We start from the raw sequence: 57,056 nt of genomic DNA, 5'->3' as shown, positions 1-57,056 counted from the left end.
TCGGTGGCGATCACCGTCACCGGATCAATGGCAGCCACACCCGGCGGAATATGCGACGCACAGCCGGACAGAACCAGCGCAGCGGTCAGCAGCCCCGCAGACAGCAGGGACGCCCGCACTGCCGGACGGTCAGCAGGGGTGCCCGCCTGCATGCGCCCCACTCTCTTCTGATGCTCCGGCCGGTCCCGCATTGTCCCCGCTCTCCGAACTGTTCCGTGGCATTTTCTGCCCCTAAGAACCGCATGTCTCTGACAGATAGAGACACAGCGGCACCCTCTACAGGCTGACCATAATCTTACCATACTTCGCACGGCATGGTTAAAGAACCCTGAAATCACCGGCAACGGGATCCCGGTTCCGGCAGCGGCGGCATACACTTCACGTTGCCTCTCCCGCCCTCTCGCACTATGGTGGGCTCCGTCTCTGCCACGGTACCATGGCGGAGGCCGTGTTTTCTGAGACGACACCCTAATATACCGACCACACCCCATTACCGACGAGGACCCCAAACCGTGGCCGACCGGATTCCCGACCCCCAACAAGATGCCCTGTTCCGCGAGGTTGATGACGACCTGCGGCACGAACAGTTCAGCAAGCTGTGGAAGGCCTATGGATCGTGGGTGATCGCCGCCGCCGTGCTGATTGTTGCGGTCGTCGCCGGTCATGAAGGCTGGCAGGCCTGGCAGCGGTCGGTCCGGGCGGACGAAGCCCGCGCCTACGAACAGGCGATGACCCGCGTACAGGCCGGGGAAGATGCCGGTCCGGCGCTGTCCGCACTGGCCAAAACCGCCTCCACCGGGCACCGTGACCTCGCCCGCCTGCAGGAAGCTGCCCTGCTGCTGAAACAGGGCAAGGCCGCCGACGCCGTCGCCGTGTATCAGGCCCTGTATGCCGACAGCAAAACCGACCGGGTGTTTGCCGATCTTGCCCGCATTCTCGCCGTGCAGCATGGCATGGACCTGCCGGGGGCCGACGTGAAGGCGCTGGACTCCGTCCTGACCCCGCTGCTGGATCCGGCCAGCCCGTTCCGCCATCTGGCCGCCGAGGCCAAGGCCCTGCTGGCCCTACAGGATAAGCGGACCGACGACGCCAAAGCCCAGCTGAACGCCCTGTTTGCCGATAAGAACACTCCGGCTGGCATCAAGACGCGGGCCCGCAATCTGCTGTCTGCCCTTGGCGCGGAACCGGCGCAGGGATAAAACCGGCAGGCGGCCCCGCATCCGTGCCGGTGGCCGCCTGAGGCTGAAAACCCCGGGCAGAGCGCTGCCTGTGGCCTGTGGAGTAGAATGATGACGGTCCGTCCTGTGCTGCCTTTTTCCGGTGAGACACGCCTCCGGACCCGCCGGTTCCCGATGACCGTGCTGGCCCTTGCCGCTCCGCTCGTTCTGTCGGCCTGCGGTGATACGTGGTTCGGCGGCACCACCAAGCCGCCGCTGCCCGGCACCCGGATTTCCGTCCTTCAGCACGAAAACACCCTGAAACCGGCCGAAAAAAGCACGGTGGAAATCCGCCTGCCCGCACCGGAACCCAATGACAGCTGGCCGCAGGCGGGGGGCTTCAGCCACCACTCGATGCAGCATATGGACATCGGACCGGCCCCGCAGAAAGAGTGGAGCACCGGCGTCGGCACCGGCACCGGCAAGCGCACCGCGATCATGGCCGAACCGGTGGTCGGTGACGGCCGGGTCTACGCCGTTGATGCGCAGGGCCGTGCCACGGCGCTGGATGCCCGCAGCGGATCCACCCTGTGGTCGGTCGATCTGGCCCCCGATGATGAAGATGACAACGCCATTATCGGCGGCGGCATCGCTTACGATGACGGCCGGGTGTTCGTCACCACCGCCTACGCCGAGGTGATTGCCCTCGATGCCGCCACCGGCAAACAGCAGTGGCGCCAGAAAGTGACCGCCCCGGTCCGCGCGGCCCCGACCATCAACGGCGGCCGCGTCTTTGTCGCCACTCTCGACAACAAAGGGCTGGCACTGGCCGCCGATGACGGCCGCATCCTGTGGACCTATGCCGGGAACGAGGAAGGAACCACCGTTCTGGCCGCCGCCGCACCGGCGGTTGATAACGGCGTGGTGGTATTCCCGTTCTCCTCCGGCGAAGTGGTGGCCCTGCGCGTTGATACCGGCGCTCCGCTGTGGAATGACAGCATCATCGCCGCCCGCCGCACCGATGCCACCGGCACGCTGGCCACAATTGCCGCCCGCCCGGTGATTGATAACAACCGCCTGTTCGTGATCGGTCATTCCGGCCTGATGGTCGCGATTGATATGCGCACCGGGGACCGGGCGTGGGATCTGGAACTGTCCGGCCTGTCGCAGCCGTGGGTGGCCGGGGATTATCTGTTCGCGGTCTCCGTCGATGCCCAGCTGATCGCGGTTGATGCCCGCAACGGCAAGGTTCTGTGGGTGACCCCGCTGCCGCTGTGGAAGAACGAAAGCGACAAGACCGGCCGCATCCTGTGGACCGGCCCGGTTCTGGCCTCCGACCGTCTGATCCTGACCGGGTCACATGGCGAGGCCATGTCCGTCAACCCCTACTCCGGTCAGGTCCTTGGCCACATGGAGATGCCTGACGGCATCACCCTGCCGCCCGCCATTGCCGGGAAAGCCCTTTACTTCCTCAGCAACAACGGCGATATCGTCTGCCTGCGCTGATGCGTTGACACGGACGGGCCCCGGGTCCGTCCGTGCTGTTTGACCCTATGACCGCCTGTTCCTCCCGACGCGCCCTGCCCGGGGGGTTTGTTCTTTTTTCCAGAGTATCGCTCCCATGAGTTTCACCGTCGCCATCATCGGCCGCCCCAACGTCGGCAAATCCACGCTGTTCAACCGTCTGGTCGGGCGGCGTCTGGCCATCGTCCATGACATGCCGGGCGTGACACGCGACCGTAAGGCCCATAAGGCCGTGCTGGCGGGCATGGAATTCACCGTAATCGACACCGCCGGTCTGGAAGACACGCTGGATGACTCGCTGGAAGGCCGGATGCGTCAGCAGACCGAAGCAGCGCTGGATGAGGCGGACGTCACCCTGTTCCTGATCGACGCCCGCGCCGGGGTCACCCCGCTGGATGCCCACTTCGCCGATGTGCTGCGCCGCCATCCGACCCCGACGATCCTGTGCGCCAACAAGTGCGAAGGCAAAGCCGGGGCCCCCGGCCTGTTCGAATCCTACGGCCTCGGCCTTGGGGAGCCGGTACCGATCTCCGCTGAGCACGGCGAGGGGATGATGGACCTGTTTCAGGCCCTGCTGCCGTTCGCCCGCGCCGCCGGGGTCGAGGAAGAGCCGCAGGAAAAGCCGGAATTCGAACCCTATCCCGACGATGAGGAGGACGCCCCGGTCGGAGCCTCGGTGGTGCGGGAAACCGGCGACGGTGCCGATGATGACCGTCCGGTGCCGCAGGCGGGATCCGATGAGGATGACGATGACGACTGGGAAGGCCCCGGCGAGGACGAAGAGGACGACGAAGAGTTCCCGCCCTACGAAGAGCCGGGCCGTCCGGAACGCCCGTTGCAGCTGGCGATCGTCGGCCGCCCCAACACCGGTAAGTCAACGCTGATCAACCGCCTGCTGGGCGAAGACCGTCTGCTGACCGGCCCGGAAGCCGGGATCACCCGCGACTCCATCGAAGTGGACTGGGAGTGGCGCGGCCGCCGGATCCGTCTGGTTGACACCGCCGGTCTGCGTCGCCGCGCCCGCATCGAAGACAGTCTTGAAAAGATGATGGTCTCGGAAACCCTCAATTCCATCCGCATGGCGGAAGTGGTGGTCCTGATGCTGGACGCCAACATGGTGATGGAAAAGCAGGACCTGACCATTGCCCGCATGGTGATCGACGAAGGCCGGGCGCTGGTGATTGCCGTCAACAAGTGGGATGCCGTCGAAAACCGGAACGAATCGCTGCAACGGCTGAATGACCGGCTGCAAACCTCGCTGCCGCAGGTGCGGGGGATTCCCACCGTCACCATCTCCGGCCTGAAGGGCCACGGGCTGGACCGGCTGCTGGAAAACACCTTTGCCATCCACCGTATCTGGAACACCCGCGTCGGCACCAGCAAGCTGAACCGCTGGCTGAACGAGATGACGGAGCGGCACCCGACCCCGCTGTCCAAGCTGGGCCGCCGCATCCGCCTGCGCTACATGACGCAGGTCAAGACCCGTCCGCCGACATTTGCCATCTTCGCGTCGAAGCCGGATGAACTGCCGGACAGCTACATGCGCTATCTGGTCAACGGGCTGCGCGATACCTTCGGCATGGATGGGGTGCCGATCCGCATCTACATCCGCAAGCCGAAGAATCCTTACGCCAATAAGTAAGAAAACCGGGGGAGACCATCATGGCCTCCCCCGGTTCCGTTCCGGGCCGACAGAGCCGGTTTTACACCGAGGCGTTCTCCCGCTCGCGCAGATCCCTGCGGCGGATCTTGCCGGTCGGGGTCATCGGCAGGCTGTCCATGAACTCCACCGCCCGGGGATAGGCATGGGCCGCCATCCGGGTCTTGATGAACATCTGAATGTCCTCAGCCAGCGCCGCATCCCCCTGCCAGCCGTCTTTCAGCACCACGAAGGCCTTGACGATCTCGGTCCGCACCGGGTCCGGCACCCCGACCGCCGCCGCCATCGCCACCGCCGGATGCTTCAGCAACGCGTCCTCGATCTCCCCCGGGCCGATCCGGTATCCGGCGGAGGTGATGACATCATCATCCCGGCCCAGGAACCACAGGTAACCGTCACTGTCCTGCTGCCCCAGATCGCCGGTCAGCAACCAGCGGGTGCCGTCGGCCGCCGTGACGAATTTCTCCTCCGTCGCCTGCGGATTGTTCCAGTAGCGCAGGAACATCACGGGATCCGGAGACCGCACCGCGATGCTGCCGGTCTGCCCGGCAGGCAGGCGGCTGCCCCCGGCATCAATCACCGCCACATCATGCCCGAAAATCGGCTGCCCCATCGATCCCGGCTTCACCGGGGCAATGGCGGCGCAGTTGCCGACAATCAGGTTACATTCCGTCTGACCGTAAAATTCATTCAGGGTCAGGCCGAAGGTCTCCTGCGCCCAGTCGATCAGTTCCGCCCCCAGCGTTTCCCCACCGGAACCGATGGAGCGCAGCCGGTAGTCAAACCGTCCGCGCGGGTTTTCCACCTGCCGCATCAGCTTCAGGGCGGTCGGCGGCATAAACACATTGCGCACCCTGTGGCGGGCCATCAGCGCAAAGGCCTCTTCCGGGTCAAACTTGCGGGCCCGGTGGGCCAGCACCGGAATTCCGTGGTGCAGGCTGGGCAGCAGAACGTCAATCAGTCCGCCGATCCACGCCCAGTCCGCCGGGGTCCAGAACAGGTCATCGGGCTGCGGAAAGAACTCATGCGGCAGCTCCACCCCCGGCAGATGCCCCAACAGCACCCGGTGGGCATGCAGTGCCCCTTTCGGCTTGCCGGTGGTGCCGGAGGTATAGATGATCACCGCCGGGTCATCGGCCAGTGTCTCAACCGGCACAAACCCGTCGGAGGCCAGCGCCACCGCATCCCAGAAGTCGGTGGTTCCGGCGCCGCCGCCAACGCACAGCACGCTGCGCAGACCCGGCAGGTCGGCCCGCAGATCCAGCACCCGGTCGCGGTTGGCAGCATCGGTGATCAGTGCCGCCGCCCCGCAGTCGTTCAGGCGGTACGACAGCGCTTCCGGCCCGAACAGGGTGAACAGCGGCACCGCCACCGCCCCCAGCTTGTAGGCGGCGATGTGGCTGACCACGGTTTCATAGGACTGCGGCAGGAAAATCCCGATCCGGTCCCCGGTCTGGATCCCTTTCCCCCGCAGGGCGGAGGCCAGACGGTCCGAATCCGCTTTCAGCCCGGCAAAATCATGAACCCGGACCGAGCCGTCAGCCTCCTCAATGATCACCGCCGGGGCCTGTGGGCGGGCGGCGGCATGGCGGTCACAGATATCGACCCCGATGTTGTAGCGCTCTGGGATTACCCAGCGAAAGGCTGCCCGTCCGGCAGCCCAGGTTTCCACCCGGTCAAGCATTCACGTTTCCTCAGGTTCCTGTTTCAGGGGGGGATGAGGCGTTGTTGACGGCAGGAAGCCCGGCCGCCAATTCACCATTCGTTATTATGTTAACCTATACGTAAATCCTGATTGGCGGTCATATCCCGCATAGGGTAAAGTACGGTGTAACAGGGAGGACCGCCACAGCGTCCTACAAGACAAACACTCCAGCAACCAAATGCCAAGAGGGTCCCATGCCGTTGCCCAAAGCCTTTGAAGGCCGCCTGCGCCTGCCGGTTGTCGCCGCCCCGATGTTTCTCGCCTCCGGCCCAGATCTGGTCATTGCCTGCTGCAAGGCCGGGGTTGTCGGCACCTTCCCGGCCCTGAACCAGCGCACCACCGAAGGCTTCGAGGACTGGCTGAACACCATCGAATCCGCCCTGACCCCGCAGGATGCCCCGTTTGGGGTTAACCTGATCGTCCATAAGACCAATCCCCGGGTTCAGCCGGATCTGGAGGTGATCGTCCGCCACCGGGTGCCGCTGGTGATCACCAGCCTTGGCGCGGTGAAGGATGTGGTCGATGCCGTCCATTCCTACGGCGGGGCGGTGTTCCATGATGTCACCAACCTGAAGCACGCCCGCAAGGCGATCGCCGCCGGGGTGGACGGGCTGATCCTCGTCTGCGCCGGGGCCGGTGGCCATGCCGGCACCCTCAACCCCTTCGCTCTGCTGGCGGAAATCCGCGCCGAATTCACCGGCACCATCCTGCTGGCCGGAACCCTGTCCACCGGGGACCAGATCGCCGCCGCCCGGCTGCTGGGGGCCGATCTGGCCTATATGGGCACCCGCTTCATCGCCACCCGGGAATGCGCCGCCCAGCAGGCCTACAAGGATATGGTGGTCAGCGCCGGGGCCTCTGACATCGTCTATACCCCGGCGATTTCCGGCATTCCGGCCAGCTTCCTGCGCCAGAGTCTGGAACAGGCCGGAATCGACGCCGCCCGGCTGGCCGAACGCCCGGACATTGACCTGCATACCGAACTGAACAGCAAAGCCAAGGCCTGGAAGACCATCTGGTCGGCCGGACAGGGCGTTGCCGCCATCAACGATCAGCCGACGGTGGCTGAGCTGGTGTCCCGTCTGGAACAGGAATACCGCGCCACGCTGGGCAACGCCGCCGTCCTTTTACAGGAGCAGGCGGTTCCGGCCTGAAACAGCCCGGTTCCTCAAAACGCCACAGGCCGGAGGTTTCTTCCTCCGGCCTGTGCTGTTTGTCCGGGATCCCGGAAAGACTGACTGACACGCCCTATTTGATCGGAGCCCCGGCTTCGCGGGACTTGTAGACATCCAGCCCTTCCAGCACCACGCCGTCAAAGCCCAGATCCATGATCCCGGCAAAGGTCTTGCCCAGAATCGCCTGCCACTCGGTGTTCCAGTACTGCACCTCAAACGCCCCCGGCTGCGACAGAATCGGCAGTTCCAGCCAGCGCGGCGATCCGGCCCGCCAGTCACTCTTCCAGTAATATTTGGTGTCAAAGGCGTGGGTGACATCCATCCGCGCCAGCACCAGCCGCCGCGCCCCCAGCTTTTTGAACTTCAGGGCCCGCACTTCCTGCGGGGTCAGCGGTTCCACATCCCGGTAGAACGGATCAATGGCGAGGATATCAAAGTTGGTGCCCTGCAGGGCGTCCAGCCAGTGCTTTTTGCTGGGATAGCCGCTGTTGCTGTCCAGCAGCAGGAAGTTGCGGGCATCGGCCAGCGTCACCACATTCTCGGAACTCTCGTTCAGCGGCACGGCGGCAGACAGGTCCTGAAGCGGCCCCCGCCCGGCATCCAGATGCGGGATGATCCCCTGACGCCGGGCGGCCCGGTAGGCATCCGGCAGGGTCTGCACCGAGCCGCAATGATCCGCCGACAGCATGGTCAGGCCGGTCTGGCGCAGCATCTGCACAAAAGCGGCGGAGGCGGTCGGGATTTCAACACAGAACTGGCCGTCCAGAATCACGCCGTCGATCAGCTTGGCATACTGGCGCATGACAGTGCCCGCCGGTTCCACCGGAACCGCCAGACCATCCGGGGTGCGCAGGCGCTTCAGCTCCTCCAGCTTGACCTCGTATTCCCCTTTGACGACCAGACCGAGGCCGCCCCGGGAGACGATGGAAAAATACTGGTTCTTGTGGCGGGCAAATTCCCCCAGCGCGGTGACGGTCTGGCGCAGGGCGTTGCGGTAATCGGGGACTTCCAGCGGGGCCGCCGCGCTGCCGCGCAGGGGATCCGCCCCCGGCCCGCGCGGGGCAGGCTGCTGCGCCAGTGCCGGGCCAGACAGCATGACAGCCATCAGCGCCGCCAGGCCTCCGCGCCGGGCGGTCATCCAGCCTGTTTTCCCCGTCTGTGCCCGTTTGCCCACCTTGACCCTCATTGCTTGTCTTCAGCCTGCCGCCACGTTTTCCGCCACCAGACGCCCCAGTGCGAGGGAAGCCGTTAATCCCGGCGACTCTATGCCGTAAAGGGTAAACAGTCCGTCTACGCCGGTCTGTGACGGGGAGTGGAGGATGAAATCTTCCGCCGCCGCCCGGGCCGGATGCGGTTTTGGCCGCACCCCGGCATAGCCGGCAGCCAGTGCCCCATCCGGCAACCCCGGCCAGTACCGGCGGACCGCCGCATAGAACACATCCCCCCGCTGCGGCTGCACCTGATAGTCGATGGCGTCCGGATCCGCATGGTCCAGCCATTCCACATCCGGGCCAAACCGTCCGCGCCCGCCCAGATCGACGGTGTAATGCACCCCCAGCCCGCCGTTGACCGGCACCGGATAGACCAGCGTACGGAACGGCGGGGCGGTGGTCAGATCAAAATAATTGCCTTTGGCGAGGGACAGCGGCGGAACCGACGCCGGGTTCACCCCGTCAATGGAGCGGGACACGTGCTGCGCCCACAGACCGGCACAGTTGATCACGGTGCGGGCCTTCAGGGTCATCGGCTCCGCCCCGCCGCAGCACAGACGGATCCCGCCGTCCTCCGCCGCCCCGGACAGCACCGGGGTGTTCAGCGCCAGCATCGCCCCGTGCTCCTCCGCCACCCCGAGGTAACTGAGCATCAGACCATGACTGTCAATAATTCCGGTTTCCGGTGACCGCAACGCCGCCACGCAGGACAGGGCCGGTTCCAGCGCCATCGCCTGCGCCCCGGTCAACGGCTCCAGCGCCACCCCGTTGGCTGCGGCCTTCTGGCGCAGGGCCTCCAGCGCCTCCGCCTCCGCCGCGTCGGTGGCCACGATCAGCTTGCCGACCTTGCGGGCGGTGACACCACGGGCGGCACACCAGCCATACAGGGCCGCCCGGCCCTCAACACACAGCCGGGCCTTCAGGCTGCCTGCGGGATAATAGATCCCGGCATGAATCACTTCGGAATTGCGGGCACTGGTGGCGGTGCCGATCGCCGGACCGGCCTCGACGATCACCACCTCCCGCCCGGCCTGCGCCAGCATCGCCGCGACAGCCAGACCGACAACCCCGGCCCCGATCACCACCACATCCACCTGATCCATCGGTTCCATCCCTGCCGCTTGCCCGGCGGGAACCGTCCCGGTCAGGCTGGAGAAAACTCAAGCAGGGCCGGGGCCCGCTCGACAATCGCTTCCAGAATACGCGCCGCCTGATCCTGACGGCGATGGGTGGCACCGTCAACCAGACCGGTGAAGCGCGGGTCTTCCAGAAATTTGCGGGAATCATACAGGGTTTTGATTTCGCGGACAAAAATCTCCCGCGATCCCAACGGCAGATGCGGTTCTCCCGCCAAAGCCTCCAGAAAGCGCAGGGATGTTTCCATCAGGACGGACCAGATCGTCACCGTCAACCGGTCGAACTGGGTTTGCAGCCCGTCCCGCCCGGGGCCGTGGTACAGATCAATCCGCCGCTCGATCACGATCGAAAACGCCCAGCATTCCGCCGCAACATCGCGGCAGCGGGTGAAGTCGGCGTAGCGGCTGCCCCCCGGCCGTCCCATCAGGCCACCCCGGCTCCAGCGCGACAGATCATTCAGATCATCGGTCTTCGCATGCAGGATTTGCAGAAACCGCAGAATATTCAGGCGCTCTGTCTCCGAGGAGAACAGCATCGCGCTCCGTTCCGATGCATCAGGCATGACTTTAACCTATCGGTCTTACACGTCAGACAGACTCATCGCCCCATCCAGCGGTTTACGCCCATGTTTGCATGCTGGCGGTCAACCGCTCCCCCTTTTGTTGTAGCCTGTCTGGCCAGTACCCGGCAATGCAGAATTCGGTCCTGCTTGCCGGGACCGGTGCGGCGGGTTAGGAGTTATGTCCCCCGCCCCTTCCCTGCCCGGACTCTCCCCAGCATGTCGAAGTCTCCGCTCTACGCCACCCGGCACTCCGTCTGCCCGCATGACTGCCCCAGCGTCTGTGCGCTGGATGTCGATCTGGTCGCCCCAGACCGGGTCGGACGCCTGCGCGGGGCGCCGCAGCCTTATACCGACGGCGTGATCTGCGCCAAGGTGGCGCGTTACGAGGAACGGGTCCATCACCCCGGGCGACTGATGACCCCGCTGAAGCGGACCGGCCGCAAGGGCAGCGGTGAGTTCACCCCGATTTCGTGGGACGAGGCACTGGATACCGTCGCCGCCGCCTTCCGCAAGGCCACCGAGGAGCACGGCAGCGAAGCGGTCTGGCCGTACTTCTATGCCGGAACCATGGGGCTGGTGCAGCGCGATGGCATTGAACGCCTGCGCCACAGCCTGCGCTATTCCCGCCAGCACTCCACCATCTGTGTCGGCACCAGCAGCCCCGGCTGGGCCGCCGCCGTCGGCAAGGGCACCGGCACTGACCCCCGGGAGATGGCGGACTCTGACCTGATCGTCATCTGGGGGGCCAACGCGGTCCACACGCAGGTCCACGTGATGAACTGGGTGCAGAAGGCCAAAAAAGGCCGGAATGCCAGGTTGGTGGTGGTGGACCCCTACCGCACCGCCACCGCCGAGAAGGCGGACCTGCATCTGATGCCGATGCCGGGCACCGATGCGGCACTGGCCTGTGCGGTGATGCATGTGCTGTTCCGCGACGGCCATGCCGACCGGGCGTGGATGGCCCGCCACACCGATGTTCCGGCGGAGCTGGAAGCCCACCTGCAAACCCGGACCCCGGAGTGGGCCGCCGCCATCACCGGCATCCCGGCGGAACAGATTGAAGCCTTCGCCACCCTGTACGGCAGCACCAGACGCAGCTTCCTGCGGCTGGGCTACGGCTTCACCCGCAACCGGCTGGGCGCGGTCAGCATGCATGCCGCCGCCTGCCTGCCCTCCGTCACCGGGGCGTGGGACCATCCCGGCGGCGGGGCCCAGTATTCCCTGTCCGGGGATTTCGGCGTAGACCGGACGCTGGTGCAGGGCCTTGATGCCGTGGATCCGTCGGTGCGGGTGCTGGATATGAGCCGGATCGGCCCGGTCCTGACCGGCGACCGCCGCGATCTGGGCGATGGCCCGCCGGTGATGGCGATGATCGTGCAGAACACCAACCCCGCCGCCGTCGCCCCACACACCGCGCTGGTGCGGCAGGGTCTGGCCCGGGAAGACCTGTTCCTGTGCGTGCATGAGCAGTTCATGACCGAAACCGCCCGCTACGCGGATATCGTCCTGCCCGCCACCATGTTTCTGGAACATGACGACATCTATGCTGCCGGGGGCCATCCGTTCCTACAGGCGCACCGCCCGGTGATGGCGGCCCCGGGGGAATGCCGGTCCAATCACGAAGTGATCTGTGCGCTGGCGGCCCGACTGGGGGCCGACCACCCCGGTTTCGCCCTGAGTGCGTGGGACCATGTGGACCATATGGCCCGCAGCGTCGGCCTGTCCGGCGGTGACGAACTGATCGAAAAGCGGTGGGAATTCCGGGGCCGCAGTGGCGACGAGGCCCGGTTCCGCTCCGGGTTCCCGCATGCGGACGGCAAATTCCATTTCGCCCCGCAGTGGGAAAACTACGGCCCGCTGCATGCACAATTGCCGAAACTGCCGGACTTTGTGCCGATCATCGACATGCCCGATGCCGATCATCCGTTCCGGCTGGTGGCCGCCCCGTCGCGCAATTTCCTGAACACCACCTTCAGCGAAACCCCGACCAGCCGGAAGCAGGAACGCCAGCCGACCGCCCTGATCCACCCGGATGTCTGTGCGGATCTGGGCCTGACCGACGGTGGCCGGGTGCGGATCGGCAACCGCCGCGGCAGTGTGGTGGTGGCGGTCCGCGCCTTCGATGGCCTGCAACGGCAAACCGTTGTCGTTGAAGGTATATGGCCAAATGATGACTTTGCCGATGGGAATGGTATCAATACACTGGTATCGGCTGAACCGGCGCCGCCGAATGGGGGAGCAGTGTTTCATGACACTGCCGTTTGGTTGCGGGCGGAGGCTGTGGCATAAGGGCACCGTGGCATAACGCGGGGGCAGAACGCCCCCGGCTGCGGAGCGCCCCACAGAAACTGGGTATAACAGGGCAGGAACCGTCCCGATGAGTCAAAACACCGCGCATGTGATCGTCGTCGGCAACGAGAAAGGCGGATCCGGCAAGTCCACTGTCTCCATGCATCTGATTGTCAGCCTGCTGCGCGGCGGCCTCCGGGTGGGGACCATCGACCTCGACGCCCGGCAGGCCACCCTGACCCGCTATATCGAAAACCGCAAAACCTATGCCGAGAAGCACGGCATCACCCTGCCGATGCCGGAGCATTATCCCCTGCTGCCGTCCGGCGATCAGCCCCGGGATGAGGAGATCCTGCGCGGGATCATCCGCGATCTTCAGACCCGCTGTGACACCATCGTCATCGACACCCCGGGGTCGGACACCTATCTGTCGCGGGCCGGGCATTCCTTTGCCGATACCCTGATCACCCCCCTGAACGACAGCTTCATCGACCTTGACGTGCTGGCCCGGGTTGACCCCGATACCATGCAGATCAAAGGTTACAGCCACTATGCCGCCATGGTGTTCGAGGTGAAAAAGCGCCGCGCTGTCCGCGACGGCGGGCAGATTGCCTGGGTGGTGCTGCGCAACCGCCTGTCGCATCTGGCCGCCCGCAACAAGCAGGACATGGAACGGCTGGTGGCGGAACTGTCAGACCGGCTGCGGTTTGTCCACATTCAGGGTCTGGGGGAACGGGTGATCTTCCGCGAACTGTTCCTGACCGGCCTGACCCTGCTCGATCTGAACAAGGATGGGGTGGAGCTGGAAATGAACATGTCCCACGTCGCCGCCAAGCAGGAGCTGCGCGCCCTGCTGGACGCCATCGGCAAGGCGCACGCCAAGCTGACCGGCGCCGCCTGACCGGACCGGAGCGATGATCCTCTCCCTGCTGGCCGGGGCCGCCCTGATCTTCGGGATCATGTTTGTCGGCAACTGGCTGATGCGGTCGCCTTCCGGCAGCCTGAAGCGCCGTCTTGGCGGCGGGCTGATCCCGCTGCTGCTGGTGCTGGTCGCCGTTCTGGCCCTGACCGGACGGCTGGGGCTGGCCTTTGCCACCCTGATGGCGATGGCCCCATGGGTGATGCGCGGCCTGCAAATGTGGCAGGCCGGACGGACCATCCGCGATATGCTGCGCCCCCGCCCGAAACCGCAGGCACAGACAGAGACGCGACAGGCCCCGTCGCCGCCGCGCCCCGGCACCATGGACCGCTCGGAGGCCCTGCGGGTCCTGGGTCTGCCGGAGACGGCAACAGCCGACGAGGTCCAGGCTGCCTACCGCCGCCTGATGGGGCAGGTCCACCCGGACAAGGGCGGATCGGACTGGATGGCGGCCAAACTAAATGAAGCCCGCGAGCGCCTGCTGTCTGACTGACCACCGCAGCTCTCCCCGGCCACGAAAAACGGCGCACCGTGCGGATGCGCCGTTTCTGTTTATCCGTCAGGACGGTTCCACCGGATCAGGATTCAGCGCGGAACCCCTGCGCCACCAGATACAGCTCCGGGCTTTCCTTGCGGCTGGACAGCGGCTTGACGTGCTTGACCGACGGGCAGCGCTTCTTGATCTCGGTCAGCAGCTCGTTGATCGCGCCACCGTTGAACACCTTGCAGATGAAGGTGCCGCCGGGGGCCAGCACTTCCTCGGCGAAGGCCCACGCCACTTCCAGCAGGGCGATGATGCGCAGGTGGTCGGTCTGCGGGTGGCCGGTGGTCGGTGCCGCCATGTCGGACATCACCACATCAGCCCGGCCGCCCAGCGCATCCTTCAGCAGATCCGGGGCCTTGGGATCGAGAAAGTCGAGGGTAATGCAGTGCGCCCCCGGAATCGGACCCCATTCCAGAATATCAATCCCGACCACGGTGCCGCCGCCGGGCTGACCGGCCTTGGTGCGGTCCACGGCAATCTGGGTCCAGCCGCCGGGGGCGGCCCCCAGATCGACCACCCGGATGCCGGGCTTCAGGAATTCAAACTTCTCGTCCAGCTCAATCAGCTTGAAGGCCGCCCGCGACTTATAACCACGGGCCTTGGCCTCGGCCACATAGGGGTCGTTCAGCTGGCGCTGGAGCCACAGGGTGGAAGACAGCTTCCGCCCCTTCGCCGATTTAACGTGAACGGACTTCATCCGCACGGTCGGCAGCGCGCTGGACTCCCCACCGGGAGCACCGCCGCTGCGGCCTGTGGAACGGGACCCCGGACGGGACGCGCCGGGACGGGTAGGCTTCTGCGCCATGAACTTCAGATCGCGATCAGTTGTGAAGAGGGAAAAACCGGCGTGAACGGACGCCGCGACACGGTGGGCGACCGCCCTTGCAGGTCGGTATCGCCCATAAGCCCTAAAAGCATGCCTTCGCGCAAGCCCCGGTCGGCCACCGTCAGCCGCCCCATCGGCCACAAGGCACAGATGGCATCCAGAATGGCACAGCCCGCCAGCACCAGATCAGCCCGCTGCGGGCCGATACAGGGCGATTCCACCCGCTGCCGGTGACTCATCGCCGCCAGAGATCTGGTCAGGCGGGCGATATCCGTAAACTCGATACAGATGCCATCCACCGCCGACCGGTCGTAGCGCCCGAGGCCAAGGTGCAGGCCGCCCAGCGTGGTACAGGTGCCGGAGGTGCCCAGCATCTGCGCCTCGCCCCGGGCGATGAATTCCCCGATCCGGTGACGTTCCTCAAACGGGCGCAGACAGCAGGCAACGTGATCCATCACCGCCTTATAGGTGCGGCTGCACAGATCGCCGCCACCGCAGGCCTCGGCCACAGTCACCACGCCCAGCGGCAGGGTGGCGAAGCCTTCGATACAGGGATAAGGGGAATCGGTCAGCTTGACCCACAGCAGTTCGGTCGATCCGCCGCCGATATCAAACACCAGCGCATAGGGCTGGTCACGGGTCAGCAGGCTGGCACAGCCCGCCAGCGCCAGCCGGGCTTCCTCATCAGCGCTGATACATTCCAGCGAGATCCCGGTTTCTTCGCGGGCACGGACGATGAATTCCGGACCGTTGACCGCCCGGCGGCAGGCCTCGGTCGCAACGTTGCGCGACACGGTCACCCCACGGCGGTCCATTTTATCGGCGCAACGCTTCAGCGCATCAATGGTACGGGTCTGCGCCGTGGACGACAGGCTGCCGGTAACGGCCAGCCCCTCCCCCAGACGGGTGATGCGGGAAAAGGAATCAATGACCCGGAAGCCTTCGGAGTCCGGATGGGCAATCAGCATACGGCAGTTGTTGGTGCCAAGATCAACAGCGGCATAGACATCCCCGCAGGCACCCGGCCGCAGGCCAACGGTGGATTTACCGTCAACTGTCTTTCCGGCCCCGGACCGGGAGGACCCGGAGCGCCCTTTGCCTCGCTGTGTTCCCTGCACCTGCACCTTTACTCCGTTTCTGTCGTCACAGACTTTATCTCCGGCGGGCTCCCGGATTTTCCGGTGCCCCTTGTCCGCAGCCCGGCCCCCGGGAAGAACAGCCTGAGCCACGGACCTTATAAACTAGGGACTCATCGTATCCTTTCCAAGAGCGCGACGGAAGCCCCGACCACCGCCTGAGACCGTAACAGAACACTCAGATCCGGCCCGGCCCCAAAACCGTGGAAAACCGCAGAGAACCGGCCCCTGAAATCCCCCTCTCAAAAAAAGTTCATCTTTTTTGAAAAAAGGTCTTTTCAGGTCTGAAAAGTCACGCTATAAGACCGGCCTCGCGACGATGCAGCGAACGACGACGAAGCGGAAACGGTCAAGGCCGAAACCAAAAAGTCGAAGGGAAACAGCAAAGTAGCGAACCCTGATGGGGGATAGTTTAACGGTAGAACAGCTGACTCTGACTCTGCTAGTCTTGGTTCGAATCCAGGTCCCCCAGCCAAAGCAAAAACCCCGGCCCACAAGCCGGGGTTTTTCGCATCTGCCGCCCGGGCATCCGCAGGGAGCACGATCCGCCCCGCGCGGCCCAGCCCCCTCAGCCCCGCACGCCGCATCACCGCGTGCCGCCCAGACCGGACCCTGACCGCGATGCCTTCCGCCCCGTCTTCCATCGCCCTGCCCGCCGAGACCACCCGCTTTCTGCTGCGCCTGTCGCCGGAAATCCTGCTGAAGTCGCAGCAGGTCCGCCGCCAGTTTCAGGAAACCCTGCGCCGCAACCTGCGCACCATCCTGACCCGGGAAGGGGTGGAGCACACCATGCGCCATTACCATGGCCGCATGATGCTGGATGTGCCGAAGGCGATGCGGGCCCGCACCCGCGACCTGCTGCCGAAAGTGTTCGGCCTCGGCAGCTTCTCGGTGATTGATGCGCAGGTGGACAACACCATGGAGGCAATCACCTCCGCCATGGTCAGCCTGTATGCCGACGCCATCCGCGGCAAACGCTTCGCCGTGCTGGCCAAGCGCATCGGCCCCCGGGTGATTTCCACCCGCGAGGTGCAGTACATCGGCGGCGGCATGCTGAAGGATCTGACCGGAGCCACCGTCGATCTCGATCACCCGGAGGTTCTGGTCCGCGTCGATATCACCGAGGAAGGCACCTACCTGTTCTGCGACCGGGTTGAGGGGGCCGGCGGCCTGCCGGCGGGCACTCAGGGCAAGGTGGTGTCGCTGGTGTCCGGCGGCTTTGATTCCATGGTCGCCTCGTGGCAGATGATGCGGCGCGGGGCCCGGATGGACTTCGTGCTGTGCAATCTGGCCGGGGCCTCGGCGGAACGCATGGTGCTTCAGGCGGTGAAGGTGCTGTGCACCCTGTGGGGCGGCGGCTTGCAACCGCGCTTTCATGTGGTGGATTTTCAGCCGCTGCTGGCCGATATCCGGACCCATCAGAAGCAGTCTTACTGGCAGATCACCCTGAAGCGCCTGATGTACCGGGTGGCGGAAGGCGTCGCTGCCGATATCCACGCCGGGGCGATTGTCACCGGCGAGGCGCTGGGGCAGGTTTCGTCCCAGACTCTGGCCAATCTGGTCACCATTGATGCCGCCGCCAGCCTGCCGGTGCTGCGCCCGCTGATCGGCATGGACAAGAAAGACATCATGACGCAGGCGCGGTACATCGGCACCGCCCCCATTTCGGAACACGTTCCCGAATACTGCGGCATCACCCCGACCAAACCGGCCACCACCAGCACCGTGGAGCGGGTGGCTCAGGGCGAGGTCGGGATGGATCCGGCTTTGGTGGACGCTGCGGTCCGGGACCGCAAGGTCATTGATGTCAACACCGTCACCGCCGCCGATCTGCGCACCCCCTACCTGTGGGCCGACAGCCTGCCGGAAGACGCCCGGCTGATCGACTGCCAGCCACCGGAGTTCTACCGCCACTGGCACGCCCCCGGCGCCCTGCATTACACCGTGGAAGACCTGAAGCGGCTGTATAAGGAGGTCCCGAAGGATGGGACTTACATCCTGTACTGTCACCGGGGCGTGCTGTCGGCGGTGATGGCGGAACATATGCAGCAGCGCGGCTATGCCGCCTATGCCTACCGGGGTGGCCTGACCAGCCTGCGGACCGAGCTGGGGTTAGACGACCTCGAGTTCTGAGACCCGCTCTGGCTCTGTGGACGCGGCCGTAACCAGCTCAACCCGGTTACGGCCGTTTTCCTTGGCGGCATACAGGCCGATGTCGGCCTGACGCAACATTTCTTCCAGACTGTCGCACAGCCCGGAGAACACCCCGAAGCTGGCGGTGATGGGGATCCGCACCCCGTCGTGTTCGACCACCATATCCTGCAATCCCTGCCGCAGGCGGTTGAAGAACGGCTCAATATCGTCCTGCCCCATGTTGACGGCGGCAATGGCGAATTCCTCCCCGCCCAGCCGCGCCACCAGATCGGTCTGGCGGCAGGAGGCCCGCAGTTCCGCCGCCACCGCTTTCAGCACCGTATCCCCGGCATCGTGGCCGTAGGTATCGTTCACCCGCTTGAAGAAATCGACATCAACCATCGCCACGGTCAGGGTCAGGCGGTCCCGCGCCGCGCTGGCATACAGGGTATGCCCGGCTTCGAAGAAAAAGCGGCGGTTATGGATTCCGGTCAGGGCATCCTTGGTTGCCATCTCCGTCAGGGTATCGACCATATCCAGCACCCGCATGTTCTGGGTGATGCGGCAGAAGAACTCTTCGCGCAGAAACGGACGGTTGATGAAATCGTTGGCCCCGTACTTGATGAACTTGGCCGACAGGGCGCTGTCGCCGCCGGAGGACAATCCGATGATCGCCAGCCGGTCGCGGCCATGGCTGCGGCGCATCTCGCGCACCATATCCACGCCGTCCATCTGCGGCATATGGTAATCGGTGATCACCAGCCGGACCTGTGGATTTTCCCTCAGCACCCGCAGACCATCACGGCCATCCACCGCCTCCAGCACCTGAAAGCGGTAACTGCGCAGCAGATCCCCGACGTATTTGCGCACGGTGGAGGAATCATCCACCACCAGCACCGTAGTAGAGCGGTTCCGTTCGATCCGCTTCACCAGATCCATCATGTAATCGATGCTGGCGACGGAATCCTTGACCACATAGTCAATAATATCCTGCTCGAACAGCTGCTCGCGCATGGTCTCGGAATAAATGCCGGTAAAGACAACACAGGGAATGGACTGGCTGAGCAGCCACTGCACCGCCTCGCCGTTTTCGGCATCCGGCAGCACCAGATCAACCAGCGCCAGCATGAACGGCTTTTCGCTGGCCGCGACCGCCGCCTTGGTTTCCGCCAGCGACATGGCAGGCACGGCGGTGCCGCCAACCCGCTCCGCGACGGCTTTGCAGATGATATTAGAGAAGAATTTTGTATCTTCAACAACGAGAATATGAGAAGACTCAGGCATACAAATCCCCGTGCTCTTCCTTGTCTGCCCAACAGGCAGAGTGCCACAGGGCTTCCTTTCCGGCCATGCCTTTTTATTGTAAATTTGTCTGACAAATAGAAATTTTATCTATATTCCCCTGTGCGGATATAAAGATGACTGCAAATGATCCCGCCATGGCCGCCCTGCCCCCTGAAGCCCCCCACCCGCTGGCCGTCGGAGTGTCTTCCTGCCTGCTCGGGCAGAACGTCCGCTGGGACCGGGGCCACAAGCGGGACAGCTTCCTCTGTGACCGCCTCGGCCCGCATGTCCGCTACGTTCCGGTCTGCCCGGAGATGGGGATCGGCCTGGGAACGCCCCGGGAAACCATCCATCTGGAACGGCACGATGGCGCCATCCGCCTGCTGGGCACCCGCACCGCCACCGACCACACCGGGGCGATGACCGCCTTTGCCGACAGCACCGCCCACCTGCTTGCCGGGGAAGATCTCTGTGGCTACGTCTTCAAGAAAGACAGCCCCAGCTGTGGCCTGTTCCGGGTGCGGATTTACGACCCCCGCCCCGGCCACCCGCCGGAACGGACCGGATCCGGGCTGTTTGCCGCCGGAATCCGTGCCGCGTTCCCGGACCTGCCGATGGAAGAGGATGGCCGCCTGAATGATCCCCGGCTGCGGGAAAACTTCGTGGAACGGCTGTTCGCCTATCGCCGGGTGACGGACCTGTTCCGCGCTGACTGGCGGACCGGCGATCTGGTCGCCTTCCACAGCCGGGAAAAACTGGCGCTGATGGCCCACAGCCCGGAGGCCTACCGCGCCCTCGGCCAGCTGGTCGCCACCGCCAAGGGGCAGGACCGCACCGCCCTTGCCGCCAGCTACCGCAGCCAGTACATGGCCGCCCTGACCAAGCTGGCGACACCGGGCCGGATGACCAATGTGCTGAACCACATGGCCGGATATTTCCGGCGCGACCTCGACAGCGCGGACCGGCAGGAGCTGGCCGACACCATCACCGAATACCGGAACGGACTGGTGCCGTTGCTGGTGCCGCTGACCCTGATCCGGCATTACGTCCGCAAGTTCAATGTCAGTTATCTGGCGGACCAGACCTTTCTGTCCCCGCACCCGCGGGAACTGATGCTGCGGAATGCCCTGTAACCTCTCTGCTCCGGGCCTGACCCGGCGCAGGCTCCTGCTGGGGCTTGCCGCCGCCACGGCTCTGGCCGGGTGCCGCCCGGAATCCCCTGCCGCTCCCGGCGACCTGCCTTTTTCCCTGTTGTCCCCTGACGCAACGCGGGCTCTGCGTGGCCTGTCCACAGCAGACGCCCGCTCCGTGCTGACGCAGGCCGACCGGCTGGCCCAAATCCCTCCGGCCCCTTCCCGGCTCGTCCATACCGAACATGGCTATGCCGGACAACCGGCCTATGACGCAGGCGTTCAGGCGAAAACGCAGTGGTCCGCCGCCCTGACGCTGGGGCTGGCGGCCGCCATCGGCGGCAACGGTCATCACCTTCAGGCGACGGTGGCCCTGCTGGAAAGCTGGGCCGAGGTGTATCAGCCCAGCTTCAACCCGATTGATGAGGAAGGTCTGGATGACCTGATGCTGGCGGCGGACCTGATCCGCCCACTTCATCCGCTGCCGCAGTTCTCAGAGTTTCTGGCACGGATTGCCGATGGTTACCGACAGGCCCAGCAGGACAGCACCCAGCGCCCCCTCCGCGACAGCGACCGCAACAACTGGAACGCCCATCGCCTGAAGCTGGCAACGCTGGCCGCTTATGGCACCGGCAGCCGGGAGCGGATCGCCGCCCTGCCCGCATTACGGGACCGGCATCTGGCCCGGGCGATTGCGGCGGATGGCGAAGTGATCGACTTCCGGCAGCGCGACGCCCTGCATTATGTCGTCTATGCCCTGCATCCCCTGTGCATGGCCTGCCTGTCATCCCGGGCCCATGGAGACATCTGGCTCAACCGGACCCAACCCAGCAGTGGCAGCCTGCGGATGGCCCTGCACTGGCTTCTGCCCTATGTTCGCGGGGAGCGGACGCATGAAGAATTTGCCGCCACCACCGTGCCGTTTGACCGGGAACGGGCCGCCGCCGGGGTCAAAGGGTTCCAAGGGCAATGGGACCGCCGGGGGGCGATTCCCCTGATGGCGCTGGCCGCCCGTCTGGCTCCGGATGAGTTCAGCGCCGATGCCGAGGCCCTGCAACAGCAGACGGCAACCCGCCCTCCGGCATGGCTGCGCCTGACACGGGCAGGCTGACTGCGCGACTGCGTCGCATTTCCATAATTATTGAAGGACTATCCGAGACCGGGTAAGGTAGGCCCACCCTGTCCGGGAGATCTGACCATGCGCGCCCTGCCCTGTTTCTCTGCCGCCGCCCTGACCGCCCTGTTCGCGCTGTCCCCCATCGCCCGGGCAGCGGATTACGCGACACCGGAGGCGCTCGGCGAGGCCCTGTTCTTTGATACCGCCCTGTCGAAGAACCGCACTCAGGCCTGCGCCACCTGCCACGACCCCGCCGCCGCGTTCACCGACCCGCGCCCCACCGCCGCCGTCGGAAAGTTATCACTGGGGGATGATGGAAAATCCTTTGGCAACCGCAACACCCCGACCGCCGCCTACGCCCGGTTCAGCCCGCCGTTCAGCCGGTCCGCCGGGGGAGTTTATTCCGGCGGTCAGTTCCACGATGGCCGGGCCGCCACGCTGGAAGATCAGGCAGGCGGGCCGCCGTTGAACCCCAAAGAAATGGGGATGCCGGACAAAGCCGCCGTCCGCGACCGGTTACGGGAAAACCCGGCCTATGTGGCGGCCTTCCCGGCCCTGTACGGCCCCGGCACGCTGGACACCGCCGACGGGGCCTATGCCGCCATGACCCGGGCGCTGGCGGCCTATGAGCGGACGCAGGAGTTTTCCGCCTTTGATTCCCGCTATGACCGGGCCCTGCGCGGAGAACTGACCCTGACCCCGCAGGAGGAACTGGGCCGCACCCTGTTCTTCTCCAATCAGTTCACCAACTGCCGCCAGTGCCACCAGCTGCAACCGCAGGGGGGTATGGCGGAGGAAACCTTCAGCAATTACCAGTACCACAACATCGGCGTGCCTGCCGATCCGCAGGCCCGGACCCTGTTCGGCTATAAGAAGAAAGAGGCCGACCGCGGACTGGCCGACCATCCGCAGCTTGCCGACGCGGCGGCGCAGACCGGCAAAGTCAAGGTGCCGACCCTGCGCAATGTCGCCGTCACCGCCCCCTATATGCACAACGGGGCCTTCCGGGATCTGCGGACGGTGATTCTGTTCTACAACACCTTCAACACCCGCAACCCGCAGCGGAAGATCAACCCGGAAACCGGAAAACCGTTCGGCCCGCCGGAATTCCCCGCCACCGTTTCCCGCAAAGAACTGGAATCCGGCCCGGCACTGGATGACAAACGGGTGGATGCACTGGTGGCGTTCCTGCGCGCCCTCACTGACCGGCGCTATGAGCCCCTGCTTCCGCCCGGCTGACATCGGCCTTGCCCGATCACGCGACCGGGACCAGACCGGCATCAGGAAAGCCACCTCCGCAGCGGTCAGTCCACTTCCGCCCACAGCACATCTTCAATGCGGGTGGCACCGGTCACCGCCATCACCAGCCGGTCAACCCCCAGCGCAATCCCGGCACAGTCCGGCAACTGGCCCACAGCCTCGATGAAACTGTCGTCAATCGGATAGCGGAGACCGTAGAGGCGCTCCTTCAGATCCATGTCGTGTTCAAAGCGCCGCCGCTGCTCCACCGGATCAGTCAGTTCGCCGAAGGCATTGGCCAGTTCAACCCCACGCAGATAGATCTCGAAGCGTTCGCAGACCCGCACATCCTCCGCTGACCGCCGCGACAGCGCCGCCATCGAGGCGGGCCAGTCGTGCAGGATCACCGGGCGTTCCTCGCCCAGACGCGGCTCAATCTTTTCCAGAAAGATATGGAAGAAGGCATCATCCCAGCTGTCGTTCCCGCCGGTATAGATGCCAATCCGGGCCGCCTCTGCCTTCAGGCGGGTCGGATCCGGGGCCGGAGAATACGGGTCATCAACGGTGCCCAGCACATCAATCCCGGCATAGCGCAGAAAGGCATCCTGCACGGTCAGGCGCTCACACGGGCCGGAGAGGCCGACGGCGGCAAACAGGCCGTCGCAGTCATCCATCAGGTCGCGGTAGGTTGCGCCCGGCCGGTACCATTCCAGCATGGTGAACTCCGGGTGATGCCGCTCCGAGCGTTCGCCGTTGCGGAACACCCGCGCCATCTGAAACATCGGGCCGAGTCCCCCTGCCAGAAGTTTCTTCATGGCGAATTCAGGACTGGTGTGCAGGAAAACGGTGCGGTCGCGGCTGGCGAACGGCTCTTCCAGCGTGGTGGAAAAAGCCCGCAGATGCGGTTCCAGCCCCGGCGACAGCTGCAACACCGGCGTCTCCACCTCCAGCAGGCCCTGCCGGGTGAAAAAGGCGCGGATTTCCGCGACAATGCGCTGCCGCTCCAGCAGGAACGGACGTTTACGGATCAATTCATCCCGGCTCCACCAGCGGCGGGTGGAGGGCAGGGACGCGGCGGCAGACGGGGCGGTATCGCGGGAGTCAGTCATAATACGCCGTTTATACCGGCCCAGACATGCTGTTGCCAAGCTGCCAACGACCTGTTAAGAAGCGCGCCAGAATTCCCCGAACATTTCCAGAAGTAACGACGCCATGAAGATTAACGCCAACCTGATCCGTCCCGGCATGGTCATCGAGCACGAAGGCCGGAGCTGGAGCGTCCTGAAGACCCAGATCGTGCAGCCGGGCAAGGGCGGCGCCTTCATCACCGTTGAAATCCGCGACGTTGATACCGGCAACAAGTCCAACGCCCGCTGGCGCACCGCCGACACCGTGGAAAAGCTGGATGTGCGTCAGATCGACTGCACCTACCTGTTCCAGGACGAGTCGGGCTTCAACTTCATGGACAAGGAAACCTTCGACCAGTTCCCGCTGAACGTTGAACTCGTCGGTGAAAAGGGCGGCTTCCTGCAGGACGGCATGGAAGTGGTGATCGACCTGATCGAAGGCAAGCCGGTTTCGGTGAAGCTGCCGACCACCGTCGTGCTGACCGTGACTGAATGCGAACCGGTGGTGAAGGGGCAGACCGCGTCCTCCTCCTACAAGCCGGGGATGCTGGACAACGGCATGCGCGTCATGATCCCGCCGCACATCGATGCCGGCACCAAGATCGTGGTCAACACCGAAGAGTGCGCCTACGTCGAACGTTTCAAGGGCTGATCGCTCTTACCGCTGTTTTGAAAGGCGAGCATTCCGCATGGCAGGACTGCTCGCCTTCCTGTTTCAGACCCCGGCCTGATGCGGCATACTGGCCGCCATCGTTCTCCGGTGCCCCGGCACCTGCGGGTCTCCATCGTGAATCTCTCTTGTGCAAGGACGTTGTGCGGCTATGGCTCTGCGCTCTCCCACCCTTAATGTTATGGTCATGGCCGCTGAGAAGGCCGCCAAGGGCCTGATCCGTGACTTCGGCGAACTGGAACAGCTTCAGGTTTCCGTGAAGAGCATCGGTGATTTCGTCAGCGCCGCCGACCTGCGCGCTGAAAAGATCCTGCGCCGCGAACTGGAAAAGGCCCGCCCCGGCTTCAGCTTTCTGCTGGAAGAAGGCGGCGTGATCGAAGGCAGCGACACCGAACACCGCTGGATCATTGATCCGCTGGACGGCACCACCAACTTCCTGCACGGCATTCCGCATTTCGCCATTTCCATCGGGCTGGAGCGGGCCGGAGAGATGGTCGCCGGGATTATCTTCAATCCCATCACCAATGATCTGTTCACCGCCGAAAAGGGCGGCGGCGCCTTCTGGAACGACCGCCGCATGCGCGTCTCCGGCCGCCGCAAGATCGACGAATGCGTCGTCGCCACCGGCATTCCGCACAAGGGCCGTGGCGAGCATCCGGCGTTCCTGCGTCAGCTCCAGAAGGTGATGGCCTCCACCGCCGGGGTCCGCCGCATGGGCGCGGCTGCCCTCGACCTGGCCTGGACCGCCGCCGGGCGCTATGACGCCTACTGGGAAACCCACCTGAACGCCTGGGACGTCGCCGCCGGGGTGCTGATGGTGCGCGAAGCCGGCGGGTATGTGTCCACCCTTGACGCCAAAATTGCCGATCCGGTCGCCTCCGGGGCGCTGCTGGCCTCCAACGAGCCGCTGCACTACGGCCTGCTGGCCCTGCTGAAGGACCGCAAGCCCGAAGCCGCGAAGGTTGAGGCGGCAAAAGCCGACACTTCCGGTACCGAAGGCTGATCCCCCGGATCGGCACAGACCCCGAAAACCCGGCCGGATCCATCCTGCCGGGTTTTTCGCGCCATCCCCCCGCCCTCTGCCCCCGGATCAATCCCATGCAGCTTGCTGACCGGGCGGGGAATGGTATAGTGTCGGCGGTTGTATGTCTGCCTCACCGGTGGACGCGGCACGTTTCCGCCGTCGCACAACCTTTTGATTCTTTCTGTGGTTTCTGGGCAGTAGGGGAGACCGCCTCGTGCGTCACGTATCCCGGTTGATGAGCAGCGGCAGCAGTGTGCTGGTTCTGGCCTTGGCTCTTTCGGTTGCCTCTCCGCACCGGGCGGAGGCACGCGGGGCCTATAACAGCGCTGACACGTCCGGGGTGATGGTCGACATGGGCGCGCTGGAAGACCTTGGCGGCGGCAGCAATCTGCCGGACCTGCTGCTCGGTCGTCCGGGGCAACCCGCCGCCAGCCCGTCGGCCACCGGCTCCCGCGGGATGCTGCTTCAGCCTGACCCCAACCGGGGCATCCACAGCCGCATGCTGGTTAACCCCGGCCTGATGCCGCCGAAAGGCCATGGCGTTGTCACCCTGACACCCCCGCCGGGCATGGCCCATCCCCCCGGACTGACGGAACTGCCGGAACTGGTTCCGGTGCCGCCAGCCGCCAGCACGCAAACCGGCAGCACGCCGACGGCCAGCGATCCGGTCACCTCGGCTCCGGCGGCGGTCGCTCCGCCTCCGGCCCCCGCGCCTGTCGCGGAAAGCCCCCCCACCCCGGCTCCGGCCGAACCCGCCCCGCAGCAGACCGCTTCCGCCCCGGCGACGGACCCGGCTCCGGCCGCTGTCAGCCGCCCTGCCGCCCCTGCCGTGTCCGGCAGCGCCCTGACCACCCTGTCGTTCAGCAGCAGCCAGACGGATCTGTCGGCTGATGCCCGCGCCGCCCTCGACGCAAGCCTTGCCAAGCTGGGCAGCAGCGGCTCGGTTCAGGTTCTCGCCTATGCCAGCGGCGACCGCGACAATCCGTCGAAAGCCCGGCGTACCTCGCTCAGCCGGGCGCTGGCGGTCCGGACCTATCTGATTGACAAGGGCATTGCCTCCAACCGGATTGATGTGCGGGCGCTGGGTGACCAGTCGCAGGGCGGCAGTGCCGACCGGGTCGATCTTTTCGCCGGATCGTAACCGACACAGCCCTGCTGAATCTGTACGCTGCCGTTGAGTAACGCCGCTGAGAGGTCTGAAGTGATGCGTATGACCCGTCCCACCCGCTTCCTGCTCCGCATGGGCCTGTTTCTGGCTGCGGTTGTCGGTGTCGCCGGGCTGCTGTCAAACGGTGTCATCCCCTATTTCATGTCCAATCCGGCCCTCAACGGCCTGATCATCGGGGTTCTGGTGGTCGGTATCCTGCTGAATGTCCGGCAGGTCCTGCTGCTGTCACCGGAAGTGGCGTGGGCTGAAAGTTTCCGTAAAGACCAGACGATGACCTCGGCCACCGCCGGACGCCTGCGCCTGCTGTCGCCAATGGCAACCATGCTGGAAGAGCATAAGGGGCGCGGCGGACGGTTTACCCTGTCGGCCCCGGCGATGCGGACCCTGCTGGATGGGATCGCCGCCCGCCTCGACGAAGCCCGTGATCTGTCCCGCTATTTTGTCGGCCTGTGCATCTTTCTCGGGCTGGTCGGCACCTTCTGGGGCCTGCTGGAAACCGTCGGCACCATCTCGCAGGTGATCGGGTCGCTGGAAGTGTCGGCGCAGGGCGATACCGCCGCGATGTTCGAACTGCTGAAGCAGGGACTGGAAAAGCCGCTGCACGGCATGGGAACGTCGTTCTCCGCCTCGCTGTTCGGCCTGTGCGGATCGCTGATCCTCGGCTTCCTTGACCTTCAGCTCGGGCAGGCCCAGAACGCATTTTACAACGATCTGGAAGAATGGCTGTCCGGTATTACCCGGCTGACCTCCGGCGGATCGGTCGGTGATGGGGAACAGTCGGTTCCGGCCTACATTCAGGCCCTGCTGGAACAGACCGCCGAAAGTATCGACGAGTTGCAGCGGGTGCTGACCCGCGGCGAAGAGTCCCGCAGCACCGCTGTCACCTATCAGCGCGATCTGGTTGACCGCCTGTCCACCCTGACCGATCAGATGCGGGCGGAACAGCAGGTGCTGCTGCGGATGGCCGAAAGCCAGATGGAGCTGAAGGGCCTGATCGCCCGCCTGACCGAAACCCTCAGCCGCCCGCTGTCCGGCGGCGGCATTGATGACACCAGCCGGTCCCACCTGCGCAACATGGATGTCGCCCTGACCCGTCTGGTCGACGAGGCCAGCCGGGGCCGGGATGATGCGGTGAAAGAAATCCGCAGCGAAATCAAACTTCTGGCCCGCACCATCGCCGCACTGGCCGAAGACGGCCGGGCCTGATCCGGACCGGACCCGAAACAGGAGGGCTGTGCGCCATGGCGCTGCGCCGCAACCGTCAGACCGTTGATATCTGGCCGGGCTTTGTCGATGCCCTCGGCAACCTGATCATCATCCTGATGTTCGTGCTGCTGGTGTTTGTCATGGCGCAGTTCTTCATGGGCCGGGCTCTGTCGGGGCAGGAAGCGGAACTGGGTCGCCTGACCGCGCAGATGTCGGAAATGGCCAACCTGCTGAAGATGGAACGGCAGTCCAACGCCGGACTGACCGCTGAAACCGAGCGCCTGAGCGGCGAACTGACCGTTCTGACCAGCAAAGCCAAGGCGCTGGAGGACCTGAGTGCCCAGAAAACCGCCGAAGCCGCCAAACTGGCAGCGGATATCGAAGCCCTTCAGGCCCTGAAAGCCACCCTCGAGAAGACCATCTCCGACAAAGACCGGTCCCTTGATGACGGAAAAGGCAAACTACAGGAACAGGAGCGCATTTCCGATCAGGCCCGGGCTCAGGCCGCCATGCTGCGCCAGCAGCTGGACGCCCTGCAACAGGAAATGGCCCGCCTTGCCGACTCCCTCGATGCGGCGGAACGGGCGAACAAGACCCAGGAAGTGCAGATTTCCGATCTTGGCAAGCAGCTCAACCGGGCCCTTGCCACCAAGGTGCAGGAATTGCAGAAGTACCGGTCGGAGTTTTTCGGCCGCCTGCGCTCCGTTCTGGGTGACCGTAAGGACGTGCGGATTGAAGGCGACCGCTTTGTGTTCCAGTCCGAGGTCCTGTTCCCCTCCGGTTCGGCTGACCTTCAGCCCGCCGGGCAGCAGCAGCTCGGGCGGCTGGCCCGCACCCTGCTGGATATCGCCAAAACCATCCCGGCGGATGTGAACTGGATCCTGCGGGTTGATGGCCATACCGACAGCCGCCCGATCGCGACTCCGCAGTTCCGTTCCAACTGGGACCTGTCATCGGCCCGGGCCATCTCGGTGGTGAACTATCTGATCTCGCAGGGAATCGATCCGTCGCGTCTGGCCGCCGCCGGCTTTGGCGAATTCCAGCCGCTGGAAATGGGATCGTCACCCGACGTTCTGGCCCGAAACCGCCGGATTGAACTGAAACTTGACCAGCGCTGAGCGGAATCCTGTGGACAGCGGCGCTTTTTGCCGCTTCTGTCTGCCTTTCCCCTTGCATGGTCACAATCTGCCGCGTATATAGGCGGCTCGTTTTTTGGAGAGCTGGGTTATGAAAAAGGATATCCATCCCGAATACCACGAAATCACCGTCATCATGACGGATGGTTCCGAGTTTAAGACCCGCTCGACCATGAAGGCGGACACTCTCCGGCTGGATATCGACCCGAAGTCTCATCCGGCCTGGACTGGCGTTCACCGTCTGGTCGACACCGCTGGTCAGCTGGCTAAGTTTAACAACAAGTTTGCCAAGTTCGGCCTCAAGGTCTAATCGACCCGATCCGATCTCGGTTTTCCCAGACGCCCGGCTTACGCCGGGCGTTCTGCTTTACGGCTCCCGGAAGTCGGGATCCAGCCAGCCCCTTCTTCGCAGACCAAGGGCAGCCGGATACCGCAATCTCACGAAAGATTGTCACTTCATCACAGGTCAGCCCTGATAAAATGGGTTAAGATCTGGACTCGGCTTGCCATCACACCCTATCTGCCTCTTTCCCCTGTCCCAACAGAAGTGATCCGCCCTCCGCCATGCCGACAACCGTCAACTTCGAGGTCTACGCACAAACCGAGCAGGGCTGGGTTCTGCAGGGCCGTTTCCCCAGCGACGACCGCGCCGGGGCAATCGAAGAGGCAAAAAATATCGAGTATTACGCCAAGGCACCGGTCAAGGTGGTGCGGGACACCTATTACTCTGAGAACAATTTCTCGGAAGAGCGGGTCGTGTACACCGGCAAGATCAAACCCCGGCCGGAAATGCCGGGACAGAGCGGCAAGCGCGGTCAGCGCAAAGGCGCCGCCGGGAGCCGGGGCGGCAGTGCCGGCGGCTTTGGCGACAGCGACCTCAGCCCCTTCTCCGAAAGCGATATCCTCAATAGCCATGGCCAGACCGACAAGGCCGGGGCCGGGGACTTTGTGTTCCGCCTGCTGATGGTCCTGATCCTGTCGCTGATCATCGCCATCTGCGGCACCGGGGTGTGTTCCCTGATCCTGACCCAGCTGGCCCGCACCGGACTGCCGTTGAGTGGCTCGACGCAATCCGCCCTGCTGTTCGGGGTCTTCGTCACCCTGTTCCTGATCAGCGTCGTCCCGATGGTCTCCAATTACGTTCCCCTGCAAGGGTTTCGCCGCCGGACCGCCGGGCATCACCATGATGTTGCCCCGGCCGGAGCGCAGGATTATCACCCGGATGATTTTGCCCCCAAGACTGCGCAGGCTCCCGAGGCCGCTACCGACCCCAAACCGGCGGAAGAGCGGAAGGACCCGCTGGATGCCATCCTCCCCGATGAGGCCCCGTGGCCCGGCTCCACGGTGCAGGAAGAACACGACCCCGACAAAGAGCGGGCCCGGCAGGTGGCAGAAGCCCTTAAGGAGCAGAAGCGCCTGAAGGAAGAGGCCGAAAAGCGCAAGGCCGACCGGCAGGCCGCACAGGAAGCCGCCCTTGCCGCTTCGGCAGACGCAGCCGCTGCCGCCTTTGAAGCGGCGGAAGCACCGGAACCCTTTACCGCCGAACAGAGCCTGTCGCAGGCTTATGAGCAGGCCCGGGTCACCATCATGCGCTTCCTCGGGGAAGTGATTGCCGCCCTGAAGACAACCCAGCCGGTTCTGGATGCATACAATAAGTTTGGGGTGAACCTGTATCTCGCCGGGGCCTGTGCCGCCCTTGCCACCACCCGCGCCCTGTCGCAGGACGAACAGGCTGCTCTGGTCCGGGAAGCCGTCGAGGTCGTCGGCAGCAAGCCGGAACAGGCCCGCCACCTGATCCTGCGGCTGGAAACCTACAACACCGAACCCCGCTATCAGGCGATGATCGAGGCCGGGCGTATCGCCATGCAGCATCACCTGACCGGCGACACCGACCCCTTCCATGCCCTTGGCGGGGTCATGAAGGACTGGAATACCCCGCAGACCCGCCAGCTCGCCAACAGCATGGTGACGATCCTGTTCACCGACATGATCGGTTCCACCGACATGACGCACGCCATGGGCGACGCTGCGGCACAGGATGTGATCCGCGCCCATAACACCATTGTCCGGAATGCCCTGTCCCAGAACCGGGGCAAGGAAGTCAAACACACCGGCGATGGCATCATGGCCAGCTTCGATGAAGCCATTGATGCGGTGCGGGCGTCGATCCAGATCCAGCGCGCGGTCAAAGCCCATAACCAGAAATGGACCAAGCAGCCCCTGCACCTGCGGATCGGCATGAACACCGGTGAGCCGATCATCGAGGAAAATGATTACTTCGGGGCCACCGTACAGGTGGCGGCCCGCGTCTGCGCCGCGGCGGGCATGGACCAGATCTGGATTGGCCCGGCCACCCACGAGCAGGTTTCCCGCGCCTCTGACATCAGCCTGTTCAGCCACGGTGCCCAACGGCTGAAGGGGGTCCGGGATGAGCAGACCCTGCATGAGGTCGTCTGGAACGGCGAGCGGGCTGCGGAACTGGATGCAATCCGCCGCTTCCGGGAGGCTGACCGTGCCGCCGCCGGAGAAGCCGCAGCGGCCCGCAACACCGGCAGCACGCCTTCCGGCACAGCCGCCACCGGGCCATCGGCCGCCCTGAAAGCATCCGAGCGGGCCGTCATGAAGCGCCGCCTGCCCCCGCTTGCCCCGCCGGGCAGCCTCAACGGCACTGCTGGCAAACCGGGCCAACCGTCGTCCCGGACACCCGGAAAGTAAGCACGCCTCAAGCCCCGCTGAAAAAGCCAACCCACACCCTGTGAAAACAGGGTGGTGACGCGTGGCGGTTTCCAGAAAAAGAGAGGGTTGAAGCCGCCCGCGCGAAGGCCACAGAGCCTTTTGGCACAGCGCCCCGACAGCCCCCGCCTGAGGCGGCCTGCTCTCTGCATAAAAACAATGCGCGAAAACAAAAACGGCGGAAGAGTTTTCTTCCGCCGTCGTCGCCATAATGAGGATATCGCCTGCCAGTCCACCGCTGGACCCGATCAGAAAAACTCCGGCCGGTCGGGGCGATAAGAAATCCGGTTGGCCCGCTCATAGGACTGCACGAACTGCATCAGGTCGCGCTTGCGGCCCATCGCTCCGGCAACCTGCGCCGGAGTGATCGCCGAACCGTAGACCTTGTTCTCTTCCACCATCACCCGGATCCGCTCCAGGAAGACCTTCAGGGTCAGGGCTTCGACGATATCAGCACAGAAATTGATGAAACCGGAATACCGCACCGGCTTGCCCGGCTTCGGGGGGTGAAAGGCCGACACCGCGAAGGATCCGGTCTTACCACTGCGGCGTTCCAGAATCGCCGCACGGTGGTACTCCTTAAAGGGGGAGAATACGACTGCCGTCTGACTGTCGTGGTGGACAACAATATCCTCCATCGACCCATGAAAGTTGGTGCAGACAGCGCGAATCACATCCTCGTTGATCTCGCCGCCCATCGCCATCCGTTCCATCTCATCAATCTGCGGAGACGGGTTGGTGGTGAAGACGGTCCCCCTTCGTAATGAACGGACACCCACGATTCCGAAGCAAACTGCTTCTCGTAGCTGGAAACCCGGGGCTTCCACATCTCGGCCCATTCCAGATGGGTGGTGGTTTCATCCGAAAACAGTGTCGGATTGCGGTTGAACTGTTCGATTACCAACGAAGCAACCCGCAGGGTAGACGGAATGTTCTGCCCGCGCACCACAACGGTCTCGTCAATCGGGCCCGATTTCAGGGACAGCGAAATCCGGTTGGAGCGAACCTGAAAGACAATGCTGTCTCCCTCATCCGCCACATCAAAGCGGCGGACGGTGCTTTTTTCGCGATAGAGTGTCAGACCCGTAAGGATGGCGGCCATTTAACGTTTCGACTTCTGCCCTGTATGCTTCTGCGCTCGCGTCCCGCCACCGTCAGGATTTCCCTGCCCCCGGTAGTCCTGACCGCGCCCTGATCTTGAAAGGAAATCCGTGATATGTCCATGTTCTTCATGGGCATCGGACTCTGCAGGCTGAGGCGCACCGTAGCATGGACAGACCACCAATCTCAAACAGGGAATGGCAAAAAGTTGCCCCGATAGCCGTAATTCTTGGCGCCCGTCTGCACCCGGACGGCACGGCATCGGCCGCGCTGCTGCGCCGCGTCAGCTTTGGATGCCATCTGCATCAGCGCGGGAACGTTGGAAAAATCCTGATGACCGGCGGGGTAACCCCCTCCGGGCGGACTGAAGCGGCAGAGATGGCAGCCCAGGCCCGCCGTCTGGGTATCCCCGAAACAGACCTGATCACCGAGTCGCAGGCCCGCACCACCCGGGAGAACGCCCTGTATACCTGCCACCTTCTGCTGCATGATCACCGGCATTGGTCTTACGACCACCCGCAGACCAGCCGGACTGAACAGGGATCCCCCCCGAAGCAGAACGCCTTAAAGCCCATTGTTGTGGTGACGGATCTCTATCATCTTCCCCGGGCCTGGCTGGCGTTCCGGATCATCGGACGCCACAGCGGGTTCAAGTTCAGGTTTCTTCCCTGTCCTCCGCCCCCCGACAGCCTGCGCCGCCCCGGATACTGGCGGTCCGCCCTGCGGGAAATCCCGGCCTTTGCCGCCGATCTGGTCCGCTGCTGGCTGGTCCGCCCGCCGCGTCCCTCCCCCACACCACCGGAGACCCGCTGATGACCTCCTCTTCTGCCCGCCGCCCGCTCGACGGCCTGCGCGTTCTGGATGCCGCAACCTTCATCGCCGGTCCCTACAGCGCCGGACTGCTGGCGGAGTTCGGCGCTGAGGTGATCAAGATCGAACAGCCCGGCGAGGGCGACCCGATGCGGCGGTTCGGCACCCCGACCGCCTGCGGCGACACCCTCGCCTGGCTCTCGGAAGCGCGGAACAAAAAGTCGGTGACCCTTGACCTCCGCGCCCCCGAAGGGGCCGCCCTGTTCCGGGATCTGGCCGCTGTCAGCGATGTGGTGATTGAAAACTTCCGGCCCGGAACGCTGGAGAAATGGGGCCTCGGCTGGCAGGCCCTGCATGCGGTCAATCCCCGGCTGGTGATGCTGCGGGTCTCCGGCTATGGCCAGACCGGCCCGTACCGCGACCGCCCGGGCTTCGCCCGCATTGCCCATGCCGTCGGTGGCCTGTCTTATCTGGCGGGCATGCCGGGCGGCGTTCCGGTTACCCCCGGCTCGACCTCCCTCGGCGATTACATCAGCGGACTATATGGGGTGGTCGGCATCCTGTTGGCCCTGCGGCACCGGGATGCCACGGGGGAAGGGCAATATATCGACGTGGCGCTGTTTGAAAGCGTGTTCCGCATGCTCGACGAACTGGCCCCGGCCTATGACCATGCCGGAACGGTCCGCGACCGGGAGGGCTCCGGGACCCTGAACGCCTGCCCGCACGGGCATTTTGAATGCGGGGACGGGCGCTGGATGGCGATTGCCTGCACCAACGACAAGATGTTCGCCCGCCTGTGTCAGGCCATGCAACGCCCGGACCTTGCCAGCCGGTTCGGCCGGGTCGCAGACCGTCTGCGGGACAGAATGATTGTTGACGGGGAAGTGGCGGCCTGGACCCGCAGCGCCCCACGGGACGCCATTCTGGAAATCTGCCTGCGGCACGAGGTGCCGAGCGGGCCGATCAATTCCATCGCCGATATTTTTACCGATCCGCACTTCGCGGCACGGGAAACCATTGTCCGGATCCCGCAGGAGACTCTCGGCAGCGTCGCCGTGCCTGCCACCCTGCCCCGCCTGTCAGCAACCCCGGGACGGATTGATCACCTTGGCCCGGCGCTGGGGGCTGATACCGATGCCGTGCTGCGCACCGTCCTGAACCTGAGTGAAACACAGCTCGCCGATCTGCGGCAGCGGGGCATTCTTTGATGCCCCACCCTCCGGCCTGATCAGCCGACCTGCTGATCGGCGGCCTCCGGCAGCCGGTCAGCGCAGATCACCCGGTTCTTGCCGTTCTTCTTGGCCATGTACATCCGCCGGTCCGCCACTTCCACCAGATCTTCCCAGTTGGAAATCGCATCGAGAATCCGTTCGGCCACCCCGATGGAAGCCGTCTGCGGCGTTCCGTCCGGCCGGGCCCCGATGCCGGTTTCCCGCAGGCGGTCAATACCGATCAGGGCCCCGGTCAGATCTGTGCCCGGCATGATGATCAGAAATTCTTCGCCGCCCCAGCGCACCACAATGTCGCCCCGGCGCAGAATCCGCTTCATCGCATCGGCGGCCACCCGCAGGGTATGGTCCCCGGCTTCGTGGCCGTATCCGTCATTGACCTTCTTGAAGTCATCAAGGTCGATAAACACCAGTGTCAGGTGATCGCGGGCCCGCTCGGCATTGGTGAACTGAACACTCAGCAATTCCTCGCCCACACGCCGGGTGTATACCCGCGTCAGGCCGTCATGGCTGGACTGCTGCACCAGCGCCATCATGAAGTGCAGCTGGCTGACCCCGGCCAGCGTCGCCACCACCGCCAGCAACCCCAGCAGCCACAGCGCCCCGAGATAGCTGGAAAACGGCAGCAGCTCATACCCGGTGATCACCACCCCGACCATCGAGAGGATCAGCGGCGCGGAGAACAGGGCCCCTTCCAGCGCGGTGATGGGAAACACCGACAGACCGGCAACCATGACAAAGGGCAGAAAGGCATAGCCCGCCGCCAGCGCCAGCTGTAACGGCGTAAAGGTATACCCCATCAGCAACGGATCGGAGATCAGGAAGAACACCACCGGAATCGCCAGCAGCGACGCCAGCGCCTTCAGGGCGCTGTCAATCCGCTCCGACGGGCGGAAACCCAGTGCCACAGCCCCAAAACACAGGCTGGCCCCCAGCCGCAGCGCGGCCAGATACCAGCACAGCGGCTGCGGGAAGGTGACGACATCCACGGCGATCCACAGCGGGGTCAATACCGCAAACACACCGGCCACCCAGCGGACCCGTGACAGGATCAGCTGGGCGCGACGGCGGCGCACCAGCGGCGAATGCACTGACGGCTCGATCAATCCATGGATCATATCGGGCGTCATATCAGGAGCAAACCGCGCCCAGAACTGCGAAACAGCCAAACCCAGACTCATGCCACCCCTCAGTTTGGGTCACCTGCGTGACTGCAAACCCCTTCCGCAAAAGTCGGTGCCATCGGCAATGGCCCCGGTGAAAGGTCCTTACGACCCGCATACAGACCCCGGTCCCGAGGATCGCCCCAAAACGTGGATCCCCTCAGAAGCCGGTGCGAGCCCCCTCGCGAGCGGCCATCATCAGATATTTCAACCCGGAATTAAAGCGTCATCGGCAAGATGCTGGAACTATTATAAAATCTTTCCGTCATCATCCCCACAGCTCCGGCACTGGCGGCGAAACCACCGTTCCCTTGTACTGCAACCCCGGCACCCGGTCCCGGCTGAGCAGCAGCGGCCCGTCCAGATCCACGAAATCAACGCCCTGCGCCACCAGCATCGCCGGAGCCATCCCGAGGGAGGTCCCGACCATACAGCCGACCATAATCCGGAATCCCTGTGCCAGCGCCGCCGCCTTCAGGGCCAGCGCCCCGGTCAGGCCCCCGGTCTTATCCAGTTTGATATTGATGGCCTGATACCGCCCGCGCAGGGTCGGCAGATCTGCCGCCGTATGCAGGGATTCGTCGGCACAGACAGGAACGGTGATCCGCCCGTCCCGCACCAGCTCTTCCAGCCCGGCATCCTGCCCGGCGGGCAACGGCTGCTCCACCAGCACCGCCCCCAGACCGGGCAGCAGCGGCATCAGGTCCGCCAGCTGCTCCAGCGTCCAGCCTTCGTTGGCATCAACGATCAGCCGACACTGCGGCGCGGCGGCATGGACCGCCTTCAGCCGGTCCAGCGGATTATCGGCCCCGACCTTGATCTTCAGCAGCGGCAGGCCGTCCGCAGCAGCCCGCGCCGCTTTGGCCGCCATCACCTCCGGGGTATCAATGCCCAGCGTATAGGCGGTCACCACCGGGCGCGGATCGGCAATCCCGATCCGGTCCATCACCCGCTGCCCGTCCAGCTTGGCCCGGTAATCCCACAGCGCACAGTCCAGTGCATTGCGGGCGGCCCCGGCGGGCATCCGCTCCGACAGGGCTTCCGGAGTCAGGCCGGAAGCCGCCAGCGGCCCCGCCATCGCCTGTAGTTCGGCCATCACCCCGGCGACGCTTTCGCCATAGCGGGCATAAGGCACACACTCGCCCCAGCCGGAAACCGTGCCGTCCGTCACCTCCGCCACCACCACATCCGCCTGCGTCTTCGACCCCCGGGAAATGGTGAACGCCCCGGCAATGGGCCATGCCTCCGTCCGCACGCTCAGACGGAGCCCGCCGTCGGATACCGGGAAACCGGACAGGGAAGGGGCAGACGGATCGGTCGGGGACATGGCTGGCGCACTCCGCTCAGACAGGAGGAAACCGGGGACGGAAGACCGGCAGCCGCGCCGGTTTATTCCAAAGGACGCATGCACAGTATACAAGCCCCGCACCCCCTTCAACCCCGGCGGCACCGGGCATCACCGCATGACAATCCTTTGACGGATAACAGCTTTTTCAGGCGTCCTTTCCGCTGCGGAAAGATGTGCTTTTTTCCTTGGCTTTCCGCCATAAATATTCAAAATAGACATCAATTGTATACAAGGCCTCGCCGGCACAAAAACAGGGACACAGGAAACGCCATGACCGCCTCGCTCTACGCCAAGATGTATGCCCACTTCCCGCCGTCTGAGAGCGCCGTGCTGTTGCAGGCCCCCGGCGGTCGCACCATCACCTATGGCATGGCCCACGAATGGTCAGGCCGCTATGCCCACTTCATGAGCAGCCTTGGTCTGGAAAAGGGGGACCGGGTGGCGGTGCAGACCGAAAAGTCTGCGGAAGCCCTGCTGGTGTACCTCGCCTGCCTGCGCGGCGGCTTTGTGTTTCTGCCGATGAACACCGCCTACCGGCCGGACGAAGTGGACTATCTGGTCAGCAATGCCGAACCGGCGCTGATCCTGTGCAGCCCGGAGGCCGAGGACAGCACCCGCGCCATTGCCACCCGCCACGGAGTGGAGCACGTCTACACCCTTGGCACCCGCAATGACGGCAGCTTCCCCAACGCCGCCGCCGACGCCAGCCCGCAGTTTCCGATTGTCGCCTGCGACCCCGATGATCTGGCGGCGATGCTGTATACCTCCGGCACCACCGGCAAGCCGAAAGGTGCCATGCTGACCCACCGTAACCTTGCCAGCAATGCCGAGGCGCTGGTGAAAAGCTGGCGGTTCAGTGGAACGGATGTGCTGCTGCATGCCCTGCCGATCTTCCATGCCCACGGCCTGTTCGTCGCCTGCCACTGCGTGCTGATGTCCGGTGCCCGGATGATCTGGCTGTCGAAGTTCGACGCCGACGAGGTGATCCGCCTGATGCCGCAGGCCACCGTGTTCATGGGGGTGCCGACCTTCTATACCCGCCTGCTGTCGAAGCCGGATTTCGGGCGGGAGGCAACCGCGACGATGCGGCTGTTCACCTCCGGCTCCGCCCCGCTGCTGGCGGAAACCCACACCCAGTTCTCCTCCCGCACCGGACACGCCATTCTGGAACGCTACGGCATGACCGAAACCGGGATGAACACCGGCAACCCCTATGACGCCGAGCGCCGCCCCGGCACCGTCGGCTTCCCCTTCCCCGGCGTCAGCGTCCGCGTTGTCGGCGAGGATGACGTCACCGCCCTGCCGACCGGCTCGGTCGGGGCCATTCAGGTCAAGGGCGACAACGTCATGCTGGGCTACTGGCGGATGCCGGAAAAGACCAAGGAAGAATTCACCGCCGATGGCTGGTTCAAGACCGGTGACGTCGGCAAGATCGACCCCGAAGGCTACCTGCACATCGTCGGCCGCGCCAAGGACCTGATCATCTCCGGCGGCTACAACGTTTATCCGAAGGAAATCGAAGGCGTGATCGACGACATGCCGGGCATTGATGAAAGTGCCGTCGTCGGCGTGCTGCACCCCGATTTCGGCGAGGTCGGCGTTGCCGTGGTCAAGCTGCTGCCCAAGGCCAACGGGCTGGGCGAGGAGGCCATCCTCGGTCACCTTAAACAGCACCTTGCCAATTATAAGGTGCCGAAGCGGGTGTTCTTTACCGACGAGCTGCCGCGCAACACCATGGGCAAAGTGCAGAAAAATCTGCTGCGGGACCAGTATAAAGATCTGTTCCGGCTGCCGTCATAACTGCATTCCCCTCCCCTGTTTCCGATGGCCCGGCCTTGCGCCGGGCCATTATTTTTGCACTGCACCCCTTGCGCCCCCGGACCGGGTTGCCCACAGTGGTCGCCCCCTGTCCCCCAACGTTTCCAACGGGAGCCCCACCCGATGGCGGATCTGCTGTCCCTGCTGACCCCCGACCTGCTGCTGCTGGCAGCCGGCCTGCTGATCACCGGCGTTGCCGCCGGCATCCTGTCCGGCCTGCTCGGGGTCGGCGGTGGCATCGTGATTGTTCCGGTGCTGTATCACGTCTTCACCGGCCTTGGTGTGGATGAGGCCGTGCGGATGCATGTCGCGGTCGGCACCTCTCTGGCCACCATCATTCCCACCTCCCTCTCGTCCTCCCGCGCCCACCGCCGGAAAGGCAGCATTGATGATGCCCTGTTGAAATCGTGGGTGCCGTCCGTGTTTGCCGGGGTGGTAATCGCCACCCTGTGGGGCACACAGGCCAAGGGCTGGGTGCTGACCGCCGTGTTTGCAGTGGTGGCGCTGGCTGTGGCTGCCAACATGACATTCCGGCGGGAGGGCTGGACCGTCGCCGACCATCTGCCCACCGGCTGGATCCGGCAGGCTCTGGGGGCGGTGATCGGCGGCCTGTCGGCGCTGATGGGGATCGGCGGCGGCACCCTGAGCGTGCCGATCCTGTCGGCCTGCTCCTACCCGATCCACCGGGCGGTCGGCACCGCCAGCGCCCTCGGGCTGATGATTGCTATCCCCGGCACCATCGGCTTTCTGATCAACGGGCTGGATATCCCGGGGCGGCCGCCGCTGTCGCTGGGCTTCATCAGCCTTCCCGGCCTGCTGCTGATCCTGCCGACCACCATTCTGGCCGCGCCCTGGGGCGTCCGGCTGGCTCATGTGCTGAACGGCCCGCGGCTGCGGCAGGTGTTTGCCTTCTTCCTGTTCATCACCAGCCTGCGGATGATCTACGCCCTGCTGACGTGATCCCGGTCGGCTAACCCGACAGACCATGGCCCCGCGTCTTCGGACCGGGGCTTTTTTTTCTGCACGGAAATCAGATCTGCGCAGACAAAAAGAAAAGGCCGGTACAACGTACCGGCCTTTTCAAAGATGGGGCGAGTGATCGGATTCGAACCGACGACCCTCTGGACCACAACCAGATGCTCTAACCAACTGAGCTACACCCGCCATCGTGCGAGGGCCGCTTTATAGACCGGGACCACCCACCCGTCAACACAAAAAATCATTATTTTATCCAGAGGCCCCCGGCCAGCGCAAAACCATGAAAACATAGCCGTAAACATCGGCATGCGCCCGGTACATGGCAATCTCATCCCGCACCCCGGCCATCACCCCGGCCAGCGCGGGATCGCGCTCCGCCATCGGCCCCAGAGTTTCCAGCCGCCGCTCCAGCGGCAGATAATAATCCTGCCACCAGCCGCATTCCGGCAAGGTCTCGGCATGCAGGAAGGCATAGCCAAGCCGTTCCGCCACCGCCAGACTTTCCGCCACCGTGCGCATATCAGGGTAGGCCGCTTCCCAGAACCGGCGCACCGCCGGGGGCGGCGACGGGTGCAGCCACATGCAGTCTGACACCACCAGATACCCGCCCGGCTTCAGCAGCAGACGCCAGTGCTCCAGCGCCGCCTCCAGCCCGACGACATAGGCCGCCCCTTCCGACCACACCAGATCAAGGGTCCGGCGCTTCAGACGGGCGTCCAGCATATCCCGGCAGCGGATGTCCAGACGCTCGGCCAGCCCCCGGCGGCGGGCGGTGTCGGCCAGCTCATCCAGAAACGGCTGATGGGTATCCACCGCTGCCACCCGGGCGGCCAGATGCTCCGCCAGCAGCAGGCTGGACCGGCCATTGCCACAGCCCATATCAACACAATAGGGGTCTGCGGGCAGCAACGGGCGCAGGCGGTCAATCATCGCCAGCGTCACCGCATCGCTGCCCGGCCCCTGACGCGGCAGATCGTGAAACACCGTAAAAAAGGCATCCTGCGGACCGGAGAACTGTTCAGACGTCATCGGGGATCCCTTTTTCCTGTCACTCCGGCCCTTGGGGCCAAGCCCCTACACCGCAGACCTTTACCAGCTTGCGGCCAGTGCCGCAGCAGCATGCCGGGCCTGACCGGCGGCAGCCTGACCGCCGACCACCGGGGTCATCGCCATCGCCCCCTCGAACAGCAGGGCCAGATCCCAGCCCCGCTCAGCAGGCCGGTCAATTCCGGCGGCCTCCAGCCGTCCCTCGAACCATGCTCCGCTGGCACGGCACCGGAAGGCGGCATCCCCGGCCACCGTCACATCATGGCCGGAGAACTCCGCCAAGGCCCGCAGCAGCAGGCTGCCCTGCGATCCTTCGGCTTCCAGCCAGTTCCCCAGCACATCAAAAACGGTCAGCCACGCCGGGCCATCCTGCTCCCGCGCCGCCACCCCGTCATTGATATAGGCCCAGAAGCGCTCATCCCGCCGTTCCAGCACGGCACGGACCAACGCATTCTTGGTGGGAAAATGTTTATACAGGGTCATGCGGGCGACCCCGGAATCCTGCACCAGACGGTCGATCCCGGTGCCATGGAAGCCGTAACGGTCAAACAGGCCTTCCGCCACCTCGACCAGCACATCCTTCTTGGGGGACGGACGGGCGGTTCTCGGCTTCAGGGCAGCAGTACGGGCGGGCATGGGCAGCAAAACTCCTCGGCGGATCGGTCTCCGGGCAATCCCGCCTTCTATAGCGCCATCATCATGTCGAAAACAGGGCAAAAAGATTTTAGTCAAAATCAGCATTCGCTTATTCGCAAAATTTTCCACCCCCGCATTCGCACTTGCGAATGAGGCAAAGGCCCTGAAAATTTATCCTTCATAACACATATTTATCGTCAAACATGCGGCCATAAACATACTTTGCCGCATTTATTCCCAAAATTCAGAATACCCCCACACATCGCACTCCTTCCGCCGATATGGTACAACTGAGGGGTCGGGGGAAACCCCGGCAGAGGGAGCGACAAGAAGGCAGCGTAAGACCAGATGAGCCAGACACCCTTTTCCCTGACCCCGGACTTTCCCCCGGTGACTGAATCCGCATGGCGGCAAGTGGTGGAAAAGGCCCTGAAAGGGGCGGATTTCGACAGGAAGCTGACCACCCGCCTGTATGACGGCATCACCCTTCAGCCCCTGTACGGGCAGGATGCCCCGGCGGCCACCGCCGATGCGGCCGGGCTGCCCGGTCAGGCACCCTACACCCGGGGCACCCACGCCCTGGGGCAACGTCAGGCAGGGTGGGATATCCGCCAGGAATTTACCCATCCTGACGTGCGGCAGGTTTCCAAGGAAGCGCTGGAAGATCTGGAACGCGGTGTCTCTTCCGTGGTGCTGCGCCTTGATGCCGCCGCCCATGCCGGTCTGGACCCCGACACCGACGCCGCCGAAGGTCTGGCCGGTGTTGACGGTATCATGATTGCCACCGCCGATGATCTCGACACCGCGCTGGCCGGGGTGCTGCTGGATATCTGTCCGGTAGCGCTGAAAGCCGGAGCCGGGGCCGTTGCCGCCGCCGCCATGCTGGCCGATGTCTGGACCAAGCGCGGGGTCGGGGCCGATCTGGCGCGGGGTGCCTATAACATTGATCCGGTCGGCACGCTGGCCGCCACCGGCTGGCTGCCGCAGGGGCTGGAAAAGTCGCTGAACGACATGGCCGCCGTGGCGGCCCGGACGGCGGAAGAGTTTCCGATGGTCACCGCCGTCGGCGTGTCCGGCGAGCCGTGGTCCAATGCCGGGGCGTCCGAGGCGCAGGAACTGGGCTGTATGCTGGCCACCGGCGTTGCCTATCTGCGGACGATGACCGAGGCCGGGATCGACATTGACACCGCCTGCCGCCAGATCAGCTTCACCCTGCCGGTCGGCACCGACTTTTTCAGCGGCATTGCCAAGCTGCGCGCCGCCCGTCTGCTGTGGGCGCAGGTCACCGCCGCCTGCGGTGCCGCTGCTGACGCCGGAAAGATGGTGATCCACGCCGAAACCGCGCGCCGGGTCCTCAGCCAGCGCGATCCATGGGTCAACCTGCTGCGCGTCACCGTCACCAGCTTTGCCGCCGGGGTTGGCGGGGCGGACAGTGTCGCCGCCGCCTCCTATGAGTCCGCCCTTGGCCTGCCGACCGCGTTCGGCCGCCGTGTTGCCCGCAACATCCAGATCATCCTTCAGGAAGAATCCCATCTGGCGAAGGTGGTCGATCCGGCAGGGGGATCATGGTTTGTCGAAACCCTGACCCGCCAGCTGGCGGAACGGGCGTGGGAAGAGTTCCAGAACATCGAGAAGGCCGGGGGCATCGCCGCCGTGTTGCAGGATGGTTCCCTTGCCGCCGCACTGGCCAGAACCTGGGATGAGCGCCGGGCCAATATCGCCCGCCGCAAGGATCAGCTGACCGGCATCAACGAGTTCCCCAACCTGTCGGAAGCCCCGGTGGATGTCGCCCCCGCCGACCGCGTCCTACTGCGCCGGGGGATGGCGGCCCGCCTGAAGCATGTGGACCGGACCCCAGGCTTCAGCACGCTCGATCAGTTCTATAACGCCGCCCGCACCGGCACCCTCGGTGGCCTGACCGCCGCGCTGGGCGGGACGCCGCTGCGGATTGACCCGCTGCCGAACCACCGCTTCGCCGAGGATTTCGAGGCCCTGCGCGATGCGTCGGACGAAGTGGCGACCATCAACGGCACCCGTCCGTCGGTGTTTCTGGCCAACATGGGCGGGGTCGCCCAGCATACCGCCCGCGCCACCTATGCCCGCAACTTCTTTGAGGCGGGCGGGATCGAGGCGATCAGCAGCGACGGCTTCGACAGCCCGGAGGCCGCTGCCGCCGCCTTCCGCCTGAGCGGCGCGAAAATCGCCTGTCTGTGCGGAACGGATGACCAGTATGAGGGCGGGGCCGCCGCCATGCTGGCCGCCCTGAAAGGCGCCGGGGCCACCCGCCTGTATGTGGCCGGACGCCCGGCTGCCGAGGCCAAGGCAGCCTATGACGCCGCCGGAGCCAGCGAATACATCTTCATGGGCTGCGATGCCCTTGCCACCCTGACCGCCGCCCACCGCCATCTGGGAGTGAACTGAGCCATGACCCGGATCCCTGATTTCTCCTCCATCCCGTTCTCTGCGGCTGCGGGCGGCTCGCTGGCCGACTGGCAGGCACAGGCCCGCGCCGAAAGCGGTGCCGACCTCGATACCCTGCTGTGGCAGACCCCGGAAACGCTGGCGGTGAAGCCGCTGTACACCGCCGCCGATCTGGCCGGTCTGGATCACCTCCAGACCTATCCCGGGGTGGCCCCGTTCCTGCGTGGCCCCTACCCGACCATGTATGTGCAACAGCCGTGGACCGTGCGGCAGTACGCCGGGTTCTCCACCGCCGAAGATTCCAACGCCTTCTACCGCCGCAATCTTGCCGCCGGTCAGAAGGGCCTGTCGGTGGCCTTCGACCTTGCCACCCACCGTGGCTATGATTCCGACCATCCGCGCGTTGCCGGGGACGTCGGCATGGCCGGGGTGGCGATTGACAGCATCTATGACATGCGCACCCTGTTCGACGGTATTCCGCTCGACCAGATGAGTGTGTCGATGACCATGAACGGTGCGGTGCTGCCGGTGCTGGCGCTGTACATCGTCGCCGCCGAGGAACAGGGCGTGAAGCCCGAACTGCTGTCCGGGACCATTCAGAATGACATTCTGAAAGAGTTCATGGTCCGCAACACCTATATCTATCCGCCGCAGCCGTCGATGCGGATCATCTCGGACATCTTCGCGTTCACCTCGCAGAATATGCCGAAGTTCAACTCCATCTCCATCTCCGGCTACCACATGCAGGAAGCCGGGGCGACAGCGGATCTGGAACTGGCCTATACGCTGGCCGACGGGGTGGAATACGCCCGCGCCGGGATGGCCGCCGGGCTGGATATCGACAAGTTCGCGCCGCGTCTGTCGTTCTTCTGGGCGATCGGCATGAACTTCTACATGGAAGTGGCCAAGATGCGTGCCGCCCGGATGATCTGGGCCAAGCTGATCCGCCAGTTCAACCCCAAGTCCGACAAGTCGCTCAGCCTGCGCACCCACTGCCAGACCTCCGGCTGGTCGCTGACAGCGCAGGACGTGTTCAACAACGTCACCCGCACCTGCGTGGAAGCGATGGCGGCGACGCAGGGCCACACCCAGTCGCTGCACACCAATGCGCTGGACGAGGCGCTGGCCCTGCCGACCGACTTCTCCGCCCGCATCGCCCGTAACACCCAGCTGTTCCTGCAACAGGAAAGCGGCACCACCCGGGTGATCGACCCGTGGGGCGGCAGCTATTACGTCGAACGCCTGACCCGTGACCTCGCCGATCTGGCGTGGCAGCACATTCAGGAGGTCGAGGAACAGGGCGGCATGGCCAAGGCCATCGAAGCCGGGATTCCCAAGATGCGGATCGAGGAAGCCGCCGCCCGCACGCAGGCCCGGATTGATGCCGGGGTGCAGACCGTGGTCGGCGTCAACAAGTTCCAGCTGGAAAACGAAGACGCGCTGGACGTGCTGAAGGTCGACAACTCGGCGGTGCGGGCCCGGCAGATCGAGAAACTGCAACGCCTGCGCGCCGAACGCGACCCGAAGACGGTGGAAAGCTGCCTGACGGCGCTGACCCATGCCGCCTCGTCCGGCGACGGCAACCTGCTGGGGCTGGCGGTGGATGCCGCCCGCAACAAGTGCACCGTCGGCGAAATCTCTGATGCGCTGGAAAAGGTCTATGGTCGCCATCAGGCGACCATCCGCGCCATTTCCGGGGTTTATTCCAAGGAGGTCAAGGGCGTGGACGACAGCTTCGACAAGGTCCGGGCGCTGGTCACCGAATTCGAGAAGAACGATGGCCGCCGTCCGCGTGTGCTGATTGCCAAGATGGGGCAGGACGGGCACGACCGGGGCCAGAAGGTGATTGCCACGGCCTTTGCCGATCTGGGCTTCGACGTCGATATCGGGCCGCTGTTCCAGACCCCGGCGGAAACCGCCCGTCAGGCGGTGGAAAACGATGTCCATGTCATCGGCGCGTCGTCGCTGGCCGCCGGTCACCTGACACTGGTGCCGGAACTGCGCGAGGAGCTGAAGAAGCTGGGCCGTGAGGATATCCTGATCGTCGTCGGCGGCGTGATCCCGCCGCAGGACTTCGATGCCCTGTATGATGCCGGTGCGGCGGCGATCTTCCCGCCCGGCACCAAAATCAGTGTGGCGGCGCAGGATCTGCTGGCCAAACTGAACACCCAGCTCGGCTATACCGAAGCGGCGTAACCGCACCCTCCACCCGCCGTGGCCCTGACGGACCCGGCGGGTGGATATTCACTGCGGCAACTGCACCAGCGCCGGATTCAGCCAGCGGTTGACGATGCCCTGAAGGGTGCCGTCGGCCCGGATCTGGTCCAGCCCGTCGGCAAACCGTGCCGCCTTCTCCGCCTTACCTTTGGGGATGATCACATGCCGCCCCACTTCGCTGAGACTGTCGGGCAGAATCAGCAGTTGCCCGGACAGCCCCTGACTGTCCGCCGCTGCCGACAGACTCCAGATATCCCCGATCATCGCATCGGCCCGCCCGGCGGCGAGCATCTTCACCCCCAGCGTCACGTCATTCACCGGGATCCGGGTAAAGCCGGTGGCGGCATCAAAATCGGCGGTATAGGCGAAGCCCTGCACCGTCACCACCCGCAGGCCGGTCAGATCCCCCATGCTCTCAAACCGCAGGGGATGACCCCGCCGGACCATCACCACCGTGCGGCCCATCCGGAACGGCCCGACCAGCAGGTATTTTTCCCGCCGCTCCGGGGTCTCGACGAACTGGAAGGCCAGATCGTAGCCCCCCAGATCCAGCCGTTTCAGAACCCGGTTCCACGGCATCGCCTCGTACTCCGGGGTTACCCCGATCCGGGTCAGCACCGCATGGACAATCTCGGTATCCAACCCGGCAGGGTGACCTCCATCCATCCACGAATACGGCGGAAAACGGTCATCCATCAGCACATGCCAGACCTCTGCCGTCCGGCCTGTCGCTGAAAACAGGACAACGCCAAGGACGGTCACCACAAGATACAGTGCGGATCTCAGGCGACGGGTCACAGACACAGACGGGCCCTCCGTGGATTTCGGGGCGGGCTTTCGGTACGGTAAAGCCGCAGGGGAAACCCCGCACTTACCGTCTTCACAGTTAACGATACTATAACCTTATATACCAAAAGACCGGTTTTTTCCCCTTTTTGCCACAGTAAGGAAACCGCCATGCCGATCGCCATGCCGACCGTCGATGACTACGTAGCCGGTGTTCTTGCCGGGGACCGGGCGATGATGGGCCGGGCAATCACCCTGATCGAAAGCCGGGCGGAGCGCCACCGGGTGATGGCCCAGCAGGTGCTGACCCGGCTGCTGCCCCATGCCGGGAAAGCGCACCGGATCGGCATTTCCGGGGTGCCGGGCGTCGGAAAATCCACCTTCATCGAGACCTTTGGCTGCAACCTGACCGCCGAAAGCCTGAAGGTGGCGGTGCTGGCGGTCGATCCGACCTCGTCCCGCAGCGGTGGGTCCATTCTTGGTGATAAAACCCGCATGGCACGGCTGGCGGCGGATGAACGCGCCTTCATCCGCCCCTCCCCCACCTCCGGCCACCTTGGCGGGGTGGCGCGGGCAACCCGGGAAACCATGATCGTGTGCGAGGCCGCCGGATACGATGTGGTTCTGGTGGAAACGGTCGGCACCGGTCAGTCCGAAACCATGGTCGCCGACATGGTTGATTTCTTTCTGGTCCTGATGCTGCCCAACGCCGGGGACGAACTTCAGGGCATCAAGAAAGGCATCCTGGAGCTGGCCGACCTGATCGCCGTCAACAAGGTGGATGATGAGAAGGACCTGAAAGCCCGGGCCGCCAAGCGGGATTACGAGAATGCCCTGCACATCCTGACCCCGGCCAGCAGCAACTGGACGCCACAGGTGGTGATGATGTCCGGCCTGAACAACCGCAACCTTGACACCCTGTGGGAAAAGATCCGCGATCACCGCCGGATCCTGACCGCCAGCGGCGAACTGACCGCCAAGCGGCACGGCCAGCAGAAGACGTGGATGTGGGCAATGTTGCAGGAACGGCTGCTGCACGCCTTTGAAACCCACCCGCAGGTGGCCGCCCTGATCCCGCAGATGGAACAGGCGGTGCAGGACGGCACCCTGACCCCGACCGTGGGTGCCGAACGGCTGCTCGGCGCCTTCGGGCTGGAGGCCCTGACGGTCTGACCGGATACAGGGCTGGCCGGATTACAGCCGGGCGGCCCGCAGCACTGCCGGGGCAATCACCCGGTGGGCCGGGCCGACCAGCAGCATGTAAAGCCGCCCGAGGACGTTGTGGATCACCACGCTGGTGGTGACATACACAACCGTCTCCGCCCCTTCGGACCGACGGCTGACGGAGATGAAAACATCCAGATGCCGGTCCTTCTCGCCGAACACCACCTCCGTCTCAGACTGGGCGTAAACGGTGAAGGGGCCGAGCCGTTCGCCCAGCGCCACCGCTTCCCGCTCCGGCTGGGGCTGGCCCAGCCGCCCGACATCTTTCAGGCCCAGCCGCCGCACCACCGCATTGCGCAGATCCATCAGCCGTTCCACCCACCCCGGGGTCCGGCTGAAAATCCGCTGGGCCAGCAGAACCGGCGGCAGCCCCCGGCCCGGATCGGTCAGGCCGCGCCGGTAGCTGTCACGGAAATTCCAGCGCGGCATCAACGCCTCAATCAACAGCCCCGCCGGGACCGGCCTCTTTTCCACCGCCATTCCTGACCTCCCCCTCTTTTCCACGCCCCGGCCCGCTCAGTCGCGGGTCCGCAGCACCCACAGCCAGAACAGCAGCAACGAAACCAGCCCCAACCCTGCCGACAGACTGAATGCGGCGGCATGGCCCAGATCTTCGTAAATAACCCCGAACAGAAACGAGGCCGGCAACAGGGCAAAGCTGCTGATCAGGTTATACCAGCCAAACGCTGTTCCCCTGCGCTCCGGCGGGGCCATATCGGCGACAAAGGCCCGCTCGACCCCTTCGTTGGCAGCCAGAAACAGACCATAGCCCAGAAACAGCGCAATCAGCACCGGCCCATCGCCATTGACGGCCAAGGCCAGATAGATCACCACAAACAGGATCCAGCCGCCGATCAGCACCGGAGTCCGCCCGATCCGGTCCGACAGGGCAGACAGCGGCGTGCCGAAGACCACCGCCACCGCCGACACCCCGGCCCACAGCAGCGGAATCTGTGCCTGCGTCACCCCCAGCTCCGACGCCCGCAGCAGCAGGAACATGGTGGAGGATTTGCCCAGCGTGAACACCCCCAGCACCACCAGAAACCGCCGGAACCGCTTGGGCATCGACGACAGGGACCAATCGACCGCCGCCCGGGGCGGCGGGGCATAGCCCTTCGGCTCGGTGATGAATCCGGCCAGCGCAATGGCCGCCATCGCCGGAATGATGGTCAGCAGAAAAATCGTCTCGATCGGCACACTCAGGGCCAGCAGCCCCGCCGCCGCCAGCGGACCGATCACCGCCCCGGTGTTGTCCATCGCCCGGTGCAGGCCATAGGCAATCCCCCGGTTGGCATCACTGACCGATGCCGCCAGAAGGGCATCGCGGGGCGAACTGCGCAGGCCCTTGCCCAGCCGGTCCATGAAGCGCAGGGCCATGATACCGCCCCAGCCGGTGGCCAGCACCATCAGCGGCCGCGCCATCCCGGCCAGCGTATACCCCAGCAGGATCATCCCTTTGCTGCGGCGGGTCCGGTCATTGATGATCCCCGACACCAGCTTCAGCAGGCTGGAGGTGGCATCCGCCACCCCTTCAATCAGGCCCAGCGCCGACGGCCCGGCCATCAGCACCGTCGCCAGATACAGCGGCACCAGCGGATAGACCATATCGCTGGCGGCATCATTCAGCAGGCTGATAAAGCCGACCAGCCACACCGTCCGCGACAGGCTGCGCAGGATCGCCCAGAACCCTTTCGGGGCCGCCGGGTCCTTTTTAGGCGGGTGGCCGGACCGGCGGCTCACAGCACCACCCGGCCCCGGGCCGCCGGCACGCCATGGGCATGCACCAGACAGGTCAGGATCTCCGTCATGTCCTCGGTCACCGTCCGGCCCTGCGGCGTATCACGGATCAGCAGCGGGCACCCCTGTTTCTCCGGGCCAACAAAATCAACAATCGCCTGACGCGGGCGGGGGAAATCGACATAGCGGATGTCCAATCCCTCCCGCAGGCCCGGCACCGTCGCCAGAAGGCCTTCAACAATCATGCAGTCCGGGCAGAACTGCCGGACCCCCGTTTCCGACGCAAAGGCCGGATGCAGCAGATACAGGATATCGCGCGCCATGGGACACTCCTCTCCCGGCTTCTTTGGAAGCCCTCTTATCCCGAACTCTACCCCCGGTATCCATAAAGGAAAAGGGGGCGTCCGTTTCCGGACACCCCCTTTCCGCAGAGACGGGCAGGCGATCAGGCCGCCTTCGATCCGGCCCCGACCCCGGCGGCGGCACCGCCTTCGTTCTGGGCATAGACCTTGCCGAAGCGGTTGGACAGGAAGGTGGCGAGATCGACATCTTCCTGCTTCACGAAACCACGGGACGGCAGCTTGCCTTCATGCAGCAGGTCCAGCATGGTGCAGATCCCGGCGGCAGTGGTGATCTGGATGCCGGAACGGAAGGTATCGCCGACCATGCGGCCATACACCTTGTTGGCATAGCTTTCCTGAAGCAGGCGGCCGTTGCGGTAACCGCTGACGGTGACGAAAATCACGATCACATCCTGCGGGGTGGCCGGGATCGACCGTTCCATGATGTCCTTCAGCACATCACGGCGTTCGCCCAGACGCAGGTCCTGAAGCAGAACCTTCATGATATCGCGGTGACCCGGGTAGCGGATCGAGCGGTAGTTCAGGGTACGGACCTTGCCCGACAGGGTATCGCACAGGGTGCCGAGACCGCCGGAGGTGTTGAAGGCTTCGTATTCCACGCCGTCGAGGGACAGGTGTTCCAGCTCTTCCAGCGGCGGCACCAGCACCTTTTCACCGTCCACCACAGCTTCGCACGGCTCCAGATACTCGTTGATCAGGCCGTCGGTGCTCCAGGTCAGGTTATACTTCAGGGCGTTGTGCGGATACACCGGCAACGCGCCGACGCGCATCTTGACGCTGTCGAGGGTGTCATAGCGGCTGGCCACATCATGCGCCACCACCGAGATGAACCCCGGGGCCAGACCGCACTGCGGGATGAAGGTCGAGGTCCCTTCCACCGCGAACTGCTTGACGGCACGGGTGGAGGCCACGTCTTCGGTCAGGTCGAGGTAATGCACGCCAAGGTCACGGGCGGCGCGGGCCACTTCGATGGTCAGGGTGTACGGCAGGGCGCTGAGAACGGCGAAACGGCCCTTCATGGCCGCCCGCAGGGCCTCGGTATCGGCAGCGTTCAGCACCAGCGTCTTCATGTTCGGGCGCTGCGGCAGGCGCGCCAGCGCGGCGTCATTCTGGTCAGCGATGGTCACGGCATAATCGCCGGTCGCGGTCAGCAGATCGACAATGGTTTCCCCGATTTTGCCACCGCCGAGAAGCAGAATGTCACGCATGAGAACCTCCTGTTTGCGTTCTGTCAGCAGGGGCACCGGATGGTTCTCCCTGCCTGTTAAGACCCATTCTGAAACGCAAAACAGTCGATCTGAAGGCCTCATTCTGCCATAGTGCGCGGTAAGACAGATCAAAATGACGGAGTTTCTGGCGAAATGCTTGATGACCTCGACCGCCGCCTGCTGGATGCCCTGCGCGCCAATGCCCGGGAACCGACCGCCGCATTGGCCCGCCGCCTCGGCATTTCCCGCAGCACGGTGCAGAGCCGGATCCTGCGGCTGGAGGAAACCGGGGTGATCGGCGGCTACACCATCCGCCTGACCGATGACTTCTCGCAGCGGATGATCCGCGCCCATGTGATGCTGAGCGTGCAACCCAAGCACGCCGCCCGGGTCGCCCACGCCATCCGCCAGATTCTGGAAGTCCGGGCCCTGCACACCATCAGTGGCATGTTTGACATGATCGCCGAGGTAACGACCGAAACCATGGATGCCATGGATGCCGTCACCGACCGCATCGGGGCGGTCACCGGGGTTGACCGCACTCAGACATCCATCCTGATGGCCACCCGGTTTGACCGGTAAGCGCCCTACAGGGTCCCTGCCGGGGCTGCCGTCAGCTGGACCAGCAGCGGGGTTTCCGCCCCGCGCTTGAACACTTTCTCCGGGACCGGCCCGTGAAAATCACAGGGCCGCCATTCGCGGCACCCCCGCAAAGTCAGGCCAGCGGCGGCACAGGCGGCGATGTAATCAGAAAACTGATGCGCAAAGGTCGGCATCCGCACAAGGCTGTCGCCGTCACGGAAATGGGCACTGACCGTGTTGAGGGACAGGAACGGATGGATTTCAATCATCACGATCTCCCCACCCTCCCGCAGGAGACGCCGGGCTTCCCGCAGCGGGCCGGTCAGATCGCCGACATGCTCCAGCGTCAGACAGAACAGCACCAGATCCGCACAGCGATCCGCCAGCGGCACCGGCTGCGCCATATCCTGCCGGAACAGGAGAAAGTGCGGATCCCGGGCCCAGGCCTGTTCCAGCATGCCCAGCGACAGATCACAGCCGATCAGGTCCTTCGCCCCGCCCCGCTTCAGGTGAGCCAGATTGCGGCCGGTCCCGCAGCCGAACTCCACCACCCCCTTGCCGCCAACGGTCGCAGACAGATCGTCCACCACCTGAGAGGCACCAAAAACCATTGGATTGTCGTAGGCGTCATAGAAGGAAGACCAGCGGTCATAGGCTGCCGCCACCGGCAGGAAGAGGGCTTCATCCTGCATGACGGACCCTCCGCAGGGCGGCTGAGATAACATCAGAAAAGATCGGATACATCAGGCGGTAAACCATACTGCTCCCTCCACGGGAGGCCGTCCCGCATTCGGGGCAAGTAGTTTTCCGGCACCTCAGGGCCTGCCTGATGCAGTCACCTGCCGCGTTCGCCTGTGCCATTCAGCTCCGCCAGAGCAGTTTTTCTATACCCCGGCCACCGCCGCACCGTCAACACCCCGCCCCGGACACAGCGGATGGCAGGCAGCGGACAGGAAAAAGGGGGAGGCCCTGAGACCTCCCCCTTCCCGGATCACACTGTGGGCCACGCCGGTTACGCCAGCGGAGCCAGCTTATCCATCTTGCCCAGCAGATATTCCAGATCGGCGCTTTCAAACTGCACACCCAGATCATCGTACTGGGTCAGCACCCGTTCCAGAACCCGGCGCTGATAGCGTTCGCGGTCATTGCTTTCACCGTCATAATCGGCTTCGGCCACCACATCAATCGCCGCCCGCACCGCCGGGAACATGGTCATCGGCAGACCGGCCCGTTCATAAATGCCCTTCAGCCCCAGAACACCGCTGTCGTGGATCAGTTCCCGGGTATTGACGATCGGCACACCGCTTTTCAGCGCCATGGAGTATTCGAAGAACTTCAGATCGCCCATGCAGATCGCCCGGACGATAATCGACGGGGTCAGGCGGTCATGCTCGGCCATCTGCCGGACCAGACGGTCCACCTCGTCTTCCGAGGATTCACTGGACAGGGTGATGGTGGCGCGTTCCCGGCTTTGCAGCACCAGATCCGCCGCCAGATCGGACGGCAGCTCATGATTGCGCAGCAGATGATCCCGCAGCGCTTCCGACACCCGGTGGACCAGACGTTCCGACACCGTCACCGGCAGATAGGACCGGTTGACCAGCGGCGACTGCACCCGTTCATCATCACCGAATTTCTCCACCATCTTCAGCATGGTGGTTTCCGGCAGATCAGCCCCCGGATTGGCGGCCAGCGTCGCGGCAACATCCGCCCCGCCGTCCTCGACCAGTGCATCGGCCACGTCGGACTGCACCACCCGGCGGCGGGCAACCGCCTTCTGCCGCTCCGGATCCTTGATGCGGACGATATCAATCAGGTCCGCCGGGGTCAGGACATCAGAAAATTCCAGCACCGGCAGGGCCACGCTGCCGACATCCCGGGCCAGCGCCACGGCAACATCGTGGGGCACCATCGGGTTGCCCTTCAGGTTCTCCGACAGGGCTTCCCGCACGCGGACCTCGGCATCCTTGACCATCAGCCGGAAGATATCTTCGGCGATGCGGCGCTCCGTCTCCGACAGGTTGCGGTCATCGAACTGACGGGCCAGCTTGCCGGCAGTCTCCGCCCGCACACCCGCTGACGGTTCCTGTAGAAGCCGTCGCACATCTTCCGTTGTAAGCTGCGTATCCGCCATTGGCTGGCCTGACTCTTTTGACAGTGCGCGATAGGCCGGACACATGCTGTCCCGCCACCTGTAAAGGTAACTGGAAAAACACTTTCTGTATAGTTGGCATCGCCTGCCATGACGGTGGCGTTGCAAGTCTGTTGCCAATCGCGCCCAAATCAGTACGATCCGCCGGTCTGGCCCCGCGCCGCCCGGACCATCGGGCACGGCAGGGCCGTTTCCCCTTTTTATTCAGCCTGCTGACGCCTCAGGATTCCGCGATGGACATCAAAGAACATATCCGGTCGATTCCCGATTTTCCCAAGCCGGGGATCAACTTCTATGACATCTCCACCCTGCTGCGTCATCCGGATGCGTGGCAGGTGACCATGGGCCGTCTGGCCAAGGTGGTCGGGGGCTGGCGCCCCGATGTTCTGGCCGGAATCGAGTCACGCGGCTTCCTGACCGCCGCCCCGCTGGCCCTGAAGCTGGGCTGCGGCTTTGTGATGGTGCGCAAGCGCAACAAGCTGCCGGGTGCCACCGTGCGGTATGATTACGATCTGGAATACGGGTCTGATTCCATTGAGATTCAGGCTGACGCGGTGGAACCGGGCCAGCGCGTGGTGGTGCTGGATGACCTGCTGGCCACCGGCGGCACCGCCAATGCTGCCGTGCAGCTGTTCCGCAAGGTCGGGGCCGAGGTGGTCGGCGTTGCCGCCATTGTCGAGCTGAACTTCCTGCATGGCCGGGACCGCCTTGATGTGCCGGTCGCCACGCTGGCCAGCTACGACGAATAAGCCCGTCTGGAGCAAAGACAACGGGACGCCGGATATCTGGCGTCCCGTTGTTTATTTGCCCATCAGAACAGGCTCATCTGGTCCCCGGCCTTCAGGTGCAGTTTCTGCGGCGGGCAGGCAAACAGGTCGGTCCGCAGGGTGGGAATAGACATCCGCAGCCCGGCCCGCTTTGCCGCCAGCCGGAACCGCTGCCACAACAGGTCCGCCACCGGCCCCTGCCCGCGCATCCGGTCGCCGAAGGCGGCAGAATTCAGGTCCCCGTCCCGGCATTGCCGGATCAGCGACAGCACCCGCGCGGCCCGGTCCGGCACATGGGTTTCCAGCCATTCGGCAAACAGCTCCCGCACCTCCTGCGGCAGGCGCAGCAGAATGGCCCCGGCACTCTCCGCACCGGCCTCCTTTCCGGCCGCCAGAATGGCATCCAGTTCATGATCATTCAGGCCGGGGATCATCGGGGCAGCATTCACCCGCACCGGCACCCCGGCATCAGCCAGAACCCGGATTGCCCGCAGCCGGGCGGACGGGGTTGAGGCCCGGGGCTCCAGCCGCCGCGACAGGTCGCGGTCCAGCGTGGTGACGGAAAGGCTGACTGACACCAGCCCCCGTGCCGCCATCCGCCCGAGAACATCGGCATCGCGGGCAATCATCGCCCCTTTGGTGACAATCGCCACCGGGTGGCTGTAAGCGTCCAGAACCTCCAGCACCGACCGGGTGATGCGCAGCTGCCGCTCCACCGGCTGCCAGGGGTCGGTGTTGGTGCCCAACCCCAGCGGGGCGGGCTGATAGCCTCTGGCCCGGAAGGCCTGTTCCAGCAAAGGGGCGGCGTCCGGCTTGGCAAACAGCCGGGTTTCAAAATCCAGCCCCGGCGACAGGCCGAGCCAGGCATGACTGGGGCGGGCAAAGCAATAGGAACAGCCGTGCTCACAGCCCCGGTACGGGTTCACCGACCGGTCAAAGGGAATATCCGGGCTGTCGTTGCGGGCCAGAATGCTGCGACTGGTATCGACCTGAACAGTGGTGGCCAGAGGGGGCTGGTTGACGGCCTCGCCCTCTGACCACCAGCCGCCGACGATACTGCCCCAGCCATCGTCGGCCAGCACCCGGCTGTCCCGCTCATACCGCCCACTGCGGTTGGAGGCGGTGCCACGGTGCTGCGCCCGCAGAACATCGGCGGTCCGGGATGGCTTGATTTCTTCCATCCCGGAACCCTATCATACAAAAAAGAACAAATCAGGAACTTTTAACCGGCCCGGATCTCAGCGATAAAGGTATCGACTTCACGACTGAGAATGGAGGACTGCCGGGCCAGATCCGACGACGCCGACAGCACCTGTCCTGCCGCATCGGACACCGACTGCGACGACCGGGCAATCACCGACACACTGGCCGTCACCCGCTCCGTGCCGATCGCCGCCTGTTCGGCATTGCGGGCGATTTCGCTGGTGGCGGCACTCTGTTCTTCCACCGCACTGGCGATGGTGGTCGAAATGGCGCTGATGTTGCCGATGGTCGCGGTGATCGAGGCAATCGCATCAACCGCGCTTTGGGTCGCCTGCTGCACCGAACTGATCTGACCGGTGATCTCCCCGGTGGCCCGGGCGGTCTGGGTGGCCAGACTTTTCACTTCATTGGCAACGACGGCGAAGCCCTTTCCGGCCTCTCCGGCGCGGGCGGCC

The 57,056-nt window shown here is 64.6% G+C and carries 51 protein-coding genes and 2 tRNA genes (2 of these 53 running past the window's edge); 28 read left to right on the top strand and 25 right to left on the bottom strand.

The window, feature by feature from the left end; translation table 11 throughout:
- Positions 1-152 carry the start of a hypothetical protein gene (locus tag FHS48_RS04375; RefSeq protein ID WP_184261787.1) on the bottom strand. It extends 232 nt beyond the left edge of the window, so the window shows 152 of its 384 coding nt (coding positions 1-152); its start codon is at positions 150-152; its stop codon lies beyond the left edge, outside the window.
- 360 nt (positions 153-512) lie between these two features.
- On the opposite strand from FHS48_RS04375, the gene FHS48_RS04370 reads away from it, so the two are divergent.
- The 3 genes from FHS48_RS04370 to der all read left to right on the top strand — a co-directional run bounded on the left by FHS48_RS04370 (position 513) and on the right by der (position 4,323).
- A complete protein-coding gene (locus FHS48_RS04370; RefSeq protein ID WP_311769079.1) occupies positions 513-1,199 on the top strand; it encodes a tetratricopeptide repeat protein in 687 nt (228 codons plus the stop codon).
- A gap of 90 nt (positions 1,200-1,289) precedes the next feature.
- Positions 1,290-2,663, top strand: coding sequence for an outer membrane protein assembly factor BamB family protein (locus FHS48_RS04365; RefSeq protein WP_184261783.1), 1,374 nt, complete (start codon positions 1,290-1,292; stop codon positions 2,661-2,663).
- 115 nt (positions 2,664-2,778) lie between these two features.
- The gene (der, locus tag FHS48_RS04360; protein ID WP_184261781.1) at positions 2,779-4,323 is read left to right on the top strand and encodes a ribosome biogenesis GTPase Der; all 1,545 of its coding nucleotides are present in this window, start codon (positions 2,779-2,781) and stop codon (positions 4,321-4,323) included.
- 61 nt (positions 4,324-4,384) lie between these two features.
- Here the strand turns inward: der and FHS48_RS04355 are convergent, their stop codons facing one another.
- On the bottom strand, positions 4,385-6,025 hold the full coding sequence (locus FHS48_RS04355; protein ID WP_184261779.1) for an acyl-CoA synthetase: 1,641 nt from the start codon (positions 6,023-6,025) through the stop codon (positions 4,385-4,387).
- Positions 6,026-6,240: 215 nt separating this feature from the next.
- Between FHS48_RS04355 and FHS48_RS04350 the strand changes: the two genes are divergently transcribed.
- Positions 6,241-7,200, top strand: a complete 960-nt coding sequence (locus tag FHS48_RS04350; protein ID WP_184261777.1) for an NAD(P)H-dependent flavin oxidoreductase — start codon at positions 6,241-6,243, stop codon at positions 7,198-7,200.
- Positions 7,201-7,294: 94 nt separating this feature from the next.
- On the opposite strand, the gene FHS48_RS04345 is transcribed toward FHS48_RS04350, so the two are convergent.
- From FHS48_RS04345 to FHS48_RS04335, 3 genes are read right to left on the bottom strand one after another with little or no spacing between them, the layout of a single operon-like run.
- Positions 7,295-8,359 (bottom strand): hypothetical protein, encoded by a 1,065-nt coding sequence (locus FHS48_RS04345; protein ID WP_184261774.1) that lies wholly within the window; start codon positions 8,357-8,359, stop codon positions 7,295-7,297.
- A gap of 57 nt (positions 8,360-8,416) precedes the next feature.
- Positions 8,417-9,535, bottom strand: coding sequence for an NAD(P)/FAD-dependent oxidoreductase (locus FHS48_RS04340; protein WP_184261773.1), 1,119 nt, complete (start codon positions 9,533-9,535; stop codon positions 8,417-8,419).
- 41 nt (positions 9,536-9,576) lie between these two features.
- The gene (locus FHS48_RS04335) at positions 9,577-10,131 is read right to left on the bottom strand and encodes a hypothetical protein (RefSeq protein WP_184261771.1); all 555 of its coding nucleotides are present in this window, start codon (positions 10,129-10,131) and stop codon (positions 9,577-9,579) included.
- A 216-nt stretch (positions 10,132-10,347) separates the two neighbouring features.
- On the opposite strand from FHS48_RS04335, the gene FHS48_RS04330 reads away from it, so the two are divergent.
- From FHS48_RS04330 to FHS48_RS04320, 3 genes are all read left to right on the top strand, one after another.
- Positions 10,348-12,420 carry a molybdopterin-dependent oxidoreductase gene (locus FHS48_RS04330; protein WP_184261769.1) on the top strand — a complete coding sequence of 691 codons (2,073 nt, stop codon included), beginning with the start codon at positions 10,348-10,350 and terminating at the stop codon, positions 12,418-12,420.
- 88 nt (positions 12,421-12,508) lie between these two features.
- On the top strand, positions 12,509-13,321 hold the full coding sequence (locus FHS48_RS04325; protein ID WP_184261767.1) for a division plane positioning ATPase MipZ: 813 nt from the start codon (positions 12,509-12,511) through the stop codon (positions 13,319-13,321).
- A gap of 13 nt (positions 13,322-13,334) precedes the next feature.
- Positions 13,335-13,832 (top strand): DnaJ domain-containing protein, encoded by a 498-nt coding sequence (locus FHS48_RS04320; protein ID WP_184261765.1) that lies wholly within the window; start codon positions 13,335-13,337, stop codon positions 13,830-13,832.
- 85 nt (positions 13,833-13,917) lie between these two features.
- Here FHS48_RS04320 and FHS48_RS04315 read toward each other — a convergent pair whose 3' ends face one another.
- Both FHS48_RS04315 and FHS48_RS04310 read right to left on the bottom strand, forming a co-directional pair.
- Complete coding sequence (locus tag FHS48_RS04315; protein ID WP_416046498.1) at positions 13,918-14,688, bottom strand: RlmE family RNA methyltransferase; 771 nt, start codon at positions 14,686-14,688, stop codon at positions 13,918-13,920.
- 5 nt (positions 14,689-14,693) lie between these two features.
- On the bottom strand, positions 14,694-15,827 hold the full coding sequence (locus FHS48_RS04310) for a Ppx/GppA phosphatase family protein (RefSeq protein ID WP_184261763.1): 1,134 nt from the start codon (positions 15,825-15,827) through the stop codon (positions 14,694-14,696).
- A gap of 419 nt (positions 15,828-16,246) precedes the next feature.
- Between FHS48_RS04310 and FHS48_RS04305 the strand changes: the two genes are divergently transcribed.
- A tRNA-Gln gene (locus tag FHS48_RS04305) sits at positions 16,247-16,320 on the top strand.
- 146 nt (positions 16,321-16,466) lie between these two features.
- Positions 16,467-17,978, top strand: coding sequence for a tRNA uracil 4-sulfurtransferase ThiI (gene thiI, locus FHS48_RS04300; protein WP_184261761.1), 1,512 nt, complete (start codon positions 16,467-16,469; stop codon positions 17,976-17,978).
- On the opposite strand, the gene FHS48_RS04295 is transcribed toward thiI, so the two are convergent.
- Complete coding sequence (locus FHS48_RS04295) at positions 17,958-19,262, bottom strand: diguanylate cyclase (protein ID WP_184261759.1); 1,305 nt, start codon at positions 19,260-19,262, stop codon at positions 17,958-17,960. The genes thiI and FHS48_RS04295 overlap by 21 nt on opposite strands.
- A 134-nt stretch (positions 19,263-19,396) precedes the next feature.
- Here FHS48_RS04295 and FHS48_RS04290 point away from each other — a divergent pair, with 134 nt between their 5' ends.
- The 3 genes from FHS48_RS04290 (at position 19,397) to FHS48_RS04280 (ending at position 22,748) form a co-directional block, all read left to right on the top strand.
- A complete protein-coding gene (locus tag FHS48_RS04290) occupies positions 19,397-20,395 on the top strand; it encodes a YbgA family protein (protein ID WP_260402332.1) in 999 nt (332 codons plus the stop codon).
- Positions 20,385-21,503, top strand: a complete 1,119-nt coding sequence (locus FHS48_RS04285; RefSeq protein WP_184261757.1) for an alginate lyase family protein — start codon at positions 20,385-20,387, stop codon at positions 21,501-21,503. The genes FHS48_RS04290 and FHS48_RS04285 overlap by 11 nt, the downstream gene beginning before the upstream one ends.
- Positions 21,504-21,590: 87 nt before the next feature.
- On the top strand, positions 21,591-22,748 hold the full coding sequence (locus FHS48_RS04280) for a cytochrome-c peroxidase (RefSeq protein WP_184261755.1): 1,158 nt from the start codon (positions 21,591-21,593) through the stop codon (positions 22,746-22,748).
- A 65-nt stretch (positions 22,749-22,813) separates the two neighbouring features.
- Here the strand turns inward: FHS48_RS04280 and epmA are convergent, their stop codons facing one another.
- Positions 22,814-23,857 carry an EF-P lysine aminoacylase EpmA gene (epmA, locus tag FHS48_RS04275; RefSeq protein ID WP_260402331.1) on the bottom strand — a complete coding sequence of 348 codons (1,044 nt, stop codon included), beginning with the start codon at positions 23,855-23,857 and terminating at the stop codon, positions 22,814-22,816.
- Positions 23,858-23,960: 103 nt separating this feature from the next.
- On the opposite strand from epmA, the gene efp reads away from it, so the two are divergent.
- The 7 genes from efp to FHS48_RS04240 all read left to right on the top strand — a co-directional run bounded on the left by efp (position 23,961) and on the right by FHS48_RS04240 (position 31,794).
- On the top strand, positions 23,961-24,527 hold the full coding sequence (gene efp, locus FHS48_RS04270; RefSeq protein ID WP_184261751.1) for an elongation factor P: 567 nt from the start codon (positions 23,961-23,963) through the stop codon (positions 24,525-24,527).
- Positions 24,528-24,696: 169 nt separating this feature from the next.
- Positions 24,697-25,548 carry an inositol monophosphatase family protein gene (locus FHS48_RS04265; protein ID WP_184261749.1) on the top strand — a complete coding sequence of 284 codons (852 nt, stop codon included), beginning with the start codon at positions 24,697-24,699 and terminating at the stop codon, positions 25,546-25,548.
- Positions 25,549-25,783: 235 nt separating this feature from the next.
- A complete protein-coding gene (locus FHS48_RS20385; RefSeq protein WP_184261747.1) occupies positions 25,784-26,710 on the top strand; it encodes an OmpA family protein in 927 nt (308 codons plus the stop codon).
- Between the two features lie 63 nt (positions 26,711-26,773).
- The gene (locus FHS48_RS04255) at positions 26,774-27,943 is read left to right on the top strand and encodes a flagellar motor protein MotA (RefSeq protein WP_184261745.1); all 1,170 of its coding nucleotides are present in this window, start codon (positions 26,774-26,776) and stop codon (positions 27,941-27,943) included.
- Positions 27,944-27,978: 35 nt separating this feature from the next.
- Complete coding sequence (locus FHS48_RS04250; RefSeq protein ID WP_184261743.1) at positions 27,979-29,061, top strand: peptidoglycan -binding protein; 1,083 nt, start codon at positions 27,979-27,981, stop codon at positions 29,059-29,061.
- 109 nt (positions 29,062-29,170) lie between these two features.
- Entirely contained in the window at positions 29,171-29,389 is a 219-nt protein-coding gene (rpmE, locus tag FHS48_RS04245) for a 50S ribosomal protein L31 (RefSeq protein WP_184261741.1), read from the top strand.
- Between the two features lie 254 nt (positions 29,390-29,643).
- Positions 29,644-31,794, top strand: a complete 2,151-nt coding sequence (locus FHS48_RS04240; RefSeq protein WP_184261739.1) for an adenylate/guanylate cyclase domain-containing protein — start codon at positions 29,644-29,646, stop codon at positions 31,792-31,794.
- A 266-nt stretch (positions 31,795-32,060) separates the two neighbouring features.
- On the opposite strand, the gene FHS48_RS20015 is transcribed toward FHS48_RS04240, so the two are convergent.
- Both FHS48_RS20015 and FHS48_RS20010 read right to left on the bottom strand, forming a co-directional pair.
- The gene (locus FHS48_RS20015) at positions 32,061-32,525 is read right to left on the bottom strand and encodes a hypothetical protein (RefSeq protein WP_260402330.1); all 465 of its coding nucleotides are present in this window, start codon (positions 32,523-32,525) and stop codon (positions 32,061-32,063) included.
- Entirely contained in the window at positions 32,483-32,914 is a 432-nt protein-coding gene (locus FHS48_RS20010; RefSeq protein WP_260402329.1) for a hypothetical protein, read from the bottom strand. Before FHS48_RS20010 ends, FHS48_RS20015 begins: the two co-directional genes overlap by 43 nt.
- A gap of 167 nt (positions 32,915-33,081) precedes the next feature.
- On the opposite strand from FHS48_RS20010, the gene FHS48_RS04230 reads away from it, so the two are divergent.
- Both FHS48_RS04230 and FHS48_RS04225 read left to right on the top strand, forming a co-directional pair.
- Positions 33,082-33,726, top strand: a complete 645-nt coding sequence (locus tag FHS48_RS04230; protein ID WP_184261737.1) for a YdcF family protein — start codon at positions 33,082-33,084, stop codon at positions 33,724-33,726.
- On the top strand, positions 33,726-34,931 hold the full coding sequence (locus tag FHS48_RS04225) for a CaiB/BaiF CoA transferase family protein (RefSeq protein WP_184261735.1): 1,206 nt from the start codon (positions 33,726-33,728) through the stop codon (positions 34,929-34,931). Before FHS48_RS04230 ends, FHS48_RS04225 begins: the two co-directional genes overlap by 1 nt.
- 20 nt (positions 34,932-34,951) lie before the next feature.
- On the opposite strand, the gene FHS48_RS04220 is transcribed toward FHS48_RS04225, so the two are convergent.
- Both FHS48_RS04220 and dgcA read right to left on the bottom strand, forming a co-directional pair.
- Entirely contained in the window at positions 34,952-36,133 is a 1,182-nt protein-coding gene (locus FHS48_RS04220) for a GGDEF domain-containing protein (RefSeq protein WP_311769078.1), read from the bottom strand.
- A 250-nt stretch (positions 36,134-36,383) separates the two neighbouring features.
- Complete coding sequence (dgcA, locus tag FHS48_RS04215) at positions 36,384-37,442, bottom strand: N-acetyl-D-Glu racemase DgcA (RefSeq protein WP_184261733.1); 1,059 nt, start codon at positions 37,440-37,442, stop codon at positions 36,384-36,386.
- Positions 37,443-37,733: 291 nt separating this feature from the next.
- On the opposite strand from dgcA, the gene FHS48_RS04210 reads away from it, so the two are divergent.
- Together FHS48_RS04210 and FHS48_RS04205 are read left to right on the top strand one after the other, a co-directional pair.
- Positions 37,734-39,263: a malonate--CoA ligase gene (locus tag FHS48_RS04210; protein WP_184261731.1), complete on the top strand. Its 1,530-nt coding sequence runs from the start codon at positions 37,734-37,736 to the stop codon at positions 39,261-39,263.
- A gap of 141 nt (positions 39,264-39,404) precedes the next feature.
- Complete coding sequence (locus FHS48_RS04205; protein ID WP_184261729.1) at positions 39,405-40,241, top strand: sulfite exporter TauE/SafE family protein; 837 nt, start codon at positions 39,405-39,407, stop codon at positions 40,239-40,241.
- 127 nt (positions 40,242-40,368) lie between these two features.
- Here FHS48_RS04205 and FHS48_RS04200 read toward each other — a convergent pair.
- The 3 genes from FHS48_RS04200 to FHS48_RS04190 form a co-directional block, all read right to left on the bottom strand.
- Positions 40,369-40,445 (bottom strand) — tRNA-His (locus FHS48_RS04200).
- Between the two features lie 63 nt (positions 40,446-40,508).
- Entirely contained in the window at positions 40,509-41,288 is a 780-nt protein-coding gene (locus FHS48_RS04195) for an SAM-dependent methyltransferase (RefSeq protein ID WP_184261727.1), read from the bottom strand.
- Positions 41,289-41,348: 60 nt separating this feature from the next.
- Positions 41,349-41,942 carry a TetR/AcrR family transcriptional regulator gene (locus FHS48_RS04190; RefSeq protein ID WP_184261725.1) on the bottom strand — a complete coding sequence of 198 codons (594 nt, stop codon included), beginning with the start codon at positions 41,940-41,942 and terminating at the stop codon, positions 41,349-41,351.
- Between the two features lie 390 nt (positions 41,943-42,332).
- Between FHS48_RS04190 and FHS48_RS04185 the strand changes: the two genes are divergently transcribed.
- The gene (locus FHS48_RS04185) at positions 42,333-44,363 is read left to right on the top strand and encodes a methylmalonyl-CoA mutase family protein (protein ID WP_311769077.1); all 2,031 of its coding nucleotides are present in this window, start codon (positions 42,333-42,335) and stop codon (positions 44,361-44,363) included.
- Positions 44,364-44,366: 3 nt separating this feature from the next.
- Complete coding sequence (gene scpA, locus FHS48_RS04180; protein ID WP_184261721.1) at positions 44,367-46,559, top strand: methylmalonyl-CoA mutase; 2,193 nt, start codon at positions 44,367-44,369, stop codon at positions 46,557-46,559.
- A gap of 48 nt (positions 46,560-46,607) precedes the next feature.
- Here the strand turns inward: scpA and FHS48_RS04175 are convergent, their stop codons facing one another.
- Complete coding sequence (locus FHS48_RS04175) at positions 46,608-47,384, bottom strand: substrate-binding periplasmic protein (RefSeq protein ID WP_184261719.1); 777 nt, start codon at positions 47,382-47,384, stop codon at positions 46,608-46,610.
- A 153-nt stretch (positions 47,385-47,537) separates the two neighbouring features.
- Here FHS48_RS04175 and meaB point away from each other — a divergent pair, with 153 nt between their 5' ends.
- The gene (gene meaB, locus FHS48_RS04170; RefSeq protein ID WP_184261717.1) at positions 47,538-48,539 is read left to right on the top strand and encodes a methylmalonyl Co-A mutase-associated GTPase MeaB; all 1,002 of its coding nucleotides are present in this window, start codon (positions 47,538-47,540) and stop codon (positions 48,537-48,539) included.
- A 21-nt stretch (positions 48,540-48,560) separates the two neighbouring features.
- Here meaB and FHS48_RS04165 read toward each other — a convergent pair whose 3' ends face one another.
- The 4 genes from FHS48_RS04165 to FHS48_RS04150 form a co-directional block, all read right to left on the bottom strand.
- Positions 48,561-49,070, bottom strand: a complete 510-nt coding sequence (locus tag FHS48_RS04165; RefSeq protein WP_184261715.1) for a DUF2867 domain-containing protein — start codon at positions 49,068-49,070, stop codon at positions 48,561-48,563.
- A gap of 36 nt (positions 49,071-49,106) precedes the next feature.
- A complete protein-coding gene (locus FHS48_RS04160; protein ID WP_311769076.1) occupies positions 49,107-50,330 on the bottom strand; it encodes an MFS transporter in 1,224 nt (407 codons plus the stop codon).
- A complete protein-coding gene (locus tag FHS48_RS04155) occupies positions 50,327-50,650 on the bottom strand; it encodes a DUF3088 family protein (RefSeq protein WP_184261713.1) in 324 nt (107 codons plus the stop codon). Before FHS48_RS04155 ends, FHS48_RS04160 begins: the two co-directional genes overlap by 4 nt.
- A 122-nt stretch (positions 50,651-50,772) precedes the next feature.
- Positions 50,773-51,897 carry a saccharopine dehydrogenase family protein gene (locus FHS48_RS04150; protein ID WP_184261711.1) on the bottom strand — a complete coding sequence of 375 codons (1,125 nt, stop codon included), beginning with the start codon at positions 51,895-51,897 and terminating at the stop codon, positions 50,773-50,775.
- A 153-nt stretch (positions 51,898-52,050) separates the two neighbouring features.
- On the opposite strand from FHS48_RS04150, the gene FHS48_RS04145 reads away from it, so the two are divergent.
- Positions 52,051-52,479, top strand: a complete 429-nt coding sequence (locus tag FHS48_RS04145; RefSeq protein WP_184261709.1) for an Lrp/AsnC family transcriptional regulator — start codon at positions 52,051-52,053, stop codon at positions 52,477-52,479.
- Between the two features lie 5 nt (positions 52,480-52,484).
- On the opposite strand, the gene FHS48_RS04140 is transcribed toward FHS48_RS04145, so the two are convergent.
- Together FHS48_RS04140 and spbR are read right to left on the bottom strand one after the other, a co-directional pair.
- Entirely contained in the window at positions 52,485-53,171 is a 687-nt protein-coding gene (locus tag FHS48_RS04140) for a class I SAM-dependent DNA methyltransferase (protein WP_184261707.1), read from the bottom strand.
- Between the two features lie 320 nt (positions 53,172-53,491).
- Complete coding sequence (gene spbR, locus FHS48_RS04135; protein WP_184261705.1) at positions 53,492-54,613, bottom strand: SpbR family protein; 1,122 nt, start codon at positions 54,611-54,613, stop codon at positions 53,492-53,494.
- Positions 54,614-54,864: 251 nt separating this feature from the next.
- Here spbR and FHS48_RS04130 point away from each other — a divergent pair, with 251 nt between their 5' ends.
- On the top strand, positions 54,865-55,380 hold the full coding sequence (locus FHS48_RS04130) for an adenine phosphoribosyltransferase (protein ID WP_184261703.1): 516 nt from the start codon (positions 54,865-54,867) through the stop codon (positions 55,378-55,380).
- A 62-nt stretch (positions 55,381-55,442) separates the two neighbouring features.
- Here FHS48_RS04130 and FHS48_RS04125 read toward each other — a convergent pair whose 3' ends face one another.
- Both FHS48_RS04125 and FHS48_RS04120 read right to left on the bottom strand, forming a co-directional pair.
- Positions 55,443-56,579 carry a PA0069 family radical SAM protein gene (locus FHS48_RS04125; RefSeq protein ID WP_184261701.1) on the bottom strand — a complete coding sequence of 379 codons (1,137 nt, stop codon included), beginning with the start codon at positions 56,577-56,579 and terminating at the stop codon, positions 55,443-55,445.
- A 41-nt stretch (positions 56,580-56,620) separates the two neighbouring features.
- Positions 56,621-57,056: the 3' end of a methyl-accepting chemotaxis protein gene (locus FHS48_RS04120; protein WP_184261699.1), read on the bottom strand. It continues 1,250 nt past the right edge of the window; the window shows 436 of its 1,686 coding nt (coding positions 1,251-1,686); its start codon lies off the right edge, out of view; the stop codon is at positions 56,621-56,623.

This window comes from Novispirillum itersonii, from assembly GCF_014205675.1.
In the GTDB taxonomy this organism is placed as follows: Bacteria; Pseudomonadota; Alphaproteobacteria; order Rhodospirillales; family Rhodospirillaceae; genus Novispirillum; species Novispirillum itersonii_A.
The sequence above is the reverse complement of the archived record's forward strand: the minus strand, read 5'-3'. Positions and strand labels throughout refer to the sequence as shown.

Coding starts and splice junctions, on each gene's coding strand:
- FHS48_RS04365 (WP_184261783.1), top strand. CDS start 1,290: ATGACGGTCCGTCCTGTGCTGCCTTTTTCCGGTGAGACACGCCTCCGG.
- der (WP_184261781.1), top strand. CDS start 2,779: ATGAGTTTCACCGTCGCCATCATCGGCCGCCCCAACGTCGGCAAATCC.
- FHS48_RS04355 (WP_184261779.1), bottom strand. CDS start 6,025: ATGCTTGACCGGGTGGAAACCTGGGCTGCCGGACGGGCAGCCTTTCGC.
- FHS48_RS04350 (WP_184261777.1), top strand. CDS start 6,241: ATGCCGTTGCCCAAAGCCTTTGAAGGCCGCCTGCGCCTGCCGGTTGTC.
- FHS48_RS04345 (WP_184261774.1), bottom strand. CDS start 8,359: ATGACCGCCCGGCGCGGAGGCCTGGCGGCGCTGATGGCTGTCATGCTG.
- FHS48_RS04340 (WP_184261773.1), bottom strand. CDS start 9,535: ATGGATCAGGTGGATGTGGTGGTGATCGGGGCCGGGGTTGTCGGTCTG.
- FHS48_RS04335 (WP_184261771.1), bottom strand. CDS start 10,131: ATGCCTGATGCATCGGAACGGAGCGCGATGCTGTTCTCCTCGGAGACA.
- FHS48_RS04330 (WP_184261769.1), top strand. CDS start 10,348: ATGTCGAAGTCTCCGCTCTACGCCACCCGGCACTCCGTCTGCCCGCAT.
- FHS48_RS04325 (WP_184261767.1), top strand. CDS start 12,509: ATGAGTCAAAACACCGCGCATGTGATCGTCGTCGGCAACGAGAAAGGC.
- FHS48_RS04320 (WP_184261765.1), top strand. CDS start 13,335: ATGATCCTCTCCCTGCTGGCCGGGGCCGCCCTGATCTTCGGGATCATG.
- FHS48_RS04315 (WP_416046498.1), bottom strand. CDS start 14,688: ATGGCGCAGAAGCCTACCCGTCCCGGCGCGTCCCGTCCGGGGTCCCGT.
- thiI (WP_184261761.1), top strand. CDS start 16,467: ATGCCTTCCGCCCCGTCTTCCATCGCCCTGCCCGCCGAGACCACCCGC.
- FHS48_RS04295 (WP_184261759.1), bottom strand. CDS start 19,262: ATGCCTGAGTCTTCTCATATTCTCGTTGTTGAAGATACAAAATTCTTC.
- FHS48_RS04290 (WP_260402332.1), top strand. CDS start 19,397: ATGACTGCAAATGATCCCGCCATGGCCGCCCTGCCCCCTGAAGCCCCC.
- FHS48_RS04285 (WP_184261757.1), top strand. CDS start 20,385: ATGCCCTGTAACCTCTCTGCTCCGGGCCTGACCCGGCGCAGGCTCCTG.
- FHS48_RS04280 (WP_184261755.1), top strand. CDS start 21,591: ATGCGCGCCCTGCCCTGTTTCTCTGCCGCCGCCCTGACCGCCCTGTTC.
- epmA (WP_260402331.1), bottom strand. CDS start 23,857: ATGACTGACTCCCGCGATACCGCCCCGTCTGCCGCCGCGTCCCTGCCC.
- efp (WP_184261751.1), top strand. CDS start 23,961: ATGAAGATTAACGCCAACCTGATCCGTCCCGGCATGGTCATCGAGCAC.
- FHS48_RS04265 (WP_184261749.1), top strand. CDS start 24,697: ATGGCTCTGCGCTCTCCCACCCTTAATGTTATGGTCATGGCCGCTGAG.
- FHS48_RS04255 (WP_184261745.1), top strand. CDS start 26,774: ATGCGTATGACCCGTCCCACCCGCTTCCTGCTCCGCATGGGCCTGTTT.
- FHS48_RS04250 (WP_184261743.1), top strand. CDS start 27,979: ATGGCGCTGCGCCGCAACCGTCAGACCGTTGATATCTGGCCGGGCTTT.
- rpmE (WP_184261741.1), top strand. CDS start 29,171: ATGAAAAAGGATATCCATCCCGAATACCACGAAATCACCGTCATCATG.
- FHS48_RS04240 (WP_184261739.1), top strand. CDS start 29,644: ATGCCGACAACCGTCAACTTCGAGGTCTACGCACAAACCGAGCAGGGC.
- FHS48_RS20015 (WP_260402330.1), bottom strand. CDS start 32,525: ATGGAACGGATGGCGATGGGCGGCGAGATCAACGAGGATGTGATTCGC.
- FHS48_RS20010 (WP_260402329.1), bottom strand. CDS start 32,914: ATGGCCGCCATCCTTACGGGTCTGACACTCTATCGCGAAAAAAGCACC.
- FHS48_RS04230 (WP_184261737.1), top strand. CDS start 33,082: ATGGACAGACCACCAATCTCAAACAGGGAATGGCAAAAAGTTGCCCCG.
- FHS48_RS04225 (WP_184261735.1), top strand. CDS start 33,726: ATGACCTCCTCTTCTGCCCGCCGCCCGCTCGACGGCCTGCGCGTTCTG.
- FHS48_RS04220 (WP_311769078.1), bottom strand. CDS start 36,133: ATGAGTCTGGGTTTGGCTGTTTCGCAGTTCTGGGCGCGGTTTGCTCCT.
- dgcA (WP_184261733.1), bottom strand. CDS start 37,442: ATGTCCCCGACCGATCCGTCTGCCCCTTCCCTGTCCGGTTTCCCGGTA.
- FHS48_RS04210 (WP_184261731.1), top strand. CDS start 37,734: ATGACCGCCTCGCTCTACGCCAAGATGTATGCCCACTTCCCGCCGTCT.
- FHS48_RS04205 (WP_184261729.1), top strand. CDS start 39,405: ATGGCGGATCTGCTGTCCCTGCTGACCCCCGACCTGCTGCTGCTGGCA.
- FHS48_RS04195 (WP_184261727.1), bottom strand. CDS start 41,288: ATGACGTCTGAACAGTTCTCCGGTCCGCAGGATGCCTTTTTTACGGTG.
- FHS48_RS04190 (WP_184261725.1), bottom strand. CDS start 41,942: ATGCCCGCCCGTACTGCTGCCCTGAAGCCGAGAACCGCCCGTCCGTCC.
- scpA (WP_184261721.1), top strand. CDS start 44,367: ATGACCCGGATCCCTGATTTCTCCTCCATCCCGTTCTCTGCGGCTGCG.
- meaB (WP_184261717.1), top strand. CDS start 47,538: ATGCCGATCGCCATGCCGACCGTCGATGACTACGTAGCCGGTGTTCTT.
- FHS48_RS04165 (WP_184261715.1), bottom strand. CDS start 49,070: ATGGCGGTGGAAAAGAGGCCGGTCCCGGCGGGGCTGTTGATTGAGGCG.
- FHS48_RS04155 (WP_184261713.1), bottom strand. CDS start 50,650: ATGGCGCGCGATATCCTGTATCTGCTGCATCCGGCCTTTGCGTCGGAA.
- FHS48_RS04150 (WP_184261711.1), bottom strand. CDS start 51,897: ATGCGTGACATTCTGCTTCTCGGCGGTGGCAAAATCGGGGAAACCATT.
- FHS48_RS04145 (WP_184261709.1), top strand. CDS start 52,051: ATGCTTGATGACCTCGACCGCCGCCTGCTGGATGCCCTGCGCGCCAAT.
- FHS48_RS04140 (WP_184261707.1), bottom strand. CDS start 53,171: ATGCAGGATGAAGCCCTCTTCCTGCCGGTGGCGGCAGCCTATGACCGC.
- spbR (WP_184261705.1), bottom strand. CDS start 54,613: ATGGCGGATACGCAGCTTACAACGGAAGATGTGCGACGGCTTCTACAG.
- FHS48_RS04130 (WP_184261703.1), top strand. CDS start 54,865: ATGGACATCAAAGAACATATCCGGTCGATTCCCGATTTTCCCAAGCCG.
- FHS48_RS04125 (WP_184261701.1), bottom strand. CDS start 56,579: ATGGAAGAAATCAAGCCATCCCGGACCGCCGATGTTCTGCGGGCGCAG.